Consider the following 56,833-nt stretch of genomic DNA (forward strand, 5'->3'; position numbering starts at 1 on the left):
GCCGTCTCGTTGTCCATGCAGTACAGAACGTGCGGCTCCGGCAGCGTGCGACGCAGCATCTCCTCAACGAACCTCTCCTGGTACCGCAAAACCACCCGGTTGTTCCGCTGTCCCGGCGTGGTGAAAAAGAACGGCTGCCGGTTCTGCCCCGGATGATCCGGATAACTCGCTCCCAGTCCGGATGCCTCGTGCGTATAGTTCACGTTGTTCGCCGGATTGTAGGGGTGCCCGTCCCAGTTCTGCCGCGAATAATCGAAACGATCCCACACCTCGATCTGCACGATGATTCCCCGCTCTCGTGTCCCCCGCAGAAACGCCGCAAACCGACGCCAATACTCACCATTCCATCGCTCCAGATCGTACTTCCCGTCCTCCCGATGATGAAACGGGTACACCTCGAACCCCCCGTCCCGCCGGTCGCTCATCGTGTTGCGCACATAGTTCGCCCCCGCCCGCGCCATCGCCTCCAGATGCTCCTCCAGGTCCGGTATCTGAAAAAGATTGTCGTCCTTGCTGCCCCCCAGCAGCAGAACCGTACGCCCCCCGTATTCCCAATATCCGGGATGCTCCCTGGACGGACGAATCCGCTCCGCCGCCGTTCCCGCCGTCATCCCCGGTCCCAGGACCATCGCCAGGCCCAACCCCATGCCCATTCCCCACATCCATACCCGCCGTCCCGCCGGCATTCCCGGCACCCGTCGGCCTCGATTCGCAATCACATTCTTCATCGGTCTTGCCTCCATAGGATCAAACCCACCGCCGCCGCCGCAAAAACATCCGCCGCCAGGATCAACCCCCGCAACCGCACATCCAGCGGCAACGCCACAAATGACACCACCCCGGCCGTCACGATGAGCATCGGAATCAGGTACACGCTCAGCTTCACTCCCTCCGATCCTCCCCGGAACCGCCCGCCCGCGAAAGACAGAACATCCCTGCCACCCGCCCGGCGGTGCATCCCCAAGTTGTCGGTACCGAGCCAGCGAACCGTTGTTGGCTTCGCACCCTGGCCTGGGGGCCCGGAGCCCGTCCCTCCGCGTCCGCGCACCGCGGTCCTACGGCGTGCGGGGATCGGGCGGCAGCGCGGCCAGGGTCTTGTCCTCCTGCGCCACGGCGCCCGGAGGTTCGGGTTGCCCGTCGCCTCCAAGGTAGTTGGCGATCCGCCAGGTGTGATAGCCCACGCGGTCGAACCATCGGATGGCATCGAGGATTTCGAGGGCGGCCGAGGCGCCCCACTGGCCGCCCGCGGTTTCGCTCAGGACCACCGGGCGTTCCTGCCGGCGCAGTTGAGCCAGTGCCAATGCATCTCCTTCGACCCGGGCCAGCCAGTCCGTGGCGCCACCTCCGATCAGGCCGCGCTCGGCAGTGTCAAGGATGTCCTGACAAAGGGTAAGGGCGGGTCGGAATCGATCCTGCGCCTGACGGTGTCGTAATCCCGGTGGCACCTCCCACCGGGCGATCAGTCGGACCAAATGATCCACTGCATGGACCTGCGCCAGGCGGAACCGGGACAGCGGCGCGTCCTCCACAATGGGGGGAATGCGGGTGAAGAACTCCTGGATCCTTTCAAGGGCCCGCTCGACTTCCCTCCGAGTGGGGTCGTCCCGCCCCGCCGCAGGCCCTTGGAGTCCGTCGCGCAAGGTGCGAAACACGGTCGCCGCTGACTCGCAGAGCGCCCGCCTCGTCGCCTCCAACGCCACCGCCGGGGCGTGCAGCACCGTATCGTCGAGGTGCCGCGTCAGGATGGGGCCCCGCTCCGGCAGGAGACGTTCGATCCAAGCCGAGAACCGATGCACCCAGGGGAGGAAAATCAGCACTCCGACGGCAATGAACCCGGTGTGAAACGCGGCCAGGCTGGTGGCCCCCGGATCGAGACCAAGATGGTCCTGCGCCCACCGGATGCCCCGCAGAAAGAGCGGCAGAGAGACCACCGCCACCAGCCCGGTCGCGAGGTTGAACAGCACATGCGCGATCGCGGTGCGCTTCGCGGATACGCTTCCGCCGATGGCGGCGAGGGCTCCGGTGACTGTGGTGCCCACCGCGGCTCCGATCACTATCGAGGCCGCCTGGTCGAAGTTGACCGTCCCGCTGTGCAGCGCCGTAAGGGTGGTCGCGACTGCGGCGCTTGAGGATTGCATGATCACCGTGAGAATCACCCCGAGTCCCATGGCGAGCAGATGCCCGAAGAGTCCGCCTCCGGGCAACTCCGAGAGCCTGAACCTCCCCGAGGCAGCCTGCATCCCCGTCTGCAGGGTCTCGATGCCCACGAAAATCAGCCCGAACCCCGCCAGGGCCAGGCCGAGGGCCCGTCCTCGACCCCGCGCCAGCAGCTTGAGAAAGGCCCCGATCCCGACCAGGGGCAGGGCGTAGAACCCAACGCTGATCTTCAGTCCGAGTACTGATACGATCCACCCGGTGCCGGTGGTCCCCAGGCTGGCGCCAATCACCACTCCCACCGCCTGGGGGAAGGTCAGCAACCCCGCGCTCACAAACCCAATCACGGTGACCGTCGTCGCGCTCGAGGACTGGACCAGGGCGGTGGCCAGTGCGCCGGAACCGAACGCCTTGAGGGGAGTGCCTGTGAACCGCACCAGGGCCACCCTCAGCGACTCGCCGGCGAATGCCTTCAACCCGTCGGTCAGCAACACCATCCCCATCAGGAACAACCCGATCCCACCCACCAACTGGAACACCATGCTCGTCATCTCGGCGCGTCCCCGGCAGACGAACACGAACACGCCGCGAATGGCCAAGGAAATCCTGGCCAGCCCACGGGACCCGAATCCTGAGCGATCTTTCTGGCTCAAGAATGGCCGCGACCTTCCGGGGCCCTGGGCCTGAGGGTTCGAACGGCCGCCGCGGGGAAGTCTCGGTTTGGCCGGGGGCGAGCGGGTTCGCACAGACTATCGTGGGGAGGACCGGTCTGCATGCTTCGGGCGGAGCCCAGCCGAAAGGCTATCCAACAATGGGTCAGGCGGACGAACATTGACCGTTTCACCAAGCATCCTGATGGGCGGCGATCAGCTGGAAGGCTTCAAATATAGTAGGTCAGGCTAAGTACTATTGACCGTTACCGAATCTATAAAAACACCGGCATCTTCAATGTTGACGACCCGCGACTAGCTCATCCCCAGCGGCCCGAAGTTGGATTTCCCGGATCCAGGACAGCATCGTGCCGTCATCAACTAAACGCCTGCCTTACTATAGGAATTCGGTCATCCATTTATCGCCTGACATTTTATCTTGGATCGGGCGATGGAACGGTCAGCCTGGGTTGGGTCTGGGGACGATCCGGCAGAACTGGGCAGGGGAGCGACTGCCGCTGGGACCGTTGCTGGGGTGCCGATCCCGCACTTCACCCCGCGCCAACGCCAGTTCGCCAACGAATCCCGGCATTTCACCCCGGAGACTTGGTCTTCCCACGCCGGTTCGGGCACAAAACGCCCGCCTTTCCTGCTGCGCCACACTGTGCACGGCAGTCTTGCGTGAATCCATCAGACCGGCTTACTCCATTCATGAACTCACGACTCCAAGCCTCCCCGTCCCAGGCCCCGCGCCTCGGGCGCCCGGCCGTCGTCGCCGCACTGTTCCTCACCCTGTCGGTCTCACTTCCCGCGGCCCGCGCCGATGCGGTGATCGATTGGAACGAAGCCGCTCTGCGAGCCATACGCGACACGCGCGAGAACCCGCCCCGCGCCTCCCGCGCGCTGGCCATCACCCACCTGGCCATCCACGACGCCGTCAACGGTGTCCTGCGAACCCATCGTCCCTACCATGTCGCTCCTGCCGCTCCGGCCGGCGCCTCGATCGAGGCCGCCGTCGCCGCCTCGGCCTACACGGCCCTGCACGCACTGTTCACCGTTCCCGACGTGCGCCAGACAAACTTCCTGGCCCTCCACACCGCCCAGCTCGCCGCCATTCCGGACGGTCCGGCCAAGTCGGACGGACTCGCCTGGGGCCAGTCGGTGGCCGAGGCGATCCTGGCGTTGCGGGCGAATGACGGCTGGAACGTAGCAGCCTCCTACACCCCCTCCGGCGTCCCGGGTCGCTGGCAGCCCACGCCGCCCGCCTTCGCGCCTGCGCTCCTTCCCGGCTGGGGCCTGGTAACCCCTTTCTCCATGACCCACGGCGCCCAGTTCCGTCCCCAACCCCCGCCCGGCATCGAAACCGTCGCCTACGCCTTCGAGTTCAACCTCGTCAAGGCCTACGGCAGCGCCACCGGCACGGTACGGAGCGCCGACCAGACCGAGGTCGCCTGGTTCTGGAACGACGGCGCCGGCACGGTCACCCCGCCCGGCCACTGGAACCGCATTGCCCAGGCGGTCAGCGCGGCACGGTCCGTCACGCTCGCCGACAACGCGCGCCTCTTCGCGCTCCTGAATCTCGCCAATGCCGACGCCGCGATCTCCTGCTGGGACGCCAAGTTTGCCTACGACCTATGGCGTCCCCTCACCGCGATCCGCGAAGCGGCCACCGACACCAACGCCAACACCGACCCGGATCCGGAATGGCTGTCCCTCATCCCCACCCCGCCGTTCCCGGAATACACCTCCGGGCACAGCACGTTCAGCCGGGGTTCCGCCACGGTCCTGGCAGGGTTCTTCGGCACCGATACCATCCCCTTTTCCATCGGTTCGGAAGGGACCCCCGGCGTCGAGCGCAGCTTCTCCGGGTTCGACGCGGCGGCGAACGAGGCGGGCATCAGCCGCATCTTCGGTGGGATCCATTGGAACTTCGCCAATCAACAGGCCCAGGCAGCCGGCTTCCGGCTCGGCCACCAGATTCTCAGCCACTTCCTCCAGCCCATGTCGGCGCTGCAGTTCACCCACATCGCCAAGGCCGGCGGCGTCACCCGGATCGAGGCCCAGGTGGAACCGGGACGTTCCTACGCCATCCGCGCCTCATCCGACTTCAACACCTGGGAAACCCTCGCGATCGCCAGTTCCGAGGATGGCGTCCTCGCCTTCAACGACCCGAACGCGGCACCCGGCCAGCTGCGGTTCTACGTCCTCGCCGAGCCCTGATCTTCCCGGGCCTCGAACTCCCTTTCATCAACCCTTGAAGTTGCTACTCCCATGAACCCAACCCACTCCTCCCTGCGTTCCCTGATCACCGTCATCTCCCCGTCGGTGCTGGCCCTGGCCGTGGCCACTCCGACAGAAGCCCTTGCCCAGGGCTGCGTCGCCATCCGATCGGTCGGCAGTCCAGCCCTTCCCGGACTGGCGGGTCTGGACGAAGGGATCCCCTGGGTCGCGTCGATCAGCTACCGCTACTTCGAATCCGACCGCTACTTCATGGGCACCCAGGAGCTGTCCGTGAGAGACCACAGAAAGTCTGAAACAGACCGAAGAAGGGGCTAAGCGCTTGAACGGAGGCGGCTTGGGCTGGGACGGAAACCCTTTTCAGACTTTTCCACAACAGGCGCTGTCGGGAGGGGGCATGAAAAGGGTCGTGCCACCCTTTTCGGAGGAGCCTTGGGCGGCGGCAGCGGGAGGGAGGTGCCAGGCCCTGGGCCCGACCGGTGGGAAGGCGGCTATTCGCCCCGGCGGGACCGCCACAGGGCCAGGCAATAGGGCAGGGACGCGGCGGCAAGGCGGATGCGCCGGCGCCCAGCGTAGATCACGAAGGTCTGGGGGATGTCGCCCTCGGCAATGTACCGGTACACCGATGCGCGGCTGACGCCGACCTTGGCGGCCCATTCTGCCGGGCTGAGCCATTCGCCTTGCGCGGGCGACGCTGAAGAGGATTCGGGGGAACTCATGGCACGATCGGGCGCACGGAACGGAACGCGGGTTCATCGCGCTCCAAAATCGGATCCAAAAACGGCAGGCCCAGGGCTCGGTAGATCAGGGCTTCATCTTCCCCGACCACGCGCCCGTCCAGGTAGAGCCCGTGATGGGGATTCCACTTGCCGCCGAGGTCCAGGGCCCGCATGCACAACCAGACGTTGTGCTCCTTGCTGCCCGTCTTGCAGAGCAACAGGGAGCCCCAGATGGCGGGGGTCGCAAACCACAGGTCCACCTGGACCCCGCGGGCAATCCACGAGAGGTAGCTGCTTCCATCCTTCGTCAGAGGCCAGCCTTCGGCCTGGCACCAGGAACCCACCTCGGCCGCCAGGAGATTCCGCTGGGTCACGACGGTCCCGAGCAGGTCGGGCTCCTGCTCGACCTTTGGGATCGCCACCAGGTCGATGTCCCCGACCTCAGCGCGGCGGCGCCGAATCGACCCCACAACCGCCATGCGTTCACTGAATGGCTGCAGCCGCGCCGCCAATCGCTCCACACACCGTTCCGCGAACGCCAGCGTCATAGCGGCAGATGCTCCTGCACGGCGCTGACCAGGCGGTAGAAGCTGTGCCGGGGCCGCACCCCGACCACCTTCACCTCGATCTCCAGCCCGGCCGCCCGCAAGTCCGAGATCCGTGAGTGGACGGCATACGCACCGGAGGCCGCCGCCAGCTCGGGCATCGGCACCCATTGCCCGTGGCGGCGCACCAGTTCGGCGAGGACGAGTTGGTTTTGAGTCGGGTTCACAGGGTGGTCTGGAGGTTCACCTTGGCGCGGTCGGCCACGGCGCGAGCCACGCTTCTGGCCTTCGCGGTGATCAAGAGCTGGTACAACTGAGGTCCGGGCAATGACCGCCAATTGCCGGTACCGAACTTGTCGCGACTCAACTCCTCCACGTACTGGGGAGGCAGTTCGACACGCTCCAGGGAGTACAGGACCCGCTTGCGATCCGCATCGGGCAAGCCACCGACCTGCTGCCGGCGCGCGGCTTCAGCATCTGCCTCCACGCCCACCAGGACGGCGCCAAGATTCAACCCGGCAAGCCGCCTGAACAACGCCACCACCCGATCGAGCTGCTTGTTGGTCAGCGCCCATGACGACACATCCTTTCCGACGGCCAGGATGTGGCAGGCCCGCCGCAGATCGTCGGCCGATAGTCCGCCGCCCCCTTGCCGCAACCGCCGGGCCTGTGCCACACGCACCACGTCATCCCGCACGGGATCCGCGGGCGCGCGACCTGGACGGACCACCACCTCGCCCCGGCGCACGCCAGACCAGTGGGCGCGAAACGCCTTGCTCCATTCCCTCAGGTACCACTTTCGCTGCTTCTCAGTCATCGGGTCATTCAGATCGGTCGAGGCCCGCCAAGTGCCACGCCATCCATCCTCCCACGCGCACTCCCAGGTACATGAGCCGGCGTCGAGGCTTGCTGACCCCTGACTCACGCAGCAGCCGGGCGAACAGCCTGTCCGATTCATCCCGTGTCCAATGCGTCACCAACGATTCCCAATGCGAACAGCCCGCCCATCGACGCCCCACCATGACCTCGCCTCGATGACGGTAGAACCAGTCATGCACGAGCGCGGCGGGCCGGTGCAGCCCATCCGGCGTGATCCCCGTGATCGTCCACAGCACTCGGGGGACACTGGCGCCGTCCGAAATCGTGCCGCGCGGCACGATGATCCGGAGATCCCGATCGCCCAGGCTCCACTGATACGAGTAGGGCTGCACGAGGCTGTACCGCGCGCCACGACCCGGCACCGGGATCATCAGGGGTTGGGGGAGGAGGTGAGGTTGCATGATCAGGATGGCAGGTACTCCCACAGCGCCGGCAGGGCGTTTCGGCCCGGGACACCTCGATGCACCAGCCGGACCCACCCCAGGCGCCACGCCTTGCGCACTGCAACACGAGCCGCTTCGAGGGATCCGTAGTGACAGGCCACATCCAGCACGGTGAACTGCCTCCTCCCTCCCAACGCTGCCCTGGCGATCTTCGCCCGCGCATCCTCCAGCCTCTGTGGGCTCCGACTCCTGGCCGCCCGCCGCCGCGCATCGACCAACATCTCCCTCGTCACCTCGGCTTTCGGTGGAGCCTCCGCACGAGCCTCCGCACGGACCTCCCTCGGCTGGAACATCACACTGTGAGTGCCCGACCGCCACTTGCCGGCATCAAACCCGCGCCTCTCCCTCCACCTGGCGAACGCGTTGGCGATGGCCCTTGCATCGCCCGGCCGAATGGCGGACACACAATGCTCAGGGCAGGGCTCGAAGGCCGGCTCCCGGACTCTCATGCCACCACCACCTCCTTGGTCTCGAACGCGACCTTGGGGGCACTCTCCGACTCCACCGCCCGGATCAGCTTCGGGGCAGCCCTCCCCAGCAACACCACCGCCTCATCCCGGAAATCCGGCACGGGCTGATACGCCAGCACCGGCCGGAACAACCGCTCGAACGCCGACCCGGCCAGAGTTCGCACCTTCTCGATCGTACGCCCCTCGCCGCTGATCTTGCTCTTGAGCGCGGGCGCGGGCCACGTCACCCGCGCGATGCACCCATCGCACCCCACCGCCGTCCAGGACGTGCCCCCGCCCTCGGTGGCGGTGTGCTCATCCGGACGCCCGGCCCCCTCGCCGATCAACAATGCCTTCACCTCCTTCAACCGGTCCTGCATCTCCGCGATCTTCCGGTCGAGCTGCACCGCCTCCGTCACCAGCACTGTCAGTTTCTGCTGCGTCATGATGTCCTCCTCACGATTCCCGGCGCCGGGTTGCAGAGCGTGTCGCGGCGCCGCGGTCGGCACGCCTGATCTCCTCGTCCGTCCAGCCTCCATCGCGCTCCGGATCGCCGTTCAACCCGGGGTCGCCCATGGCCATCCAGGCCAGGCATGCCAGGCATGCGACAGGCACCAGCAACACCGCCCCCGCCCCCACCAGCAGCGTCACCCACCAAGGGATTGCGGCGAACACGACGGTCCCCACCGCCACCGCGATGGCGATTCCCATCACCAAACCGATCAACGTGCGCATGGTCGGGTTCAGGGGCTGAAGTTCGCGGCCGCCCCGGTCCGGGGCATGAAGTCCCCGCACCAGTCCTGGTGTCCCGTGCTCGGCCACTTGCTCACCACGCCCGAGCCGTTGGTCATGGACGCCAGCACCGGGCGCGAATGCCGGCACTCGCCGAAGCGCCGCTTCGGGTTCGGCTGCTGGGGCCACTCGTGCCACCAGCGGCAATGCTCACAGGTGTTCGGCGTCATATACGGCCCTCCCCAGACCCCGCCCACTCCACCTCCCCATCCCGCACCACCAGGGCCATCCGGCCCTCCCTCAAGCGCTGCCTCGACCCAGCCAGCGCCGGGTCGCACAGCACCGCCACCAGCGTGGACACCAACTCCTTCTCCACCGGGTCCAGCCCCGTCAGCGAGACGTGGACCGTACCCTCCCCCCGCCGATCCGAGGCCGCAGCCCGCACCGCCACCTCCCGGGTCATCACGTCCCGGCGCCACTCGAACCGCCGCCGGGCCGCCTCATTGGCGGCGCACGCCATGCCCAGCTCGCACCGCCGGATCTCGGCGGACAGCTCCGCCAGGCTCAGCCGCTCCGCCTTCGCCCGCACCAGCACCTCCTCGGGAGTCGGTGCCAGGGGATCCCTGTCCATCCTGGGCGTGCTCATGGCCGCACCTCCCCATCCTCGAGGGTCATCTTCATCGCGAAGCCGTGCGCCCACACGAAGTCATCCCAGGCGATCGGCCGGCGCCGCTTGTGCGCCCGCTCGCTCGCGTCCTGCAGCAGCATCTTCACCGCCCCGAACCCATTTGCCTTCGCCTCCTCCAGGAGCACCCGTTCCGCATCCCCCGTCGCCGGCGGCAGTCCGAACGCCTCCGACATCAGGTCCAGATCCTCTCGCGGCGGCGACGACGGCAGTTGCAGGATCATCGTCCGCGCCCGCCGGCGGAACTGCTCCAGGTACAGCGAGAACTCCCCCCGCCGGAGCTGGTCCCGCATCACATTCGTCCCCACCAGCACCATCCCGCACCGGGTCTGGTCGTGAATGTACCGCAGCGTATCCAGGCACCGCATCACGCTCCCCCTCTGATACGTCGTGAACACCCGGTGAATCTCATCGACGATCAACAGCTTCGAGCCGTCCAGCGCCTTGCACACGTTCGCCAGCAACTTGTCGAACCCAGCATGGCTCGGCACCATCAGCGCCTCGGCGATCGTCCGCAGCATGAGCTGCACCCCGCTCGCCGGAGGCATCTCCGCATACGTCGTCTGCCCGTGGTTGTTCCGGCGCTGCCGCTCGCGCACGCACTCCGACTTCCCGATCTGCGACGCTCCGAAGATCATCGCGATCTTCTGCCGTACGAATGCCCGCCGACAGATCGCATCCACCCATCGCCAGATCGACGTCTCGATGAACCCCGTCTGCGTCACCGCCTGCCTGGCCTCCCACGTCGCCTTGTACCGGGCGATCGCCTGGCATTGATCCGTGACCGGCATCCGCTCCCCGGACCGCGCCTCACCTTCCGCGTACCGGTACTTGTCGCGGAAGATCCTCGACCAGGTCGTCGAGCTGTACCCGACCGCCGCGACCAGTTGATCCCAGGTCCATCGTTGTTCCCGGGCGTGATGGTGCAGCCAGCGCACCAGGAGCCGCTGATCCTCCGGCAGATGCTCGGTGGACTCGGTTACCGTGTGACCGCCGATGTTGATTCCCTCGAACACCTTCGCGCCATCCGGCGCCGGCCTGGGCCGCGGTTCCTCCGGCGGCTCCGCCACGGGCGTTCGGGCGGGGGACAGTACGATTCGATCCGACATACGCTTTCCTTCGGTTGGGGGGTTCACATGAGTTCGGCGAGATCCTCCAGGCTCGCCGCGAATCCACCTCCGGCGCACCGCTCCCGCGGCACCGCCGGCTCGCCGGGATCCAGATCGGCGAGATCCTCCTCCGTCCGGGCCGGCGCCACCGTCCGGCCGGGAGCCGGCCGCGCGGCCGCCGGGCGTGAGCCAGCCTGCGGCCGGACCACCGCACCGCCCGCCTGGCCACGCTCCACGCGCCCGTGGCTGTCCTGCACCGACGCCGTGCGCAGCGTCGCCCCGATCGCCCGGAAGTTCCGCACCGCCGCGGCCGACGCCGCCTTGCGCACCGTGAAATCCGCCCGGCCGCTCAGATCCACCTGCGGCACCCACTCCGCCGCCGGCGCCACCAGGATCCGCTCCCCGCGCTTGAGCCCATCCCGGTTCCGCGGGCCCAGCTCCGCATTGAACACATGGCATCCCTCCTCCGGCCGCCCCGGATGGAAGGCCACCAGCACCCGGCACCCATGGTCCAGGTGCGCTCCATCCACCCCGTTCACCACCCACCGGAACGGGCGCGGGTAATGCTTCAGCGTCACCTCCACATGCCCGCCCCGCACCGTGGCCACCCGCTTCACCGGGCACAGCCGCCACGCCTCCCCGGGCGGCAGATCCGGCCCCCGCGCCCCGCGCAGCAGATCCACCGGCGCCACCAGCTCCCGCCCCAGGGCCGCCCGCCGCTTCGGCCGCGCGTTGAACCACTCCGACACCCGTTCCAACCCGTCGCCCGCCTCCGGCAACGTCCAGAACCGCTCGATCTCCCCCCGGGTCACCGCCCGCGTCGCCTCCTCGAACTCCCCCCGCACCCGCCCGATCCCCAGCGCCTGGTGCGCCCCCATCGCCTGCACCAGGTTGAAAGCCCCCTCGATCCCGCCCTTCCCCTTGCTCTGGTGCGTATGCACCACCCGCACCAGCGGCGACAACCCGCCCCACCGCTCCTCCCGCGGCCAGCCCGGCACCGCCGGCACGAACCCCTCGAAGAAGGACCCCGCCCAGATCTTCCCCATCTCCAGCCGCAGGATCGCCGGCATCCCGTGCGCCGCGAAGCTGTCCCGCACATGATCCGCCACATCCTCCGTCCGGTACGCATCCCGCGACCGCGCCACCTGCGTGAACCCCAGCAGCGCCGCCGAGTACACATCCTGCGTATAGAGCACCTGCCTCGTCAGGATCGGCTCGCCCGTGTCCGGATCCACCGAGGCCGCCGGCTCGTTGCAGCTCATGTCATCCATCTCCCACAGCGTGTGCGGCCCCATCGGCAGCCGGGCGCCCGATTCATCCACCCACTCCAGCGCCCGCCGCTCCGTCTGCTGCGTCGCCAGCGCCGCCTTGCGTCCCCGGAACAGCCCCGCCTCCTGCCGCGTCGGGTACGCCCCCCGCCGCCAACCCGCCGGCCACCGCGGCGCCCTTCGGCACGCCGCCGCCATGTCCAGCTCCGCCAGGATGAAGGCCCGCGTCTCCTCCCGGCACGCCGGGTGCCCCGCGAACTGCTCCACCGCCAGGAGGAACCGCGTCTGCCCCGTCCCCGTCCCCGTGCTCTTGGCCAGCACATGCCCGCGCAGCGCCAGCGCCTCCTCCTCCGTCAGCTCATGCACCGGCGCCCGCCCGCACCGGTCGTACTCGGGCGCCATCTCCACCGCCGAGAGCCCCTCCCGCCCCGCGCACTGGCGCACCAGGCGCGAGAGCGTGGCCACGCTCGTCCCCACCCGCCCCGCCACCGCCCGCATCGGCACCCCCGCCTCCAGCAGCGGCCTCGCCGCCAGGAGCAGGCGCATCCGCTCCGCCCCCCGCTCCAGCGCCGCCGAGGAAGCGTGCGGCCCCCATCCCGATGGTGTGCCACCCGGCAGAGTGCCGCATGCCGGGGGCGACTGGGAAGCTACCGCACCAGGCGCTTGCGCGGCGTGCGCCTCGTGAGGGTGGGGATTGGGGGAGAATCGATCCATCGCTCAGGGCCTTCCACCGGCTACCGCACCTCCACGCCGGGCTGCCTCGCCATCGACCGCTTCTTCCTCTCGTAAGCGATCTTCCGCTCCAGCCCGTACAGGAAATCATCCGGCGCACCCGCCAGCGCCGGCGCGATCCGCGAGAGCGCCTCCGTGCGGATCTCCGGCGTCCAGTGATTCCAGTACTCGAAGCGCGGCGTCAGCGTCCGCGTGAAAACCTCCTCGAACAGCTCGAGCTGCCGGTCCAGATCCGCCGGCCGACCCCCCGTGTGCGCGATCCCGTGCTTCGCCTCCCGCTCCTCGCACTTCAACAGCGACTCCAGCCCCGCGTACACGCCCCCCAGCCCCGCCCGCTCATCCCCCAGGATCGTCGGCTCCACCCGCTCCCGCAGATCCGGCCGCCGCTCGAACAAGGCGTGGATCTCCGCCGCGTAGTAGAACAGGCGGCGGCAGACACCGAGCTGATCCGCCAGGGCCTGCACACTCGGCGCCGCGCCATTGGGACGGCAGGTGCCCTGGCGTAGCTCCTCCTCGTGCCGCTGCCGCACGGCCTCGTGCAGGGCGCGCACCGCCGGATACCCCACATAGGCGATCTGGCTCTTGGTGAGGTTGCGGCGCATCTGGAGGTTGCGCAGCACCACCATCGCCACCTCCTCCTCCGCCACCACCCGGCACGGCACCGCCGCCAGGCCCGCCTCCACCGCCGCCCGCCGGCGCGTCTCCCCATCCACCACCAACCCGCCCTCCGTGATCCACAACGGCTCCAGCACCCCGTGCTCCCGGATGTCATCCACAAACGCGCACCACTCCTGCCCCTCCGGATCCCACCGCGGAAATGGCGCGATCAAGGGATGCGGCTTGAGCGTCTCGGGGTATCGGTCGGAGATTGTCTGGGTCATGAGTGTGTGGATGCAGGTAGTGGATTGGTGTGTGGCGGCAGACCGGGCTGCTCCGGTTGTGTGGCCGTCCGAATTGCCGCCCCCCGCAGATCCTGAGTTCTGGATGGACGCAGCGAGAATCGAGATGACCACTCGAGAAACGCTTTCCGCACGGCTGCGCCAGGCGCTAGACAGCGGGGAACTTCCTTCCATGAACCCGATCGAGACGTGGTGCTTTCGGAAGCGCCTCGAGTGGGCAGCGCAACTGGCCCTCGCGAAGGTCCTGGAAGATGTGGAGCCGGAAGCTTCGCTGACGGAAGTGCTCGTCTGGTGCCTCGTGGACTCGTGGCACACAGATGGATGTGTAGCCTTCTGGAATAACGCCGAGCGAGGTGGGAAACCGCACCCAGAAAATCCCGATGGGCTGCATCCGATCTAAAGAAGCAGGCGCCCATCCCATCACCCCCCCTCATCGCCCGATCTCCCGGGTTGAGGACGCCGCGGAATCCGCCACCATCCCGCCATGTTCGCCGATGCCGAGTTGAACGCCCTTTACGTGCGCGTCCTGGACCGGATGGTCGCCACTGGATGGATCCACCGGTACACCTTCACCGAGGGCAAGGGGTTTCACATCACCTGGACTCTCCCCGTGGGCGTGCAGCGGGCCCGCGGGCTTAAGCAGATCATCCAGGCCTTCGGTCTGGATGCAGACGATCGTGGCCTTCTGGCGCTCAGCATACTGTCGCGCCGCCTCCGTCTTCCGGAGGGCTGGGTCCTCGAAGCGGATTGCCGGGACCTCACAGATCCCGCGCTGCTGGATCTGGTGAATCACTTGTTCGAAGAGCTGGGTATTCATGACGATGAGGACGGGTTGTTGGTACTCGGTATGATTGTCACTGGCTGGGCGCCGGATCGGGACACTCAGATTATTCTCGGGCCTCCCCGGAGGGGGTCGTAGCAGGCGCCGAATCCACCTCCCGGATTGACGTCACCCGATGGCGGGGGATGCTCCACGTCAACGTCCCCCTGACCATGAGCCCCATCGAACCGATCGACGCGGAACTCGATGAGTGACAGGAGAGTCTTCATCGCCAACGCCTCCCGTCGTCCTTAAAAGGCACCTTCAATTGCGCATCCAACACGCGCATCGCAACCCAATGGCCAATGACCAGGCCAAGCATTGCTGAGAATAGGGAGACCACCGACCCGACCCACTTATGAGCGAGACCATCATGCATGCCATCGTCAGCGCCGCTTCGGGTCTGATCGGTGCGGTCATCGGATTCTGGGGGTCTCTCGTGGCTGCCAGGCGCGCCGCCAAAGCGGAGGAGATCCGGCACCGCCGCGCTCTTGGAATCGAGATCGGCAAGGCAAAGTTCGAGCAGAGCGAGGCCCTTGCACAGAACATAGCGAGCGCTACCGGGCAAGTGGTTCCCTTCCCGTCCTACGAGTCGCATTTGATCCACGGATTGCGCCTCATGGAGATCATATCTGATACGAGTTTGAGCGCCGAAGAGGTTGGCCGACGCATTGCGCAGTCCGTTGATTTCACCAAGGACGTTGCTACCGCAGTGGCAAAGGAGAAGAACCCCTACGGCTAGTCGGGCGGAGATGGGCCGGCTCATCGCCCACCTCCGGAGTTGCTGCCCCTATCCCGGATCGAATACTCCGCGGCATGGACGCCACCACCTGGAGCATCGCCCTCAACGGAGTCCTTACTATCTGCGCCCTCGCCACCTTGATCCTGTACTGGCGCGAGCGAGGACGCGCGATGGCCGCGGAGCGCCGCGCGGCGGAACGAGACGCCCAACTCGTCGAGATCGAGCACCGGGGCGATGCCCCCGCCTACGTCCTCTCCGACGGACGCTTCACCACCCTCGTCAGCCGCCGCGAGCGCCCCAAGACGATCATCAATGCCTCCTACCCGCGTGTACTCAGCGCTTACCGGAACGAGGTCGATCCGAAGGTGGAGGACTCGCGGCCGGTCAGCCTCGTCGTGGAGAATTGTCGCCCGGAGGCAATCTTTCTGCGCCTCGAACTCGATGGAGAACCAGTGTCCATCCACAAAGGCAGCGATGCCGGCACCCGCGCGGACTTTCAGTGGATCGAATATCCCTACGATCCGGCGAAGCACGGATCGGAGCAGACCCTTGTCCTCACCTTCGAGACTCGGAGCGGGCGCCAGGGGAAACACCGCTATCTCACCCGCCACGGCATCCGCACCCTGGTGAGGATCGATCCCGGCCAGCCCTAGCGCCGCGGCCATCACATCCCGAACCTGGTCAAAGCTCGGCACCACCCATCCGCCCATCCGCCAGCGCGCGCACGGCCAGTGACACAGGGCCCAGCCCGCCAGCACCTCCACCAGCCATTCCCCATCGCACCCCGCCGCGGGCAACCGCGCACGCTTCATCGCCCACCTCCGCGCTTGACGACCCGCCATTCAAACAGACGCTCAGCCCAGGCACCCCACATCCCCGAGCAGTGGATGGCGAGCCACTTCCCGATCGGATAACCCACCAGCACCCCACCCAAAGCGAGCAGCACATGGAAGGCTACCGATCCGAAGCGATCTCCCTCCTCATCGGACTCGGTGCCGGCTTCATCCTCGGCTACTGGACCCACGCCCTCACCATCGTGCGCGAGGCTGCCGACAGGCGGCGCCTGTTCCGCACCCGTATCCAGGAATGGAAGACGCTCATCGAGGACGCGACCTACCTCAACCTCCACACCCGCCACATGGACTCCCTGCCCGATCTGCGGACGCAGTGCCGGGTCATCGAGGAGGATGTGCGATGGTGGCGCCGAAGCCGCTTCAGGGCTGCCTGCCAGACCTATGCCGCGATCCCCAGGACCGAGATCGAGCCCCCACCCAGATCCTCCCATTCCGACGAGGAGACCCAGAAACGCAGGCAGCATCACCAGGCCGCGAAGGCCCGCTTGCTGGCCCTGCTCGACCGACTTGCTCGACTCACGGCGTAATGGGCGGTCATTCATCGCCCACCTCCCGCCCCGGGGGGACAAACTGATATCAGTGCCGCATGCTCCCGGAGGAAGGCGATGGAGCCGGGCCGCATCCAGTTCACCTTGCAGGCATCCCAGTTCGCATCGCTCGTCCCCACTCCGTACACGGCATCCCGCAGCGCCCGCACTTCCGATTCCGTCATCAGGCGCGGCTCGTCCTCGCACTCGCCGCATCGCTCTGCGCGCGCCAGAACCCCGCATTCAGGGCACACCCCCCATCCAGGTTCCACCCGCGCCGACTCTCGCGATCCTTCCCTCGGCGTGCTCATGCGGCCTCCTTGAGGTGTGGCGATGCGGCCAGCCCTAGTTTCTCCTTGATGGCGGCCCTGACGACCTTCGATCGATCCAAGTCCTGCTGGTCCACATAGGCATCCAGCGCGCTCAGAATCTCATCCGGCAACCAGAGCGCGATCACTGTCCGGCGAGTCTTCGATGTAACGGCACCGCGCTTCACGCGAAGGTGTATAATTGAATCATGCACCAACGTCAAGCCCAAGCTCGACCTTAGGAGCGGGCAGGTGTAATACACGGCGGTGCCTGGACAGCGCGCATCTGGCCAAACAGTGATCGCCCTCGCCATCGACCGCGGATTGCTGGGCGAGGTGGACGCCGCTAGCGCCGCAGATGGGCGCGACAGGTCCACGTTTATCCGCTTGGCGTTGGTGGATTACCTCAAGGGAAAGGGCTTCCAAGTCGATGCGCATGCAGCCTATCCACCGGGCCGCACGAAATCGAAAAAGCCCAATAAATCGACCATAGTGCATGGAATGCACTATGGTCCCCAAAAGGGTTCAATCAGTTCTGGGAATGCGGGGGAGGGAAGTCCCATGGGGGTGGAGGAGAGCGAAGAGGAGATTGCCGCCCGGGAGGTGGCGGAGTGGCATGCGAAGGAGATGAAGGCGGCGATGCGGGAGGCGCGCAGATTAGAGCGCAGCGGAGGAGGCGGAGGGCCAGGAGGAGGAGGCGCAGGGCGTAAAGGCCCAGGGCCCGGGGAGACCGGCCGCGCCAAGGACGCGGCAGCCGGCAGTGCAGACACCGCCCCCGACGAAACGGGTGGGACATAACCCACTTCCCGGCACCCCGACCCACCCCCTCAATACCCCGAAGGGGGGCTTGCAGATCGGGAGACGGGAATAGGAATCTCTCCTTGTTCCCCACCCAATGAAGAAGAAGATCCGCTTCGACTTTTTCCTGCTTGTTGAGGCCAGTTCAGGCCCCGTTCGAACGGTTGGAATCGCGGAACGATTGGATCGACGGATCGAACAGACACGGGAGGCTCGGACGATCATCCACAAAGGGGTTGGATCCCGTCTGGCCAGGCTTAAGAAACTGGGGAACCTCCGGATCGGCGACTTCATTCGGTTCAACCTTGATCAGCCGGCCATGGTGGCCGGTAAACACATCGACGAGCGGGCGGTGACCACCCGGGAAGATGAGGGCATGGCAATCCCTGCGGCTTTCCTTTATGACGCAGGCAGCAACGTGCTGGTCTATCAGAGGGCGAAGGGCGCCATCTCCACAACGGATGCATTCCGCCACCTTTTCATTGGCTGCGAGTCGAACCTTCCGTTGTTCGACCCGATCCTGAAACCAGACGTGGAGAACACCCTCAAGAAGATGGAGCGGCCGAGGAAGCTGGAGATTCGTGCCCACGTCTTGGGCATGAATCCCCAGGACGCCCAAGCCGCGTCCACCAGGAAGTTCATCGAAGCGGCACGGGACGCGGGCACCCGATGGCTCACCATCGAACTATCAGTCGGGCGCAAGCGCCACTCCACCCTCGATTCTACGGGCGTGCTGGCGATGGCCAAAGACTGGATGTTTCAGCGCCGCGAAGGGCGCCTTGTAGATCGGCTCAAACTGCATGCGGATTTCCCGCCGGAGGACAAGATCAACACCTTGGATTTGCTCGACGCCAGCCTCGTCTCCGACCAGTATATCGAGCCGACTCGCGACGTGGAGGAGTACTACCACCGACGTGCCGAAGCGGCTCACAAGGCGTGGGATGAACACCGCCACCGTTTCTAAGGATGTGGAACACCGGCGTCCAGGCGTGACATGGAGCAGGATTGCCGAGGATACGGCCCCTTGGGTCATGGCTGCGGGCACCTTCTGCTGGAAGTTGGTATTCGCCCCCGATCTCATGCCCGCACGGCTGACGGATCTGATGGCCACATCCGCCACGGTAGCCGGGGTGGCCGTCGGATTCCTCGCGACGGGCCAGGCGCTTCTATGTTCGCTGTCCAGTAATGCGGTGGTGGAGTCCCTCAAGCGGTTCGGCCACTTCGATCGGATGCTCAAGTTCTTCACGGCGGCCATTCTCTGGAATCTCGTGCTCCTTGTCAGCACCACTCTGAGCTACTGGATCGACATGGCGGATGCCCCGGGGTGGTTCGCGGTCTGGACTGGGCTGTGGGTGGGCTCCCTGGTGGCAACGTGGAGGGTCTTGGATCTCTTCAGGCGGACGTTGCACGGCGTCGGGTGACGCCCCAACCGAAAGACCCCCCAGCGCGCCAACGCTGAGGGGCCAACTTTCCACTTCCACGGCTGCGCAGAGCAGGCCAACGGAAGCGCCGGATTCGCCGGAGACATCGCCCTCAGAATGGGCCTTGCGGCGGCGGCGGTCAACGGCGCGACGTTCCTCACAATCGTTGGACCGGGAGGGCGGGCAGGGGGCTACCCTGCGGGCCGAACGCCGCAGAGTGCCCGATCCGATGCCCGATCCCTCGATCCCCCAAGGCTGGCTGCTGATGCAGCTCCTCACGTTATTCCTGCTGCTGGGCAACGTGATCTTCACCTGGCGCCGCCTGTCCGGCCGGCCTGAGACCACCCGCATCGACCCGCAGCCCCTCGAGGTGGCGCTGAAGGCCACCTACGCCACCCGGCAGGAACTTCTCGAATCCACGCAGCGCATCGAGGTCCGCATGGACGCACTGGAGCGCAGCATCGGTGGGCTGCGCTCCGCGAGGGAAACCGACCACGCCGCCTTCGTTGAGGCGGTGGATGAAATCCGCACGGAGTGGAACCGCGGCCTTCGCGAGGTCCATGCCCGCATGGACGATCTGCCCTCCCAGATCATCACCATCCTCAAGAACACCGGAGCCCTGGACCGGGACCGCCCCCGATGATGACGCCCGAGATCCGCCAGCAAGTTCGCATCGGCCTGCTCCGGTACCTGGAGGCCGCCAAGCCCCGGGCGCTGTCAGGATCCCTGCTGCACTCCTTCCTCCGGGCCGAGGGGATGCCGGTCGAGCCGGAGGGACTCCGCGCCGAGCTGGCCTACCTGGCGGACAAGGGAATGGCCGCCCGGTCCTCCTCCCCGATGTCCCCGGAACTGGCCGGCTGGCGCATCACGGCGGCCGGGCGCGACTGGCTGGCGGAGGAGGGGATCACGCCGTGAACCCTGCGGATCGGGCCACCATCGTCCAGACCCTCGATGGCAGCCTCCGCGCCGACGCCCGGTGGCACGCCCTGCCCGAGGAGGCGCGGCCCTGGCTGGTCGAGGCGCTCGCCGGCGGACGCGGGTACCGCGAGATCCAGGAGGAGCTGCAGCGCCGGTGGAAGGTCAAGGTGGCCACCGCCACGCTCTCCGAACTGAGCGCCACCGTGCTCCGCCTGGCGCGGACGCTGGACGAGACCCGCCAGACCCGGGAGGCCCTGCTCAACCGCCTCACCGCTGCCGGCCGCGCGGCCGACGAGATGGAGCGGATCGCTGGCGGGGCCCTCCTCGGCCTCACCCGCGGTGCCGCCGCCGCCCTCGGCGAGCACACCCTCCAGATCCTCGCCGCCCCCACGGTCGATCCCGAGGCCCTCACTCCGCTGTTGCGCAGCTTCGTGGTGGCGCTGGGCGAGGCCCGCAAGCGCGACGCCCTCGACCTCCAGCGCGAGAAGTTCGAGCACCTCAAGGCCCAGGCCGAGCGCGCCGCCCAGACCGAGAACGTGCTCGACGATGCCGCCCTCTCCACCGAGGACCGCGCCCGGCGGATCGCCGAGATCTACGGGCGCACCTGATGCGCCACGCGCCATGCCACGCCGTCGCACCCCATCGGACCCGGCCCCAGCGGCCAGCCCCATGGGCATGCTGCTGCCGTACCAGCGCCGGTGGGTCAACGACGCCGCGCGCTTCAAGATCGGCCTGATGGCCAGGCAGACCGGCAAGAGCTGGATCAACGGGCTGGAGGCCGTGCGCGACTGCCTGGAGCGCAAAACGAACTGGGTGTGCCTCTCCGCGGGCGAGCGCCAGGCCCTGGAGTGGATGCTCAAGGCGCGCGAGCATGCCGAGGCCTTCCAGGTCGCCCTCGCCGGGTACGAGGAGGACCGGGGCGGCAAGGGAAGCGAAGCCCTGCTCAAAGCCGCCGAGATCCGCTGGCCCAATGGATCCCGTCTCCTCGCCATCCCCGCCAATCCCGACACCGCCCGCGGTTACAGCGCCAACCTCCTCCTCGACGAGTTCGCCTTCCATGAGGATCCCGACCGGATCTGGAGGGCCATCTACCCCTCGATCAGCAACCCGCTCAAAGGCGTGTACCGGCTCCGGGTGGTCAGCACTCCCAATGGCCAGGGCAACAAGTTCAGCGACCTCTGGCACAAGGCCGAAGGCTGGTCGCGCCACAAGGTCACCATCCACGACGCCGTGGCCCAGGGGCTCCCGCTCGACATCGAGGAACTGCGCCGCGGCCTCGACGACCCGGAAGGCTGGGCGCAGGAGTACGAATGCGAGTTCATCGATGGCGCGGCGATCCTCCTGCCCTATGAACTCATCGCCCGGTGCGAGAGCCCGGAGGCGGCCCTGACGCAGCCTTCGGAGTTCTGGGACGGGCCGTCCCGCGAGATCTACCTCGGCATCGACTTCGGCCGGAAGCGCGACATCACCGTCTGCTGGACCCTCGAACGACTGGGCGACGTGTTCCACACCCGCGAAGTGCTCGAACTGCGCGGGGTGGACACCCCGACGCAGGTGGAGGTCCTGTCACCCCGCATCCGACAGGCCCGCCGGGTCTGCCTCGACTACACGGGTCCAGGCGTCGGGTTGGGCGACTACCTGGCGAAGGAGTTCGGAGCCTACGATCCGAAGGCGCACCTCTTCGGCCGCGTCGAACTCCTCACCTTCACCAACCCCTCGAAGGTCGAGACGTTCAGCAAGCTCCGGATGGCCTTCGAAGGGCTGAAGCTGCGGGTGCCGGTCTCGCGCGAGGTGCGGGAAGACCTGCACTCCGTGCATCGCGTGGCCATGAAGGGCGGAGGCGTGACCTACCGGGCTCCGCACACGGCCGATGGCCACGCCGACCGGGCCACCGCCCTGGCCCTGGCCCTGCGCGCGGCCGGCACCGGCGGGGCCGGAGCCATCACGCCCGAAACCCTCGCCGCCATCGCCGTGCCGCATCCGCGCCTGGCCCGGGACATCCTGCCAGCCCACGCCCTATGAACATCCTTCGCCTCTTCCGACGCTCCGCCCCGCGCTCCGAGCCCCTGCGTGCCGCCGCCAAAGGTGCGGAACTGGGGACCGACCGCCTCACTCCCTCGGAACCGCAGCGGTGGGGCACCATGGTGCCCGCCAAGCCCACCCCGCTCTACATCCGCAGCATCCTCGACCAGGCGCTCGCGGGCGATCTGGGGCTCCAGGGCGAACTGTTCGCGGTGATGCAGGACACCTGGCCGCGCCTCCGCAAAAACCTCCACGAACTGCGCAGCGGCGCCGCCCGGGCCCGGTACAACGTCGCCCCGGCCACCCCGGCGCACGGCACCGATCCCACCCCAGGCGCCACCGACCGTGCCGAACTCGTCCGCACCACACTCTGCCAGTGGAGCCCGGAACCGGGCACCGACGAGACCGGGTTCGAAGACACCCTGTACGACCTCTGCGAGGCCCTTGGTTCGGGCATCAGCGTGATTGAGTTGCTCTGGGAGCGCGGCTCGATCGGGCCAGGGCGCACCGCCATCCGGCCGCGGGCAGGCGTTTGGGTGCCTCCCCGGCACCTGCTCTGGACGCCGGCGGGGCGCCTGGCCATGCGCCCTGTGGAAGATCGGGCCCCGGCAGTGCCCCTGGCGGACGACAAGTGGCTGGTCGGCATCCACAAGTCCGGCAGCGGCCAGGCCGCCGGCTACGGGCTTCTGCGGCCGCTCGCCTGGTGGTGGGGTGCGGCTCAGTGGGGGCGGGAATGGCTGCTCAACTACGCCCAGATCTTCGGCCAGCCCTTCCGGTGGGCGACTTATGTCCCGGGCATGCCCGGGCACGATCTCCAGACCCTCAATGAGATGCTGGACCGGATGGGAGCCTCATCCCGGGCCGCCTTCCCCGAGGGAGTCACGCTCAGCTTCCTCGAGGCCAAAGGCACCGCTGCCGACAATCCCCAGCGGGTGCTCATCGAGTTGGCCGACAAGGCCTGCGACGTGCTGCTCCTCGGCCAGACCCTCACCACCGATGTGGCCGACTCCGGATCCCGGGCCTTGGGGGATGTCCATGAGGGCGTGCGGCGGGAGCGGGTCCAGCAACTGGCACAGTGGGTGGCCGACGTGCTCAACTACCAGCTCGTCCCGGCCATCTGCCGCCACAACTACGGCGACACCGACGAGTGCCCCACCGTCGCACCGGACTTCACCGAGACGCCCGATCCGGACAAGCTCGCCGGCCGCATGGAAGTGATGACCCGGATCGGGCTACGCATCCCGGTCGCCTGGGCGCACGACATCCTCGGAGTCCCAATGCCCGAGGGGGATGAACCCGTGCTGCCCGGCCCGCCCGCGGCCGCCCCGCCGCCGATGCCCGGCGGGCAGGCGGCGGAGCCCCTGCCGGAGGACGGCATCGAGGCCCGCGCGGCGGCACCGGCACGCCGCACCCATCCCGAGGCGCTGGACGCCATCATCCCCGCCGCCATTGCCCGCGTCACCGACGCCAGGGCGCGATGGCTCGAACCCCTGGGCGAAACGATGGACGAACTGATCGCCGCCGCACGCGATGAACGCCTGGACGACCAGGCGCTCGACCGCTTCCTCCGCGAGGCCGCCAGCAACCTGCCCGATCTCTTCGCCCAACTCGATCACGACGCCCTCGCCGGGGCGCTCGAAGATGCCCTTGGCGCCGCCGCTCTGGCGGGTGTAAAGCGAAAGTAATCCGCCTCCACGGCGGCCCCGCCTGATGCCTGTCACCCTCGAACCCCTGGCTGAGGCCATCGCGCATCACAGCGCGAAGACGCCGGTCGGCAGCATTCTGCGCACCCGTCAGTGGGCGCAAATGCCGCTGGCCCTGCGGGTGCGCGGCCAGTTCAGCGCCGGCGTCGAGAGCGCCCGCATCCTCCAGCGCGTGCAGGACGGCATTCTGCGCATCCTCGACCACTCTCGCACCCCCGATGGCGTCTTCGAATCCCGAGCCCGCCTGCGCCGCGACCTGATGAGCCTGGCGCGTGAGGAAGGTCTCACCGGCCCGGGGCCCGACAGCGGGCGCATCACCGACATCGGGAGCGCCGCCCGCACCGATCTCATCGTCCGCACCCAGACCCAGCAGGCCTACGGGCACGCGGAATGGAAGAGCGGGCAGGATCCCGATGCGCTCGACGCCGCCCCGGCCTGGGAACTCTTCCGGCTCCAGGACCGCGAACGGCCTCGCGACTGGATGAGGCGCTGGCGCGAGGCCGGAGGGCGGTTCCATGGGTCCGAGCGGATGATCGCCCTCAAGACCGACACCATCTGGGCGCGCCTTAGCCGATTCGGAACCCCATGGCCACCCTTCGACTTCAATTCCGGCATGTGGGTGAGCGATGTGTCCCGGGCGGAGGCCGAGGAACTCGGCGTGCTGCCCGTTGGCCAGGAGGTGCAGCCCGTCGAGGCGGACTTCAACCGCGACATGGAGGCCAGCGTGCGCGGGATCGGGCCGGAGCTGCGGCAGAACCTCCAGAACCTCTTTGGCCCCCAGATCGAGGTGGACGGCGACCGGTTGCGGTGGAAGCCTGCGGCTCGGGACTATGAGCAGGCCGCCGCTACTGCAAGGACGCAGGCTCGATCCTTCTTCGCCCGAAGCGAAGCGGATCAACGAGCAGATCGACTGGGACACCTGCATCCTCCGGAATCGCAAGCCGCTCTACGATCTGCTCTCGAAGAGGCGCGAGTTGAAATCGCCGCCGTCGCCGCCGGACGAAAGCCCCTCTTCCACGAGCAGCTAGCCATGGCGGGAGGGCAGGCGCCGCTGGCCCGCCTGGCCCGGGATTGGCAGCGCCTGCTTCCCGCCGGGATCCGCATCAAGGCCGATGGCGACCACCTGTACGCATGGAACCCCGCCCTGGTCGGGCGGCTGGCCGCGCCGGGGCGTCCGCTCTGGGACCAGGTGCGGGAGCACGCCGCGAACGGTCGCTGGCTCGGGTACGGCATCCACATGTTCGAACCCGGAGCCAAGAGCCGGGTGACGATTCATGCCCCCGACGGCAGGCTGGTGGCCGGCTTTATCGCTCCGCGTGCGCACGATGAACTCTATGCCGCCGCGCGCGCCCGCGACTGGACCGAGGCCACCGGCATCCTCCACACCTACGAGATCCAGAGCCTGTGAATCGCCTCGACTGCTTCAACCTGGTCGCCGCCACGATTCTTCAGCGGCTGTTGGAGTCCTTCCCCCAGCCCGTCCTCCTCGATACCCGGGCCGTGCTGGAGGAACTCGCCGCCCAACACCCGGACTGCGCCCTCGGCGCCGGGCCCGGGACACCGGGAAACCTCGCCGCATGGACGCTCCGCTTCCTGGTGGATGAAGGCTTCGTGCGCGCAGGCGACACCCGGGGGCCGGCCATTCCCGGTTGCACACTCACCGCGAAGGGCCTCTCCACTCTCCAGCAACGATTCGCCGCGCTCGACCCCTCGCCCACCCTCGCCGGCCGCCTGATCGAGGCAGGGCGCCTCCTCGCGCCCGATGTCGCCGCCGCCATCGTCACCCGGTTCCTGGCCAGCCCATGATCACGATCCACGTCGAATCCGCCCAGATGAACCGCCGCCTGGGCGAACTCCAGCGACTCACCCAACGGCCGCGCTCCCTCATGCAGGCCGCCGCCCGGGCCGTGCGCTCCGATCTCCTCCAGCACTTCCGCGTCCGCGACCGCACTCCCAATGCCCTCGGGGGCGAACGCACTCACTTCTGGGCCGAAGTGGCCCGGTCCACCCAGATCGGCAGGGTCGAACCCAACTGGGCCTCCGTGGTCATCGGCGACCGACGCTTCGCCCTGCGCGTTTTCGGGGGCACCGTGGTGCCCAAGGCACGCAAGGCACTCACCATCCCGGTGCATCCGGAGGCGCACGGCAAGACGGCTGGCGAGGTGGAGATGGCTGGCGGCAGGAAGCTGTTTGTGTGGCGTCCCAAGGGCCGGCTCGGCGCCTTCCTCGCGCGCTCCCTCGGGGACCAACTGCAAGTCCTCTACGCCCTCAAGCAGTCCGCTCAGCATCCCCCCGATCCCGCAGCGATGCCGCCACGGGGGCAACTCGAGGCCTCCGCCATCCGGGCCGCGGAACGACAGCTCGAATCCGAGATCCGGAGGCAGAGTCTGGGACCAGCACCCCTCGCGTGACGACGGCCGAATTGGAGCGCCCCCCGGCAAGGGTGTGCCGTCGCGCGCCGTTCACGCCTGCGGGGCCGGTCAGCCCAACCCGATAGGAGACAGCGGGCCGGATCCCGTGGCGCCTCTGGAGGGCTTCTGGCGGCGCGGCGCCCGCCGACTTGGAATCCTCACAGTCGTTGGACGCTCGCCCCCTGGCTGCCGCTAGGCTGCGCACCGTAACCGGATGCCAGCCGAGAGCCGCCCCCAGTCCGCCCTGCCGATCCATGCCAAGAGCATGGCCACGGCACTGCCTGACCGCCCGCCCGAGAGCATCATGTGGATGCCCGGAGGCGTGCATCAGATCGTGGCGATGCGTGGTGGGCGGCCCCTGAAAGTCCGCGTGGCGGTCACACCCGACACCGCCATCATCGCCCAGCGCGCCCTCGACCAGTACCTCTCCGCAGGACGTCAGCGCCCCTACTTCGACTTCGACCACGAGGGCGGCAAGGCATGCGCGTGGCCAACCTCCTTCCAATGGAGGAACACTCCGGAACCCGGCGTGTATGCGAGCGTGTCCTGGTCCAAGGACGGTGCCGAAGCCATCACCGGCCGATCCTACCGGGCCTTCAGCCCGGCCTTCTTCGTCGATGACGCCCGTCCCGCCCGCGTCACCGGCGCCCCACTCAACATGGGCGGCCTCGTCAACGATCCGGCCTTCCGCGCCATTCAACCGCTCTGGGCCAAGTCTCCCCAACCCCACATGGACAAGACCAAGCAACTGCTCGCCGTGCTATCGGCGATCAAGACCCTCCAGGCCGAACGCGGCGCCATCGCTGCCAAGGCCGACCCCAACGACGCCGCGGCCCTCCAGGCCAGGGATGCCGAGATCCAGGCCCGGTTTGCCGAAGCCGCCCGGATCGAGGCCGAGATCCAGGCCGCCTCCACCGATCCCGGCGATGAGGACGAAGCATCCCTGCACGTCCACGACGCCACCCAGGCCCTCAAGGCCAAGGACGCCGAGATCGCCGCCCTCAAGGCGGCTCGCGACCAGGCCGAAGCCGAACTCAAGATCCGCCGCAGGAGCGAGGCGGAGGCCGCCGTTCAGGCCGCCGTCGCCCGGGGCGCCCTGCCGCCCCAGGCGAAGGAGCTCCACGCGAAGTGGCAGGAATCCATCGAGCGCGATCCCGGCAACGCCGCGCTCCTGGCCGGACTCCAGGCTGCGAACCCCGTGCTGGCCGGCCGCATGACCCCGCGCGATCCCGGCACCGGCCAGATCCAGGCCGTCACCGAGGACATCGCCCATGCGGTCAAAGCGTACCACGCCGCCTCCACGCCGACCCAACGGGGCATCCTCTTCAACCGGGACATCAATGACCGCTTCGACCGCGAGTACGAGCGCGTGATCACCGCCGCCAACGCGCTGGGCACGCTTGCGGGCGACCTGGTCGTCCAGCGCTCGCTCGTGCTGCTCAAGCTGACCTTCCCGGTCCTCACGCGCATCTCGACCGACTTCTCTTCGGAAAACGCGGACTTCAACCAGACCGTCAAGACCCGCATCCGCGTGGTGCCCGCGGTGACCGACTACAACACCACCACCGGCTACGCACCCAGCGATGCCACCACCACGGACGTCCCGGTCACCATCACCGCGCACAAGGCGGTGCAGATCGGATTCAATGCGAACGAGCTGGCCAGCACCCGGCGGGCATTGTTCGACGAGCAGGTGGAACCTATCCACTACGCGCTCGGCAAGAACCTCTGCGACGCGCTCTTCGGCCTCATCCTCGCCGCCAACTACACCAACGCCACCACCAAGGCGCTGGCGTCCTTCGCCCGCGCGGATGTCACCGCCATGGCCAAGGCCCTCTATGATCGCGGCGTGCCGGACATGGGGCGGACCCTCCTGCTCAACAGCGCCTACTTCGAAAAGCTCCAGCAGGACGCCACCATCGTGAACCTCGCCGCCTACCAGCGGCCCGAGGTCATCACCCGCTACACCCTGCCGCCCATCGCCGGGTTCGATGTCTTCCAGGCGGTCAACCTGATCACCACCGGCAATCTCACCGGCTTTGGCTTCACCCCGGACGCCATGGCCATGGCCACCCGCGTGCCCAACGACTACACCCAGGCCCTGCCGGGCGCCTCGCACGGCTCGGTCGGCGTGGTCACCAATCCCGACACCGGGATGACCGTCTCCGTCGTCCAGTACGTGGACCACAAGCTGGGCGCCAGCTTCCTGCGCATGGCCCTCATGTACGGCGTCGCCGTCGGCCAGGCCCCCAGCGGCCAGCGCCTCATCAGCGCCTGATCCTCGCGCCCCCATGACGGCCGACGATCTCCTCCTCCCCACGGCCGAGCTGGCCCAGCTCGTGGCCGCCCTGGCCAACACCGGGGTGCCCGACCCGGTCAGCCGCGCCCTGGCGGAGGCGGAGGCGTTGGTGGCCCAGTACACCGGCGGGTACGAACTGCCCGAGGCATGGCGTCAGCGCCTCGCCAGGCCCCTGGCCATCCAGCAGCTCTACGGCCTGCTCGGCCGTGTCCCGGAATCCCACCGGACCGCCGCCGAAACGGCCCGGCGCGAACTCGAAGCCATCCGGGACGGGAAGTTCCGCGAACTCGTGCCCGCCGATCCCAGGCCGTCACCCACCCATCCCGCCTACTGGGGCAGCGAGCCGAACATCCTCCGGATCGAGCCGCCCCCGGCTCCGTGACGATGCGGCCCACCTCCGAAATCCTCGCCGCCCTGGTCTCCCGCCTGGAGGCTGTCCAGTGGAACGCTTCGCCCGCCTTCCACGCCGTCCACCGGTACGATTCCAACCGGCTCTCCGAAGCGTTCCAGGAACTCATCCTTGCCCCCCACCCCCGCCTCGCCCTGGTGGTCTGGACCGGCGAACGCTGGGAAATCGACCCCGCCAGCACCCTCCGCCGGGCTCGCCGGGCCACCCTCGTCACCCTGGTCCTTTCCGACCGCGTGCTCGGCTCCCGCGAGGATGCGGCCACCTGGGGCGATGCGACCACCCCAGGCGTCATCCGCCTCAAGGACCTGGTCATCCCCGCCGTCACCGGGCGCATCCTGGCCAACCCGAACGGCATCGACTGCTTCCCCGGCGCCATTGAACCCCTGCCCATCCTGACCGAGGGCGCTGAAACCGGCTCCGCCGCCATGGGCCGGGTCGCCCTCACCATCGACCTCGAATGCCACGGCGGCGCCATCGACCCCACACCATCCCCCGGACCCGTCCGCTGACCCCATGATCACCGAGCCCCGCGCCCTTGGCGCCCACCTGCTGTTCTTCCGCAACGGGAAGCCCTTCACCGTGCCCAGCGCCGGCACCTGCTCCAAGACCGCCAAACCCGGCGCCGCCGATCTGGGCTGGGTCAACCTCGGCACCCTCGAGGACGTGCAGGTCGAGAAGAAGGCCACCACCATCGAGATCTTCGGCCCCACTCCGGGCCAGCTCCGGCGCACCAAGGTCATCGAAACCAAGAAGACCCTCGACATCACCTTCACCTGCCAGGACACCAGCGACCTGGCGGTCGAGGCCATGTTCGGCACCCAGGCGCTCGAACCCGCCGACCAGCAGTGGAACCCGCTGGCCGGTGCCGAGATCGAAGGCTGGCTCAAGGGCCAGATCTACGATCATCGCGACCAGCTCTGGGTCGTCATCGACATGTGGGTGAACCTCCGCGCCGAGGGTGCCGTCGCCATCAACAGCGCCGACGGGCAGCTCAACAAGGTGCGCCTCATCGCCTACGGGCTCCACAGCCCGCTCAACACCGGCACCAAACCCGCCTCCGCCTGACCCCGCTCCCCTTGTCGCCATGCCATTCTCCGGTCCACCAGCCTCGGCCTTCGGCATCGATCACATCGCCCAGGCCGATCCCCCACTGGAATGGGAGGTCAACGGCGCCCATGTGCGCTGTGTCTTCACCGCTCCCTGGGATGGCTGGGTGCTCGCGCGGCCCGAGGCCCACGCCGACATCAATGCCTACGGCACCCACAACAAAGCCGCACTCCTCTCCGGACTGGCCATCGTCGGCGGAGCCTCCGTCACCCTCAACATCCCCGATGGCGTCGCCCTCGAACTCGATGGCACTCCGGTGACCGACCACTGCCGCTATGTCCCACGGGCAGCCCCGGCCCCCATCCCGACAGTGGCGTGGGATTCTGCGCCGGCTTACCCGGCGCCACTGAGCGCATGAGGACCGCCTCATGCCAATCCTTCATCGCAATGTCACGGGTGATCTCACCGTCCACGGGCAGGCCCGGCATCGCGACGGGCGTCGCTACCTGCTCGAGGGGGATGAGGGCGCCGGCGGCGGCGCCATTCTCTACACCCACGAGCAAGGCACCCCGGCCGCCGTCTGGGACATCAACCACGGCCTCGGGACTTACCCCGCGGTCACCGTCGTTGATTCCGCCGGCACTGTCGGCATTCCGGACGTCGATTACCTCTCGAACAACGAGGTGCGCGTCACCCTCGGAGCACCCGTCTCCGGCAAGGCCTACCTGATCGGCTGACCCCCCATGCCCAAGTTCCTCCACAACTCGGATTTCGGCGGCTACGAACTCCTCAATCCCCGCCTGCAGCACCTCGCCGCCGACCCGGGCTCCGGCAACGTCTCCGGCCGCCTCTACTACCACTCGGGCAACAACCGCCCGATGTGGCACGATGGCACCCAGTACCACGCCATCCACCCGTCCAGCCAGGCCGCCACCGCCAACCTGGTCGCCCGCCGTGATGGCGACGGACGGCTGGCGGGCGACATCCTTGGCAATGCCGCCACTGCCACCAAGTGGATTACCGCCCGCACCATCACCCTGGGCACCGATCTCACGGGCAACACCAGCATCGATGGATCGGCCAACGTCACCCTCAACGCCACCATCGCCAACGGGGCCGTGACTTTGGCCAAGATGGCCAACATCGCCACCGCCCGGCTCCTCGGCCGCGTCAGCGCCGGCTCCGGCGTAGTCGAAGAACTGACCGCCGCCCAGGTCAAGACCCTCCTGGCCATCGGCATCGCCGACGTCTCCAGCCTCCAGACCGCCCTGGACGGCAAGGCTTCGGTCAGCCACACGCACGCGGCTGGGGACGTCGTCAGCGGGGTGTTTGATGCCGCCCGAATCCCCACTCTCTACGTCCTCAAGACTGGAGACACGATGACGGGCACCCTCCAGGGCACCGACATCACTCTGACCGGCACGCTGTCGGCGGGGTTCGCCGGTGCGGTGGGTGGCATCGCAGGATTCGGCGGCTCGGGATCGGGCACCACATCCCAACCTCGTCGCCTGTTCAGTGGCGCGAACAATACCAGTGGAGAGGCGGGAACCGACGCCTCATGGAGCCTCGTCCAAGGGCTCGTAGCCGGCACCGGCCCCTTCGAGGGAGGGGCCGGCGCGATCCTCGGACCCTTCGCCGCCAACATGCTCGCCTGTTGGGAGCGGCGCGGTGGCGTCGTCTCCATAGACGCGGATGGCACGACGATTGCCGATGAGGGGTGGGTGGTACCATCCGGCTGCTACAACCTGCCACCCGGCGAGTGGAAGATGGGGCGCCGGCTCCACACCCAGATTGCCAACGGCCTTGGCGAGCCGCGCAGCCCCTCGTACACGTTCACCGACCCTCTGGAGACCTACAGCTTCTCCTCGAGCATCATTACCGGGAAGACCACCTATCACGCGCTGTCTCCCTACATCGTATTCCGAACAGCGGCCTTCCCGACGAATGTCAAAGTGGAGATCCGGGCCGGAGCCACGCTTGGAGGATCGTCCTGGGAGACGATCTTCGACGCATCTCCGACCGTCTCCAAGGGGATATGGCGTGGTCCCCTGTACCGATTCAGTTCGGGCAGCCATGCCGTCTTCGGCGTGCGCTGGACATTCACGATCGCAGCCGGGGTGACTGTGAACCTCATGGAGATCGGGCTGGCCAGCAACATGGCAGTCCAGGGAGCCCACATCTACGCGTCGCCATGGAGGGAGAACAGCTTCACGGAGCCTCAGAGGTTTCCGGGCGGTATCGCCGGCAATCTCACCATTGAGGGGAATCTCACCGTCAATGGCACGACCACCACGGTCAACTCGACCACCGTCACCATCGACGACCCCATCTTCACGCTTGGTGGGGACACGCCGCCTGGGACCGATGACGGCAAGGATCGAGGCATCGAGTTCCGCTGGCACAACGGATCCACAGCCAAGGTCGGATTCTTCGGCTTCGATCGATCGACGGGCAAGTTCACCTTCATCCCGGACGGCACGAATACCGCTGAGGTCTTCGGCGGCACCAAGGGCACGCTGGATGCCAACATCGAGTGGGCTGACGTCCTCTCCAAGCCATCACCCACAGTCACCGTCAATCTGACCGGCGATGTGACCGGATCCGGAAACGGCACGCTGACCAGCCTGGGCAACGCCACCATCAACATCGCCACCACCGCGGGCGCGCCCACGATCGCGGACAACTCGCTCAGTCTGGCGAAGCTGGCACAAATCGCCGGCAAGCGCGTTCTCGGCAACGCATCCGCTTCCACGGCCAATGTGGCGGCGGTTAAACTGACCCATGCCGAGGACATCGGTGGCGCCACATCAGTGGTGGTAACTCACAACCTGAACACACGCGATGTCCTGGTCGGCCTGCGTCAGACGGGGTCTCCTTACGAGGTGGTCATCGCCGACGTCGAGATCACCTCGGTCAATACCGTGACCGTCAAGTTCGCCACCGCACCGTCCGCCGGCGCCTACCGCTGCATCGTCGTCGGCTTCTAACCTCCAGCCTGATAGCGACTCATGTCAGACACCCCGCGCAGATCCGAGACCATCATCTCCGAACGTACCGGCCAGGTGCGTGTATCCCGGGAGATAAGCCAGATCATCATCACCATGCCTGGGGAGGAAAGCCCCACCATGGAATTGATCGCCCGATTTCGACGCCGCGTCAGTTCGGGCGACGACACCGCGTGGGCCGATGATGGGTGGGTCCGGATGGGAGAGGCCCAGTTGCAGGCGCTGCCAGTGTACAAGACGGCGCACACTCAATTGAGCGCTGCACTCCACGCGGCGCGGGAGGCGATGGAAGATTCGAGCGCACCGTCCGTGCCTGAGCGCGTCAGCTAAGGCCATGCCGCTGGTGCTTTCCAGAGTGCGAGGCGATGCCGCCGGGCACAGCTTGGGCCGCGCGTCTGCATTGGGTGCGTCAGGGTCCGGGTCCACCCTCAATCCGGGCCACATCGCCGCGATCGCCACCACGGTGGATGGGCGATTGGGCACCGGGGAAGCAGCGTCCGCATGGACTCATGCCCAGGCGCTGGTCACAGGCATGGGCTACCAGGAGGGGCCCGCCTCAATTCTCGGGCCGTTCGTCTGCAACCTGCTGGCATTTTGGACCGCGAGGGGTGGAGTGGTCACCTACACGGCTGATGGCACATCGGGCGGCAGCGCCCTTGTCCATTCCCCGTTGGAAACATGGTGGCGCATGGGCCGGCGCAACGAGGTGTTGATCACCAATGCCAGCGGCTCTGCCAAGGCTCCCTCCTACGAGTTCACAGACCCTCTCACGACCGCCAGCGCGACCGCGTCCCTGATCTACGGCCAGACCGTCTATCACACCATCACGCCCTACGTGGTGTTCCGGAGTTCGGCGCCCCAGATCCCGTCCAACATCAAGGTCGAGATCAAGGCCGGGGCAACCGAAGGCACGTCATCGTGGACCACTCTGTTCGACGCAGCCCCAACGGTCTGGAAGGGGATCTGGAGGGGGCCTGTCTGGCGGTTTGGCAGCGGGGCACACGCGGTCTTCGGCCTGCGCTACACGTTCACTCTGCCGGACTCGGCCAATGCCTATGAGTTCCTCGAAGTGGGGCTGGCCTCCAACCTCGGCGTGCCCGGCGCGTTGCTCTACGCCTCGCCATGGCGCGCCAACAACTGGAACTTCACTCAGGCATTCCTTGCCGCCACGCCGTTCACTGTGAGCGCGACCGCGCTCATCGCCAACCTCAATGCAGATCTCCTGGACGGGCTCCACGCCAGCGATTTCGTCGCGGTCACGGGCAATCAGACCATCGGGGGCACCAAGACTTTCTCCTCCGACATCCTGGTCAACAGCTCGGGCACTCAGACGGTCTATCACACCGGCAATCTCCCGCAGAACCGTCTGGTGCCACCTGGAGGCACCACCGGTCAGGCGCTGACCAAGTCAAGCTCCAGCGACTACGCCGTCGCATGGAGCAGCGTCGCCGCCGAAACCGCCAATCGATGGGCCACCGCCCGCACCATCACCCTGGGCACCGATCTCACGGGCAACACCAGCATCGATGGATCGGCCAACGTCACCCTCAACGCCACCATCGCCAACGGGGCCGTGACTTTGGCCAAGATGGCCAACATCGCCACCGCCCGGCTCCTCGGCCGCGTCAGCGCCGGCTCCGGCGTGGTCGAAGAACTGACCGCCGCCCAGGTCAAGACCCTCCTGGCCATCGGCATCGCCGACGTCTCCGGCCTCCAGACCGCCCTCGACGGCAAGGCGGCCGTCAGCCACACACACTCCGCAGCCGACATCACCAGCGGCACCCTGGCCTCCGCCCGCCTCTCCGGCTCCTACACCGGCATCACCGCTGTCGGCTCTCTCTCGTCCCTCACCGTCGGCGGAACCACATCCCTCACAGGCGCCGTCAGCGCATCCAACCTCGGCACGGACCTCTCCTCCGGAGCCGGCTACAAGCTGCTCATGCGGGCCGACAGCGGCTACGGCATCCGAGCCATCACCCTCAGTGGAGTCAAAGGGTACCTCGACTTCCAGATCGCCGACATTCCCGGCCTCCAGACCGCCCTGGATGCCAAGGCTCCGACCAGCCGTAGCATCGCCACGCAGCACAGCCTCCAGGGTGGAGGCAACCTCACCGCAGACCGGACCCTCAGCCTGGTGGGCGACAGCGCCAGCCCGGGCAACTCGAAGTACTACGGCACGAACAGTGGCGGCACCCGGGGCTACCACGACCTGCCCACCGGCCAGAATGTCATCGCCGCAGCCCGCTTCCAAATCCACACCCCTGACGACGACTCCGTCTCACTCGTCCAAAGCGGCGACAGTGGTTCCAACCGCTTCGATCCAACGACCGGGTCGGGCCAGCTCTACTTCACCCGGGGCGGCGTGGTGCGGGATCCGGTCGTGTACGAGTACCACTTCAGCAACCCCGGATCCGCCGCGTGGTACGCCGTCATCACACCCTCCCGCGAATCCTACACCGGCGGCACCTACAACGCCCCCACCAATGCCCTCGCCCCGGCCGTCCTTCGCGACAGCTCCTCCAACACTGAGTGCCACTTCTCGCTTGGCAGCCCGTTCGATGGCGAATGGGACTACGTCCCCAAGTGGATCGACATCGTGATTCTCAAGGCATGACCCCAATGAAAGACACACTGGAACAACTCAAGTCCGAGTTCTCGGCTGACATCGAGACCCTCGAGAAGCAACTCGCCGAAGCCCGATCCCAGGTGGCCCGCGGCGAACAACAGATCCTCCTCCATCGCGGTGCCGTGCTCGGCCTCGAACGGGCGCTGCAACGCATCCCTACGGAGGAGGCCAAAGACCAACCCGAATGAAAAAACTGATCCAAACCATCGTGCTGGCTTGCGCCAGCGTCACACTGCTCACCGGCTGCGCCCTGTTCCGCGACGGCGAGACGAAGACAACCACCTGCACGACTGCCGCCGCCGCATTGGCGGCCTACCAGGCGGTCGTCGCAGCCGGTCAGTCTCCCAGCCCGGCTCAGATCCAGGCCGCGGCAGGGGCCGCCGCCTTCCTCACCGCCTGGTGCGGATGGTCCGACACCCGCGGGATCGATCCCAACGGAGTCCCCATCATCCTCCCGCCAGCCGCCCAGTGAAGAGGCAGCCCCAGGGCATCTCACTCCACGTCGGCCTCAACCGGGTCGATCCGGAACACTACGCCGGTTGGTCCGGCGAGCTGCGCGGCTGCCACGCTGATGCGGGGGCCATGGCCGCCATTGCCAAGGTGCGCGGGTACGACCCGCACCGGCTGCTCCTGGACGACCAGGCCACGGTGGAGGCCGTGCGGACCCTGTTCCGCACGGCCTCCTCCTTGCTCGAGAAGGGCGACACGCTGCTCTTCACCTTCGCCGGCCACGGCGGGCAGGTGCCGGATCTCGACGGCGACGAGTCCGATGCCATGGATGAAACGCTCTGCCTGTGGGACCGCCAGTGGGTGGACGACGAGATCCATGCCGAGATCGCCCGATTCCGGCCCGGCGTCCGCATCCTGATCATCGCCGACAGTTGTCACTCAGGCACAGTGGCACGTTCCGCGCGCGATGAGGGCGAGAAGGGATACCGGCTGCTCCCGCCGGGGCGATCACGCGCCTGCTATCGCCAGCACCGGGCCACCTACGATGCCATCCAGCGCGGCACTCCTGGGGTCGATGCATCCCGAGTGCGAGCCACGGCAATCCTCCTGGCTGCGTGCCAGGACAACCAGCTCGCCGCCGACGGCCCTGACGGCGGGCTTTTTACGGCCACCCTCCGCCAAGTGTGGAGGGGCGGGCGCTGGAAGGGGGCAACCTGGCGCTTTCGCGATGCCATCGCGCAGCGCATGCCTCCCTGGCAGACCCCTCACTACTACGTCGTCGGCCACGGCGACCCGAAGTTCGAAGCCCAGCCTCCATTCACGATATGATCACCCCGCGGAAGGTCCATCGGATCAACAACCCAGTCTTCCTCATTGGCCTGGCGAGCCTCATTGCCGCCGCGCAGTTCCCCCCTCCCGTGCCTGTGGACCCCATCCCGATCCGGCTCGGATGGGACTACCCCACCAACGAACTCAGCACCAATCTCTGGTTCCATCTCTACAGCCACACCAACCCTGCGGCCCCCTTGTCTCAATGGACCATCGAGACATCTGTCGTGGGCACATCCACCACGGTTCGGATCGCTCCAACACCCGGCCACCGCTTCTACGTCGTCACCGCCAGCAACCTCTGGGGTGAATCCCGCCCTTCGGAGCCCTACGCGACGCCATTCCCTCCTCGCGTGGGGCGCCACCTGACCGCCGCGAGGGAAGACTGACTAGCCATGAACCCGATTGAACCCAGCCCATCCGGCCCCACATCCCAGGAAATCCTGGATGGGGGTATCAACATCCATCTTGCCCCCGACCAGGCGGTCTTCGTGCGTCTGGTGCCCGTCCGTCTCTACACGGACATGCTCGGCGCCCTTGGTGACGAAGCGCGCCTCATCGCCATCTACACTGATCTGCCGGAGGATCGGATCGGCAACCTCACCCCTCCCCAGTGGGAGCGCATCGTCGAGGAAGGCGACCGGCTGAACCGGGATTTTTTCGCGCGCTGGGTGGCCCGCCGCATCGCCCGGCAGGAACGCGTCATGCCGGGCATCGGCGAGCAGATCCGGACGGCTGTCTCGCTCGCTGTCTCGCAGGCGTCTGCCTCGCCACCGGATGGACCCGTGGCCAATGCCTCGACGAATCCCTCGCCTGGCTCCTGATGGTCCTGAGCGAACACCGTCGCGCCACGGCCTGGGCCGCTCTCCTGAGGGGCGGCGTCCACCACGTGGCCACCGCCGCCACCGTGAGTGTCGAAGGCGGGCGCGCATGGCAGCGGCTCGCTGACCGGCTCCGGCGACAATCCGAGGAACTGTGAGCACCCCGGTCGAGATCCGAATCCGAGCCGATGCGGCCCAGGCCAACGCGGCGCTCGGCACCGTTCGGGGTTCCCTCACCTCCCTGGGCCGCACTGCCGCCGTGGCCGCGGCCGCCATCGGCGCCGCCACCGTGGCCATGGGAGCCGCTCTCACTGCCGGACTCCAGGCAGGAGTCCGCGCCTCCCTGGCATACGCAGACGCCATGGCCAAGGTGTCCCAGCGCACCGGCATTGCGACCGAGGACCTCAGCGGCCTCGGGCATGCAGCCAAGCTGGCCGGCGTCTCCATGGAGCAGCTCGGGGTCTCCCTGCGCGGCATGACCCGATGGATGGAGCAGACCGGCCAGCTCGGTCGGCCAGTCATCGAAGTCCTCGAGGAACAGGCGGAACTCTTCGCCCGCATGCCCGATGGCGCCGAGAAGGTGGCCCTGGCCATGGAGCGCTTCGGCCGGGCCGGCGAATCCCTCATCCCTCTACTCAACCAGGGATCCGCCGGAATCCGCATGGCGACCCGCGAGGCGCAGCAGCTTGGACTGATCGTCAGGAACGATACCGCCAAGGCCGCCGAACTCTTCAACGACAACCTCACCCGCCTGCGTGGCGCGGCAACGGGATTCGCCCTGCGCATCACCGAGCATCTCCTGCCATCCCTCACCACGCTCTCCCAATCCCTCCTCGCCTTCGCCACCACGCAGGAAACTTCCAGCCGGATCTGGAAGGCCCTCGAACTCGGCATCGGTCTCGTCGTCGCCCGCATCGAGTCGTTCATCGCCGGACTCCGATGGATTTCCACGTTCACCGCCACGTTCGTGGACTCCATGGTCGAGACCGGGCAGATCACCAACTCGACATCGAAAGCCTTCGATGAAGCGGGCAAGGCCGTCGATCGCTACAGGCAGGCGCTGGTCGATTTGATCAAACAGCAGGGGCAGCGTCCCCCGGTCCCCTCGCCACTTGGTGCCGGCGGCGACGATCCAAAGGACCTGACCGTCACCGCCAGGTTCCCACCCTCTTACATCCTGGCAGTCCGGGATGCGCACGAACTCTTCCGAGATTCCTACGACCACACCGCGACACTGGGCGAAGCGGCCATGGCGGGCTGGCAGGAATCCATGATCCAGCTCGGCACCATCGCCGAGAACGTCGGGCGCACCATCTCGAACACCATCGGCACCGCGATCTCATCGATCTCCTCCGGCATCACCGGCCTCGTCACGGGGACGCTCACCTGGGGGCAGGCCCTGCGCCAGATCGGCACCAGCATTCTCAACCAGGTCATCGATGGCGTGGTGAGGATGTTCTTCGCCTGGATGACCCAGCGCAAAGCCGCCGCAGCCGTCGAGGTGTCCGCCAGCGCCACCGAGACCGCCGCGAAGGCGCCGAGCGCGCTCCTGACATCCATCAAGACCCTCGGCATCGCCGCGGCCGTCGGCGCTGCCGCCTTCCTCGCCGCCATGGCCATCACCGGAGGCTTCCAGGCCGGCGGTTACACCGGTGACGGCCCACCGGGTCAGGTTGCGGGTGTGGTCCATCGGGGCGAATTCGTTGTGCCCGCCCCGGCCGTCGAGAGGATTGGCATCGATTCCCTCCACGCAATGGTCGCCGGCAACCACCAGCCCGCCTCCGGACCATCCGGCCCCGCGTCGTCCCCCAGGCTGTTCCTCTTTCTGGACCGGCACGAACTGGCCGCCGCCCTCCAGGACGACATCGAGGCACAGGTCATCCAGGTCCTCCGGAGGCACGCGTGATCCCAGTCCACCACGCCGGGCTGGATGCCTTCCTAGTCACCACGGGGCCATCATGGCAGTCGCCCGTGATCACCCGTGTCGCGGTGCCGACACGCCGCCACCGTTCCCTCATGGGCAGGGAATCCCGCAGGGCAAGAGGTCAAAGTCTCCGGTTCCAGATCCGCTGGCAGGCCACCCTCCAGGGGCGCGACGCCATCCACGCGCTCACCGAGGCCATCCGCACCGTCCACGATGAACCGCTCCTGGTCCCGTGCTGGCCCATGGCGATGCAAGGCCCAAGCTGGCACCTGGCGCCGTGGACTGCCGCCACGCTCGTCGCATGGAGCGACGACTGGCAGAACTACACCCTCTCCTCCCACCCCATCGCCGATCCGTCCGCATGGGACTGGGTGGCCCCGGTCCTGCGCTGCCGCCTGGGCCGTCACGAAATCCATCTCCTCACTCCCGATCTCGCGGAAATCGACTTCGAGGTGGAGGAGGACAGCACCGCGGCCGATGCCATCCTCCTCGCCGATGCCGACTGGACCGACGGGCCCACACTGCCCGATGACCACGTACCGAAAGTCTTCCCGTTCGCTGTGGACTGGTCCGAACGGGTCCGCGCTGGCGCCGCCGCCCCTGAAGCCCAACGCATCCCGCTCGGCGACGGCCGACTCTCGGCATCGATCGTGTATCCCCAGACAGGGGAACGGATCGTCGAGGGCTCCATTACCGTGACCAGCGTCCTGGGCGCATGGGAACTCCTGCGGTGGTGGGCCGACCAGTCTGCGGAGGCCCATTTCCTCGCCTCGATCGCCGAAAGGGCCCGACTGGCGGCCGACGCCGAGGAAGGTGGGGACACGCTCCAGCTCGCCGCCCCCTGGGCAGGCGCTGCCCCTCAGTGGATTGCCCTGATTGATCCCGATGGACACGAAATCGCCGCCGTCGATTCCGTCGATGGCGCCACTTTCCACCTGACCGCGCCGCTCTCCCGAGGCTGGGACCGCGCCAGCGCTTTCATCGGCGTGGCACTGCTCGCCCGGCACGCCGCCGATTCACTCGAGATCTCCTGGATCGAGCCCCGTGTTGCCCGGGCCGAAGTGCGCTGGCGCGAAGTGCCTCCCGAGTACGATCCGCCTTCTGGCGAAGCCCGCGGCGTGACCCTCGGACGCGTCGCCTCCCGGGCATGGCTCTACGAAGTGGAGGTCGATTGGCATGGGGCCGGCGAAATCCATCGATGGACGAGCTGGGAAGGCGACGTCACCGCAGGCGGGCACACCTGGGCTGCCATCCCGATCGAACACGGAGAGATCCGCCAAACCCTCAGCCTCGATCGCGATGAACTGACCCTGCGAACCCGATGGGACCCTTCGGGGCCATGGCGCCTGTGGCTGCCGGGCACCCTCGATGCCCGGGTCTCCCTGCGCATCCTCCACTCCGAGGTGGAGGGCGGCATCGGCTCGACACCGGACCAGGTGTGGGGCGGGGAAATCACCGGCGTGGCTTTCGACGGCCCCATGGTCAGCGCGAAGGCCGCCGGAGCCAACGCCCTGTTCGGCCGCAAGACCCCGCGCATCCTGATGCAGCCCGGCTGCAATCATGCCCTGTTCGATCCCCTCTGTGGGCTCGACCGCTCGGCATGGCAGTTCAGCGCCGAGGTCGTGGAGTCCGATGGACATCAAGTGACCCTCGATTCGTTCTCGCGCACGGGAGGACTCCCGGATCCGTGGGGTGGCGAAGGATACTTCGCCCTGGGCATCTTCGAACGTACCGCAGTCGGGCGTCCCGAGCGGGCATCGATCTGGGCCAGCAGCTCCAAACTGGACCCGGGCGGCGGCAACTACCGGATCACCCTCACGCTCGGTCGCATCCCCCCCACACCCATGCCTCCGGGCACCTCCGTCCTGGTGTGGCCTGGATGCGATGGCCTCAGGGATACCTGCGTCAGCAAGTTTTCCAACTTCCAGCGGTTCGGCGGCTTCCCATTCATCCCGGACCGCCTGCCCCAATTCACCCCCGAACGGCGATCCAACTCCAACATCGGCAAGAAATGAGATCGCCCACACAGACTGATCTCGCCGCACTGCGTTCCGCCGCCGAGGCATGGCTGGGCACTCCCTTCGCCGATAATTCCGCTGTCCGGGGAGCCGGTGTCTGCTGCCACCTTCTGCCAGTGGCCATCTATCGGGATGCCGGCTGGCTGCCGTACATCGCCGCCGTTCCACATGGACCGGCCGGATGGGCCGCCGCCCACGGGCGTGGGATCATGGAGCCGTGGCTGGACCATGGACCAGGGGCCCGTTGGTTCGCCCCCGTCCCCTGCGCGCAGCCAGGCGATCTGCTCGGCTTTCGGGTGGGCCGATGCGTTCATCATCTCGCCGTCATGATGCCCGATGGCGGCATCTGCCACGCCGTCGCCCAACTCGGTGTCGTCATCGCCCCGGACATCCCTGTCATCTGGCGGCGCCGCATGCTGCGCATCTGGCGCCCGCGCCTCGGAGAGTAACCATGGGATCGAAGAACATCCGCACCCCGGATCCGGACGACTCCCCCATCGGAGACGAGGAACTTGCCACGCACCGGGAAGCCCAACCCGTCCCATGGATGGCGGGAACCCGTCGAATCGCCCTCCGATGGCTCGACGACGCCCTCGACATCAAGGCTGTCCAGGCCCCAAACGATCGACCTGGGAAGAAATGACCTATGGGAGGCAGCAAAGGAGGCCAGTCGGCCCACAGCTACAACTACCACTCGACCCTCGCCGGCGCGATCGCCTGGGGGCCAATCTCGGCCATTCACGCCGTCATCATCGACGGCAAGAGCGTGTGGGAAGGTGTCATCCAGCCTCCCGCCGAGCCCACGCCGCCCCCCGGCGGCAAGGCGGCCGGCGCCCTGCCGCTCGTCAATTCCGAGTACGCCGAGATCACCGGAAGCATCGACCCCAAGTGGTTTCTCAAGGGCGGCTACCTGCGCATCTACTGGGGAAGCCCTGATCAAACCGCCGATCCCGCCCTCGAGGAGCATCCTCCCTACCGTCATGTCGCCTACCTCGTGGCTCGGCACCTCCTGCTCGGACGCGAGCGCAGCACCGCCCCGAACATCGAGGTGATCGTCAGCCGCCTCCCATCCGCCCCCACGGACCTGGTGGAAGCCGCCCACAACACGATCGAAGACGGCCAGATCAACCCTGTCGCAGCCCTCGCCGACTTGATCACCGGACAGCACGGCCTCGCGATGGAAGGGTCACGCTGCGATGGCACGGCTTGGCGCACTGCCGCAGCCTGGTGTGCGCACACGGCTTGGCGGAAATCGATCACCTGGTGTTCCCCCCTCTTTTCGGATCGCGCCGAGGCCCGCCGCGCCATCACCGAACTGCTCGACATGTTCCAAGGCGCCTTGGTGTGGACTCATGAGGGGCGACTCGGCATCCGCGTCCTTGATTGGGGCGCCACCGACGCCCCAGTCGGGGCCATCATCGATGCTCGCACCCTCACCCGCTCACCCCGATGGCAGAGTGGCGGATGGGAGGACATTCCATCCGGTGCCATCATTCGATACTACGACCACGAGCGGAAGGCTAAGGAGGCCGACGAGAAGGTGGACAACCTCGTCGCGCTCCGGATCTACGGGGAAGACCGGCGAATCATGGTGGACCGTCCACATGTCACCGGCAGTGCCCAAGCCCGCCGCATCGGGATCGAGCTCCTGCGCCGCATGGCGGCACCCCAGGTCACCCTCGACATTGAATGCCGAGGCGAAGGCATCACCGCACGGGTGGGGGAAAAGGTCGCCATCGACACGGACCCCGAGCCTGGTGGCACCGGGCTCGCCCAGATTGCCGTCGTCGAGGAACGTCGTGATGACCCAGGCGGCCTCCTCCGGTTGACATGTCGGGCGGATACGCTGGTGCCGGCCTCACCCTACGTCCTCGACCCTACCAGCGGCGGCCCTTTACCCCCCACCGTGGACCCAATCCTCCATGCACTGGCCATACCGCTCCCGCCACAGGGTTCATGGCCGTTGGGCTCCTTTGGCCTCCTCGCCTCCCGACCCCAGGCTGATGTCGTTGGAATGCGGGTATTTGTATCCGCCGATGGCGTCCACTTCGCCAACCTGGGTGCTCAGGCTGGATTCGCCGTCCGCGCCGCCCTGGAGACCGCCGTCGAGATCGGCGACACCACCGCCCGCCTGTCCCTCACCGATGGCCCCGATGGATTGGATGCCTACCTGATAGAACTCGTGGGGCCGGCGGGCAACGAGGCCGACGCACGCTCAGGGTCCCTGGTGGCCGTCTTCGCCGCACTCGATGAAGACGGGACCGTGGAGATCGACATCGAGGGTTGGCCCGTAATGGAGTTCGCCTTCATCATCTCCCGCGAAGCCATCGCGCCAGCGATCCACGACTACGCGATCATCCGAGGCCGGCATGGTCTTGCCGCCCGTGCATGGGGTGCAGGCGCATCGGTATGGATCATCCCGGGTCTGAGCATCGAACCATGGGAGCACCCCGACATCCGCGGACTGCTGGAAGTGGGCGAACCGTTTGACGTCAGATTGACCGCCTACTCCCCATGGGCAGAGGACACAGACCCTACCCCGCCGGAGCGCAAGGTGCGGATCCCGCCCGCCTACGACACCGCACCGCGCGTGCAATGGATCAACCCCTCGGGATCTGTGGGAAGCTCTGATGGAGTGGGCGACTTCGTCTTGGAACTCGCCATCCACGACAGCAACGGCGACATCACGGGCGTCAGAGTAACGACCCAAGGGCCATCAGGAGACCTCACCGAATGGGAGGACATCCGCATAGCCCCAACCGCGATGCAATCCCTGGCGATCGACCTGTTCGGTCTGGCCCCTGGACCGCACAAGGTGATCGTCCATGTGGTGGACGCGAGGGGGTTTTCCGTCACCGACACATCCCGCACCATCCTCGGGCCGGCGGGCGGAAGCACGCTGCCACTCCCCACATTGGACCCTGCCGAACGCCCGTACGGGTACACCGTGCTTGTGCGCATCGAGACGGCATCGCCAGCCGACCGCATCCAGTGGGGAGTGACCGCTGTCGGGGTCACGACCCCGCCGATGGACACGGCCACCACCCCATCCGGCACCACGATCCAGGACGTTCCGCTCAATGCCCCACGGCGACTCTGGGCCAGATCCGGCGATGGCACCGATTGGTCTGGTTGGGTCTGGCAGGATTACCTCCACTGGCCTGGATACTGAAAAGGGTTGCGGTCGGTCGCAGTGGGCCAGCGGCTTCAACCCTTTTCAAACTTTCTTCCAACCCTTTTCAAACTTTCGGCGCGCTTACATCCGCGATGCCGGGCATGGCCCCGGGCGAACAGGTGATCAACGAGATTCACACCCTCGACCTGGCCATCGGTTACGCCGTCACGGAACGCCTCGGCATCACCCTTGACCTGCCCCTGGTCTTCGGCCGCCGCACCACCCGTGAGGAACACATGGGCATGATGGACTTCTCCCAGCCGCAGTACACGACCCGCGCCCACGGGATCGGGGACCTGCGGCTCACCGGCGACTACTGGCTCTGGAATCCCTCCGAGCATCCCCATGGCAATGTCTCCGTCGGGCTCGGACTCAAACTCCCCACCGGCGCCGACGACAAACGGGACAACTTCACCACCCCGGGCGGGATCGTCGATCGGCCCGTCGATCCTTCCATCCAGCCGGGCGACGGCGGCGTCGGGTTCATCGTCCAGGTCCAGGGTTTCCGGCAGCTCATCGGCCACCTCAGCCTCTACGGCAACGCGATGTACATGCTGAACCCGCGCGAGGACAACGGAGTGCGCAGCTTCTCCATGAAACCCCTCGACGCCAACGGCGAGGCCGTCCATCGCGACCACGTGAACTCGGTGACCGACCAGTATCTCGCGCGTCTCGGGCTCAACTATGTCCTCTGGCCGCAAGCCGGCCTCTCCCTCAGCCTGGGTGGCCGGATCGAGGGAATCCCGGTCCGGGACCTGGCCGGCGGGGACGGCGGATTCCGACGCCCCGGCTACACCATCTCGATCGAGCCCGGCGTCAGTTGGGTCCAGGGCCGTCACCAACTCGCGGTCACCGCCCCGGTGGCGGTCGAACGGAACCGCCAGCGCAGCCTCGCCGAGCGTGCCTACCGGGATGACCCGAACGAGATGCTCCGCATCTATCCGGCGTCCTTCGCCGACTGGAATCTGTTCGCAAGCTATTCCTACCGGTTCTGACCCCCGCCGTTGAGCCAGCGCCGGAGACCTTCCTCCACGCCGCCGCCGTTGAGCCGTGCGCTGATGTGGCCCCCGGCTTCGCGCACCTGGCGTTGCACGGGGGCAATGGCATTGGCCGGTGCGACCAGCCAGCGGGCCCGGACCGGGTCGAGCATCGGCAGATCGTTGTAGTGATCCCCGGCGGCCACCGTCTCCCCGGGCCCGATCCCCAGGCGCCGGCCCAGTTCCGTCAGGGCGGTGCCTTTGTTGTACCCCCCGTGGGCGAAACGGATGTACACGTCGTTCCGCACCACGGTGAGGTCCGGGACGGTCGCCGCGTAGGCATCGAGTTCGGCCTGCACCGCGTCCGCCGCCCTCGTCGTCTCGGCCAGCACGCAGAGCGGGGAAAAGGCGTCCTCGTAAAACGTCGCCGGATGCGCCGCTCCCAGGCGCGCCAGCAATGGCGGCAATCCCGGCGCCACCCTCCGGAAGAGCACCCGGTGATCCTCCGTGCAGGCGTCGTTCCAGGGCTGCACCGGGACATACCGCGCGTCCTGCCGCACATAGATCTCCCGCTCGACCAGGATCAGGGCGTCCGGATGCACCCGCGGCTCGGCCCGGGCCAGGGTCTCGAGCAGGCTTCCCAGGTCCCGGCCCGTGTTGATCACCCAGGTCACCCCCTGCCGTTGCTGTTCGGCCAGCAGGTGCAGCAGGGACGGCGGGATCGGCGGGTTCTCGAACTCGGCGAAGAGGGTTCCATCAAAATCTGTCGAGATGAGTCGGATCGGCATGGGACGGCTCCCGGACGCGACCATCCTGACCCCGCCCGGACAGGCACTCTCCGGGCCTGGCCCCGACTTCGTCAATGCAGGCCATCCCCTCCCCCCGATCGGGGGGGTGGCAGATTGGGGCGAGGGTTCGGCAGGCTAATGATTCGCATACCCAAAACGATCCATGGCCGCCCCATCTCCATTCCCGGTCCGCCCACGCGGAAGCACCCCTGCCTCCTGGCTCCCGATCGTGGTGCTGGCCCTGGCCCCGGCGGTTCCGTCCCTCGCCCAAAGCGCCCGGGTCGTCCTCGAACCGGCTCCCGGTTACACCCTGGCCTGGGATGGCAACAACGGCGGCTACAGCTCCCTCGAACCGGGCGCCCTGGCCCCCGAGAACGACGCCCTCGCCGGCACCGGCACCGCCGCCTTCGCCAGCAGCTCGTTCCAGCCGGGCGGCATCCACGACTTCCCCAACGTCAATGACGGCTACTACGGAAACAGCTCGAGCTGGATCGCCGATTTCACCGCCGACCCGCCCGACCTCCAGCCCTTCATCGGCCTCGCCTTCCACCGGACTGTCGCCATCGCCAGCATCGCCTGGGGACGCGACAACGGCGACGGCTCGGAACCGTCCTGCGGGGGAACCTGCACCGACCGGGCGATCGGCCTCTACACCCTTCAGTTCACCCGCGTCACCCTCCCCGACGAGTTCACCCCCGACACCGGCAATGCCGCCACCGGCTGGGAAACGCTCGGCACGGTCGAGTACCTGCCCGGCCCCGACACCCCCGCCTTTTCGGCCTACCTGCGGCATCGCTTCGACGTCGCCCAAGACGGCGCCCCAATCCCTGCCACCGGGCTTCGCATCCTCGTCCCCAACACCGGCACCGCCATTGACGAAATCGAGGTCAATCCCCCGGCCGACCCCGTCCCGCCCCTGTCCTCCTTCATCACCTGGACCAACGCGCCCGGCTTCACGATCTCCTGGGACCTGAATGACGGTGCCCTGTACGACCCGTCGTCGCCGGCCCCCGCGCCGCTCAACGACGCCAGCCCCTCCCGGGGAACCGTCGCCTTCGGCAGTTCGGAACTCGGCCTGGGCACCCACCTCATCGCCCACGTCAACGACGGGCTCTATGGCAATGCCCGTTCCTGGATCCCCGACGCCGCCGATGCGGCCCCCTTCATCGGCCTCGACTTCGGACGCCTTGTCCCGATCCGCCACGTCGCCTGGAGCCGCGACAACGGCGATGACGGAGACTGCTGCGGCGGCGAACTCACGGACCGCGCCCTCGGGATCTACACGCTCCAGGTCACCCGCGTCGCCAACCCCGCCGCCGCCACCGCCGAGACCGGCGATCCCGCCACCGGCTGGGCCGAGGTCGGCTCCATCCATTACCGCGCCCCCGGGCCAGTCTTCACGCCCCACCGACGGCATCGCTTCGATCTGTCCACCGCCAGCGGCCTGCCCATCCCCGCGACCGGGCTCCGCATCAAAGTCTCCAACCCCGGCACCGCCATCGACGAGATCGAGGTCAACACCTACCCGGCCCTCGAACGGGACCTCTCCGGCAACCTCGAGATCCTCGCGGAATCCGGGTACTCGATCACCTGGGATGGCAACGACGGCGAATTCCACAGCCCCGAGGCCGGGGCCCGTTCCCCCGCCCACGACGGCCTCGCCTCGAATGGCGGACGCGCCTTCGGCAGCAGCGAACTCGGCTTCGGCATTCACTTCATCGCCAAAATCAACGACGGCCTCTACGGCAACAGCAGCAGTTGGATCTCCGCCAACGGCCTGGGTGGCTTCGACGACCCGGACCCCTTCGTCGGCATCGCCTTCCCGGAAATCCTCGACATCTCGACCGTGGCCTGGGGACGCGACAACGGCGACGTGACCGAAGGCGGCTGTGGCGGCACCTGCCTCGACCGTTCCATCGGCCTCTACACGCTCCAGATCACCCGCGTCCCCGATCCCGGCCTCGACACCCCGGAAACCGGCGCCGCCGATTCCGGCTGGGAGACGGTCGGCACCGTGGAATACCTCGAGGCCGCCGCCCCCGCCTTCAATCCCTCCCTCCGGCACGCCTTCAACCTCTCGCGCGACGGCCAGCCCATTCCCGCCACCGGCTTCCGCATCAAGGTCTCCGATGGCTCCATCGCCATCGACGAGCTCGAAATCAATCCGCGGTCCGGCATCGTCGTCCCGCCCTTGTCCGACCTCCTCGTCCTCGAACCCGCCCCAGGCTTCGGCATCGCCTGGGACCGCAATGAGGGCGAATTCTCCACACCCGATTCCCCTGCCCCAGCCCGCGACAACGCCGCCCTCGCCTCCCGTGGCGCCACCGCCTTCGGATCGGGCGAACTCGACCTCGGGGTCCACTTCATCCGCAACGTCAACGACGGCCTCTACGGCAACACCCAGAGCTGGATCCCGGCCCCGTCCTCCAGCCCCTTCATCGGCATCCGCCTCCCCGCCCCCGCCTGGATCCGCAGCGTCGCCTGGGGACGCGACAACGGCGATGCCACCGACTGCTGCGGCGGCACCCTGACCGACCGCGCCCTCGGGCTCTACACCCTCCAGATCACCCGCGTCTCAACCCCCGGGTCCGACACCCCGGAAACCGGCGACCCCTCCACCGGCTGGGTCACCGTCGCCACCCTCGACTACAAGGCCGCCGCCCCCAACGTCTTCACCCCCCACCTGCGTCATCGCTACGAAGTCACCGAACGCGACGCCCCCATCCTCGCCACCGGTCTCCGCCTCAAGGTCCCCAACGACCAGACCGCCATCGACGAACTCGAGATCAATCCACGGCCCTCCCCCGACCAGAACGTCCTGCTCCTCGCCCCTCATGAGGGCTTCACCCTCGACTGGGATGGCAACAACGGCGACTACGGCACCCCCGATTCCCCGGCCCCAGCCCCCGACAACGCCGCCCTCGCCGCGCGCGGGGCCACCGCCTTCGGAAGTTCCGAAGCCGACCTCGGCACGCACCTGATCGCCAAGGTCAATGACGGGTTCTACGGCAACCACAGCAGTTGGATCGCCGACTTCATCAACGGCGACCCCGAACCCTGGATCGGCGTCCGGTTCGCCTCCTCCGTGGCCGTTTCTTCCGTCGCCTGGGGACGCGACAACGGCGATGTCGCCGGCGACTGCTGCGGCGGCACCCTCACCGATCGCGCCGCCGGGACCTACCACCTCGACTACACCCAGGTGCCCGATCCCACCGCAGACCTCGTCCTCACCGAGGATCCCGCCTCGGGCTGGGCCGGCATTGGCCGCATCGAGTATCGCGGTGCCGGGACGCCCGCCTTCCGGCATCATCTCCGCCACGAGTTCGAGGTGGCCCTGGACGGCGCCCCCATCCAGGCCACCGCCATCCGCCTCCGCGTCCCGCACAACGGCATCGCCGTGGACGAACTCGAGGTGAATCCGGTGCCCGCCCTGCCTCCGCCCGACGAGCGCCCCACCCTCACGGTCGCCCGCGGCGCCGAAGGCATCACCCTCGCCTGGCCCGGCGGCGGCACCCTGCAATCCGCCGAAACGATTCCCGTCGGTCCCTGGACCAACCTGGAGGGTGCCAGTCCGATCACCCTTCCCTTCTCCGGCGCCGCCCGGTACTTCCGCGTGCGGCGTTGAAGTCACGCATGGCCATGCGCTGAGACTGCCCCACGATCCATGGAACCAACCCGCCGCATCCCACCCGATCGCGCCCATCACCCTTCCATCCTGAGCCCACCATGATGCCCTTCCCCCCACCGCCAGCTCTCCGTCCGGCCGCCCGTCGTCGCGCCATCGCGGCGTTCACGCTGATCGAGCTGCTGGTGGTCATCGCCATCATCGCGATCCTCGCCAGCATGCTCCTGCCAGCCCTCGGCAAGGCCAAGGCCAAGGCCCACGGCATCCAGTGCATGAGCAATCAGAAACAGCTCACCCTCGCCTGGCTCCTGTACGCCGACGACCACGCGGACAACCTCGTCTGGAACGATCTCACGGCCGACGGCTCGGGCTGGGTCCGCGGTATCCTCGACTACAACCCAGCCAATCCCCACAACACCAACCTCGCCAATCTCCGCGACCCCAATTACGCCAGGCTCGCCCCGTACACCCAGGCGGTGGGGATCTACAAATGCCCCGCCGACCAGAGCTACGTCACCGCCGGCGGCCGCCGCGTCCCGCGGGTCCGCAGCCTGTCCCTCAGCCAGGCCATGAACTCCCGCAACGACTGGCTCAGCTTCCTCACCGGCAAGGAGTACGTCGTCTTCCGGAAGCTCTCCGACATCAACCGCATGGGCCATTCCAAAGCCTACGTGTTCATCGATGAACACCCCGACAGCATCAACTTCGGCGATTTCGCCGTGGCCATGAACGACGGCCTGCCTCCCACCCGCACCTACATCATCGATTACCCGGCCAGCCACCATAACCGCGCCGCCGGACTCAGTTTCGCCGATGGCCATGTCGAGATCCGCAAATGGCTCGATCCCCGCACCGTCAAGCCCGTCACCATGAAGGTCCTTCAACTGGTCGTCCCGTCGCCCCACAATCGGGACATGACCTACCTCTCCGAACACACCTCCGTCCGCGCCGAATGATCTCCCTCCAATTCGTCCCCAACCCCCGCCACATCCGGCCCATCCCGGCGGCCTCCCGGACCGGCCGTGCCGTGGGATTCGCCGTGGGATTCGCCCTGGCCCTTCCGGTGCTGACGGTCCCCACCGCCTTCGCAGCCCGTCCCGAACTCGACCTCGCCTCGCTCCCGCCCCCCGCCTCGCATGCGGTCGATTTCCGGCGCGACATCGAACCGATCTTCTCCGCCCACTGCCTCGATTGCCATGGACCCGACCGGCAACGGGGCGGGTTCCGGCTCGACCGCCGGGCCGACGCGCTGAGGGGCGGCGACTTCCATGCCCCGGACATCATTCCCGGCGACAGCGCCGCCAGTCCCCTCATCCATCTCGTCGGGGGACTCATCCCCGACGAGTTCATGCCGGTGCGCGGTGATCCGCTGACCCCGGAACAGATCGGGCTTCTCCGTGCCTGGATCGACCAGGGCGCACCCTGGCCCGACGACGGCTCGGCTTCCCAACCGGACCCGACGGAAACCCACTGGGCCTTCCAACCCGTGGTCCGCCCCGCCGTTCCCGACGCGCCCACGGCATCCGACCCCGGGTGGGGCCACCACGCCATCGACCGGTTCATCGCCGACCGCCTCGCCCGTGAAGGCCTCCACCCCGCCGCCCCCGCCGACCGCCACACCCTCATCCGCCGGCTCTCATTCGATCTGATCGGACTGCCACCGTCGCCCGAGGAGGTCGAGGCGTTTGTCCAGGACCCCGATCCCGACGCCTACGACCGCCTGGTCGAACGGCTTCTCGCCTCCCCCCGCTTCGGCGAACGCTGGGCCCGGCACTGGCTCGATGTCGTCCGCTTCGCGGAAACGCACGGGTTCGAGATGAACAATCCCCGTCCCAACGCCTGGCACTACCGCGACTACGTCATCCGTGCCTTCAACAGCGACCTCCCCTACGACCAGTTCATCCTCGAACAGATCGCCGGCGACGCCCTCGGGGTCGAGGAAGCCACCGGGTTCCTCGTCGCGGGACCCTGGGACCAGGTCAAGAGCCCCGACGAAGTTCTCACCCGGAACCAGCGCGCCGACGAACTCCACGACATTCTCAACACCACCGGCACCGCCTTCCTCGGTCTCACTGTCGGCTGCGCCCGCTGCCATGACCACAAGTTCGATCCCATCACCCAGCTCGATTACTTCTCCCTCAAGGCGTTGCTCGCCGGCACCGAACACGGCGAGCGTCCCCTTGCGGCCCCCGGTGACCGCACCGCCACCGCGCAACGCCTTGAAGCCCTGACCGCCGAACGCCTCGACCTCGACCGCCGCCTCGAAGCCCTCGAACCCGTCGCCCTCGTGGCCGCCGCGGACGAAGACGTCCCGGCGATCCCCCCGCGTCGCGACCCCGTCCACACCGGACGCAACATCGACCGCTTCGAACCCGTCCACGCCCGGTTCCTGCGCTTCACCATCCTGGCCACCTCCGGCGGGGAACCGTGCATCGACGAGTTCGAGGTCTTCACCGCCGGCCCCGGCCCCGTCAACGTGGCCCGCGCCACCCATGGCACCCGGGTCGAAGCCTCCGGCACGTACCCGAACTCCGCAATCCACCGCCTCGAACACATCCACGACGGAAAGTACGGCAATGACCGGAGCTGGATTTCGAACGAGGCCGGCCGCGGCTGGTTGCGCTTCCAGTTCCCACGCATCGAACGCATCGACCGCGTCGTCTGGAGCCGCGACCGTTCCCCAAAACCCGTCTATGCGGATCGTCTCGTCACCCGCTACCGCCTCGAAGTGTCTCTCGATGGCGAATCCTGGACCCTGCTGGCCACCGACGCCGATCGCCTGGAACGGGGTGCCCGACCCGACTCCTCCCTCCTCGCCGCCGACCCCGCCGAATCCGAACGGGACCGGCTCCGCCAACGCCGCGCCGTCATCACGACCGAAATGGCCGAACTCGATCGCCGGCCCATGGTCTATGCCGGCGTTTTCAAGGAACCCGAACCCACCCGCCGGTTCCACCGCGGCGACCCCATGCAGCCGCGCGAAACCGTCGATCCCGGCGTCCTCCAGTTCACCGCCTTCCGGCCCGACCTCGCGGACATCCCCGCCGAACGGCCCGAACGCGAGCGTCGCCTCGCCCTCGCCCGCTGGATCGCCTCCCCCGACCACCCCCTCACCGCCCGCGTCATCGTCAATCGCCTCTGGCATTACCACTTCGGCGAGGGCCTCGTCCCCACCCCCAGCGATTTCGGGCTCAACGGCGCCCCGCCCAGCCACCCGGAACTCCTCGACTGGCTGGCCTCGGAACTCCTCGAGCCCACGGCCGGCGCCGCGTCCCCCTGGTCCCTCAAACACCTTCATCGCCTGATGGTCACCAGCGCCGCCTACCGCCAATCCTCCCGCGCCACCGACGCCTCGCCCCTTGCGGCCGACCGCGACGCCGGCAACCGCTGGCTCTGGAAGTTCCCCTCGCGCCGTCTCGATGCTGAACCCCTCCGGGACGCCTTCCTCAGCGTCGCCGGCCGGCTCGACCTGCGGATGGGCGGACCCGGCTGGTCCCCCTTCGAACCCAACGACAACTACGTCCGCGTGTACGTGCCCAAACAGACCTTCGGTCCCGACGACTTCCGCCGCATGGTGTACGCCACCGTGGTGCGCCAGCGGCCCGATGGGGTGTTCGGCGCCTTCGACTGCCCCGACGGCGGCCAGATCGCCCCCAAACGCAGCCGCAGCATCACCCCGCTCCAGGCCCTCAACCTCCTCAACAGCGGGTTCGCCCTCCAGACCGCCGGATTCTTCGCCGACCGGCTCCAGCGCGAACTCGGAGACGATGCCGAAGCCCAGGTCCACCGCGCCTTCGCCCTCGCCTTCCAGCGCCCGCCCGACCCCGAGGAACTCTCAGCCTCCCTCCGCCTCATTGAGTCCCACGGACTCCCCCTCTTCTGCCGGGCCCTCCTCAACGCCAACGAGTTCGTCTTCGTGTTCTGAGCCACCCACCCGGGCCACCCCGGGCCACCCGCCCCCCCACCCCATCCCCATCCCAGGGTCCCGCCCACTGCGGAGTCAACAAGTCAACAAACCAGACTCTTCATTGAGCCAGACTCTTAGTCATTGCCCATCAGTTTAATCAGCCGGTCATTTTATTGTTGCCTCAATCCCACAATGAAACCCAGCAGTGCGTTACTTGACTTTGTCAAATAATGGACCCGGCATCTTTCTTGATGACCGGAGTCGGGCTGGACTGGCGACGGGAACCTGACCGGCATTCCGGTCGTCCTACCAAGGGGATAGGCACCTCTCCTCTTGCCCTCCAACCCAGCTCCAACCGGCGCTTCCAATTCCTTGCCCCGTGCCCCACAACCGGTCCGTGACCGACAATCAACAGACACTCCTTGATGCCCTTCGAGAATTGCGTGACACCGCATCCCGCGCCCGGACGGAATCGCCCAAACCCAGCCTCCTTCCCCTCCTCCAGCGTCTCGATCAACTCACCGCGGCGCTCCCTCCCGAGACCCATCCGCAGTTGCGCCACTACCTCGAACGGAAGAGCTACGAGAAGGCCATCGACTTCCTCGAAAACGGCTCCTGATCCCGCGTCAGGCACCCGAGGAAACGCTTTACATCAATTCGTCACGCCACCCATTTTACCCCGGCGATGTCCGACCTTCCGTTGGCGCAGGACCGCCGTCAGGCTCGTCCCGCTTCCCGCACGCAGCCCCAGGTCGCCGAACCCAGATCGCTCGAGTCCGCGCTGGCCCGTTCCCAGGATTATCTCCTTGGGATCCAGGGCCCGGAAGGCTTCTGGGTCGGCGAACTCATGGTCGATTCCACCCTGGTGTCCGACATGGTGGCCTACCATCACTGGGATCGCAGCGTGGATCCGGAGTGGGAACGCAAGGCCATCCGCCACCTGCTCGGCAAGCAACTGCCCGACGGGGGATGGAACATCTACGAAGGCGGCCCGGCCGAAGTCAACGCCACCATCAAGGCCTACCTGGCTCTCAAACTGGCAGGCGTGCCGATCACCGATCCGCGCATGCTCCGGGCCCGCGAGGTTGCGCTGCGCCTCGGGGGCGTCCCCCGGATGAACACGTTCTCGAAGCTCTACCTCGCCCTGCTCGGCCTGGTCGAATGGCGCCATGTCCCCTCGATCCCCTGCGAAATCCTGCTCATCGGAAAATGGTTCCACGTGAACTTCTGGGACATGAGCAACTGGTCGCGCGGCATGCTCGTGCCCCTGGCAATCATCAACCACTTCCGACCCACCCGCCCGGTGACGGTCAACCTCGACGAACTGTACCCCAACGGGAAGTGGGAACTCGACCAGGCCCTCCGCCCCCGCTACTTCGACTTCAGCCTGCGGAACATGTTCCTCTGGCTGGACCGCCTGCATAAGCTCGCGGAATGGGTTCAGCGCCAGGGCCTGCACCCCTTCCGACGGCAGGCCCTCCGCCGCTGCGAGGCCTGGATGCTGGAACGGTTCGAGGGTAGCGACGGCCTCGCCGCCATCTTCCCAGCCATGCTCAACGCCCTCATCGCCCTCAAGGCCCTGGGCTATCCCGCCGACCATCCCCAGGTCGTTCGAGCCTGGCGCGAACTCAAGCGCCTCCAACATGAGGAACCCGATTCCGTCCGCATCGAACCCTGCTTCTCCCCCGTCTGGGACACCGCCATCGCCTGCATCTGCCTCCGTGAATCCGGCGTCCCCGAAAACCACCCGGCCCTCGAAAAGGCCGCCCACTGGCTCATGGATCGCGAAATCCGCTTTCGCGGCGACTGGTACCACAAGAACCCTGCCCCTGTGGAACCCTCAGGCTGGGTCTTCGAATACAATAACAAGTGGAACCCGGACGTGGACGACACCGCCATGGTCCTCCTCGCCCTCCGCCTCATTCCCACCTCGGACCGCGCCCGCCGCGATGCCTGCTTCCGGCGTGGCTACGAGTGGATGCTGACGTTCCAATGCCGCGACGGCGGCTGGGCTGCCTTCGACAAGGACTGCACCAAGAGCATCCTCGAAAAGGTCCCCTTCGCCGATCACAACGCCATGCTCGATCCGGAATGCGTGGACATCACGGCACGCATCCTCGAGGTCATGGGACTGGAGGGCGTCGGACTCGATCATCCCCAGGTCCAGCGCGCCCTCGACTTCATCCGCCAGTCCCAGGAGCCCGACGGCTCCTTCTTTGGCCGCTGGGGCGTCAATTACATCTACGGCACCTGGCAGGTCCTGCGGGGCCTTCACGCCCTCCGTTATCCCATGGACGAGCCATGGCTCCAGCGCGCCGGCGCCTGGCTCGAGAGTGTCCAGCATGCCGATGGCGGTTGGGGCGAGCGCTGCAATACCTACGACGATCCAGTCTTCAAGGGCCAGGGGCCCAGCACCGCCTCCCAGACCGCCTGGGCGGTCATGGGTCTTTGTACCCTCGGCGACCCCGGCCGCCCCAGCCTCCAGCGTGGCATCGAATACCTCGTCCAGTCCCAGAACCCCGACGGTTCCTGGACTGAAAACGAAATCACGGGGACCGGCTTTCCCCGCGTGTTCTACCTGAAGTACGACATCTACCGGAATACCTGGCCGCTCCTCGCCCTGGCCACCTATCGCAGGCTCCGCGCGGCCACCGTCTCCGGCAACGGACATCATGGCCCCGGCATGGACGCCGCCGCCGCCGAGGCCCGATCGCGCGACGCTCTCATCCCCCGCGCCTTCGCGGATTGAACCCGCCCGGCCCATCCACCCTGGTCTGCTTTGCCGTCCGCGAAGAGGCGGCCCCGTTCCGCGCCGTCGCACCCGCCGACACCCGCGTGCTGGTCACTGGCATGGGCGCCGCCAATGCCGCCCTCCGCCTCCGGCGCCACCTCGTGACCCACCTCCCGC

Annotated in this window: 62 protein-coding genes (1 of these 62 cut by a window edge); 44 read left to right on the forward strand and 18 right to left on the reverse strand. The window is 67.5% G+C overall.

Annotated features, from left to right (window positions below; all coding sequences use genetic code 11):
- The 3 genes from KF833_18445 to KF833_18455 form a co-directional block, all read right to left on the reverse strand.
- The coding region (locus KF833_18445) for a hypothetical protein (GenBank protein MBX3747293.1) at window positions 1-728 on the reverse strand (728 nt) is incomplete at its 3' end.
- Entirely contained in the window at window positions 725-886 is a 162-nt protein-coding gene (locus KF833_18450) for a hypothetical protein (GenBank protein MBX3747294.1), read from the reverse strand. The genes KF833_18450 and KF833_18445, both read right to left, overlap by 4 nt.
- Window positions 887-1,055: 169 nt before the next feature.
- Window positions 1,056-2,705 (reverse strand): Na/Pi cotransporter family protein, encoded by a 1,650-nt coding sequence (locus KF833_18455; GenBank protein ID MBX3747295.1) that lies wholly within the window; start codon window positions 2,703-2,705, stop codon window positions 1,056-1,058.
- Between the two features lie 810 nt (window positions 2,706-3,515).
- Here KF833_18455 and KF833_18460 point away from each other — a divergent pair.
- Both KF833_18460 and KF833_18465 read left to right on the forward strand, forming a co-directional pair.
- Complete coding sequence (locus KF833_18460; GenBank protein ID MBX3747296.1) at window positions 3,516-5,024, forward strand: phosphatase PAP2 family protein; 1,509 nt, start codon at window positions 3,516-3,518, stop codon at window positions 5,022-5,024.
- Between the two features lie 51 nt (window positions 5,025-5,075).
- Window positions 5,076-5,360 carry a hypothetical protein gene (locus KF833_18465; protein ID MBX3747297.1) on the forward strand — a complete coding sequence of 95 codons (285 nt, stop codon included), beginning with the start codon at window positions 5,076-5,078 and terminating at the stop codon, window positions 5,358-5,360.
- 173 nt (window positions 5,361-5,533) lie between these two features.
- Here the strand turns inward: KF833_18465 and KF833_18470 are convergent, their stop codons facing one another.
- From KF833_18470 to KF833_18490, 5 genes are read right to left on the reverse strand one after another with little or no spacing between them, the layout of a single operon-like run.
- The gene (locus KF833_18470; protein ID MBX3747298.1) at window positions 5,534-5,761 is read right to left on the reverse strand and encodes a helix-turn-helix domain-containing protein; all 228 of its coding nucleotides are present in this window, start codon (window positions 5,759-5,761) and stop codon (window positions 5,534-5,536) included.
- Complete coding sequence (locus KF833_18475) at window positions 5,758-6,309, reverse strand: hypothetical protein (protein MBX3747299.1); 552 nt, start codon at window positions 6,307-6,309, stop codon at window positions 5,758-5,760. Before KF833_18475 ends, KF833_18470 begins: the two co-directional genes overlap by 4 nt.
- Window positions 6,306-6,533, reverse strand: a complete 228-nt coding sequence (locus KF833_18480) for a hypothetical protein (protein ID MBX3747300.1) — start codon at window positions 6,531-6,533, stop codon at window positions 6,306-6,308. The genes KF833_18475 and KF833_18480 overlap by 4 nt, the downstream gene beginning before the upstream one ends.
- Entirely contained in the window at window positions 6,530-7,123 is a 594-nt protein-coding gene (locus tag KF833_18485; GenBank protein ID MBX3747301.1) for a hypothetical protein, read from the reverse strand. The genes KF833_18480 and KF833_18485 overlap by 4 nt, the downstream gene beginning before the upstream one ends.
- Window positions 7,124-7,127: 4 nt before the next feature.
- The gene (locus KF833_18490; protein ID MBX3747302.1) at window positions 7,128-7,556 is read right to left on the reverse strand and encodes a DUF1353 domain-containing protein; all 429 of its coding nucleotides are present in this window, start codon (window positions 7,554-7,556) and stop codon (window positions 7,128-7,130) included.
- 183 nt (window positions 7,557-7,739) lie between these two features.
- Here KF833_18490 and KF833_18495 point away from each other — a divergent pair, with 183 nt between their 5' ends.
- Window positions 7,740-7,931, forward strand: a complete 192-nt coding sequence (locus KF833_18495; GenBank protein MBX3747303.1) for a hypothetical protein — start codon at window positions 7,740-7,742, stop codon at window positions 7,929-7,931.
- A 142-nt stretch (window positions 7,932-8,073) separates the two neighbouring features.
- Here KF833_18495 and KF833_18500 read toward each other — a convergent pair whose 3' ends face one another.
- From KF833_18500 to KF833_18530, 7 genes are all read right to left on the reverse strand, one after another.
- Window positions 8,074-8,523: a hypothetical protein gene (locus tag KF833_18500; GenBank protein MBX3747304.1), complete on the reverse strand. Its 450-nt coding sequence runs from the start codon at window positions 8,521-8,523 to the stop codon at window positions 8,074-8,076.
- 10 nt (window positions 8,524-8,533) lie between these two features.
- On the reverse strand, window positions 8,534-8,812 hold the full coding sequence (locus tag KF833_18505; protein MBX3747305.1) for a hypothetical protein: 279 nt from the start codon (window positions 8,810-8,812) through the stop codon (window positions 8,534-8,536).
- An 8-nt stretch (window positions 8,813-8,820) separates the two neighbouring features.
- Window positions 8,821-9,039, reverse strand: a complete 219-nt coding sequence (locus tag KF833_18510; protein ID MBX3747306.1) for a hypothetical protein — start codon at window positions 9,037-9,039, stop codon at window positions 8,821-8,823.
- The gene (locus tag KF833_18515; protein ID MBX3747307.1) at window positions 9,036-9,455 is read right to left on the reverse strand and encodes a hypothetical protein; all 420 of its coding nucleotides are present in this window, start codon (window positions 9,453-9,455) and stop codon (window positions 9,036-9,038) included. The genes KF833_18510 and KF833_18515 overlap by 4 nt, the downstream gene beginning before the upstream one ends.
- Window positions 9,452-10,603 (reverse strand): ATP-binding protein, encoded by a 1,152-nt coding sequence (locus tag KF833_18520; GenBank protein MBX3747308.1) that lies wholly within the window; start codon window positions 10,601-10,603, stop codon window positions 9,452-9,454. Before KF833_18520 ends, KF833_18515 begins: the two co-directional genes overlap by 4 nt.
- A gap of 23 nt (window positions 10,604-10,626) precedes the next feature.
- Window positions 10,627-12,417 (reverse strand): hypothetical protein, encoded by a 1,791-nt coding sequence (locus KF833_18525; protein ID MBX3747309.1) that lies wholly within the window; start codon window positions 12,415-12,417, stop codon window positions 10,627-10,629.
- Window positions 12,418-12,605: 188 nt separating this feature from the next.
- Window positions 12,606-13,484, reverse strand: coding sequence for a ParB N-terminal domain-containing protein (locus KF833_18530; GenBank protein ID MBX3747310.1), 879 nt, complete (start codon window positions 13,482-13,484; stop codon window positions 12,606-12,608).
- A 190-nt stretch (window positions 13,485-13,674) separates the two neighbouring features.
- On the opposite strand from KF833_18530, the gene KF833_18535 reads away from it, so the two are divergent.
- The 5 genes from KF833_18535 (at window position 13,675) to KF833_18555 (ending at window position 16,445) form a co-directional block, all read left to right on the forward strand.
- Complete coding sequence (locus KF833_18535) at window positions 13,675-13,902, forward strand: hypothetical protein (protein ID MBX3747311.1); 228 nt, start codon at window positions 13,675-13,677, stop codon at window positions 13,900-13,902.
- Between the two features lie 84 nt (window positions 13,903-13,986).
- Window positions 13,987-14,421 carry a hypothetical protein gene (locus KF833_18540; protein MBX3747312.1) on the forward strand — a complete coding sequence of 145 codons (435 nt, stop codon included), beginning with the start codon at window positions 13,987-13,989 and terminating at the stop codon, window positions 14,419-14,421.
- A 259-nt stretch (window positions 14,422-14,680) separates the two neighbouring features.
- The gene (locus KF833_18545) at window positions 14,681-15,064 is read left to right on the forward strand and encodes a hypothetical protein (protein ID MBX3747313.1); all 384 of its coding nucleotides are present in this window, start codon (window positions 14,681-14,683) and stop codon (window positions 15,062-15,064) included.
- 74 nt (window positions 15,065-15,138) lie between these two features.
- A complete protein-coding gene (locus KF833_18550; protein ID MBX3747314.1) occupies window positions 15,139-15,717 on the forward strand; it encodes a hypothetical protein in 579 nt (192 codons plus the stop codon).
- 293 nt (window positions 15,718-16,010) lie between these two features.
- A complete protein-coding gene (locus KF833_18555; GenBank protein ID MBX3747315.1) occupies window positions 16,011-16,445 on the forward strand; it encodes a hypothetical protein in 435 nt (144 codons plus the stop codon).
- Between the two features lie 11 nt (window positions 16,446-16,456).
- Here the strand turns inward: KF833_18555 and KF833_18560 are convergent, their stop codons facing one another.
- Together KF833_18560 and KF833_18565 are read right to left on the reverse strand one after the other, a co-directional pair.
- The gene (locus tag KF833_18560) at window positions 16,457-16,630 is read right to left on the reverse strand and encodes a hypothetical protein (GenBank protein MBX3747316.1); all 174 of its coding nucleotides are present in this window, start codon (window positions 16,628-16,630) and stop codon (window positions 16,457-16,459) included.
- Window positions 16,631-16,752: 122 nt separating this feature from the next.
- Window positions 16,753-16,941, reverse strand: coding sequence for a hypothetical protein (locus tag KF833_18565; GenBank protein ID MBX3747317.1), 189 nt, complete (start codon window positions 16,939-16,941; stop codon window positions 16,753-16,755).
- Window positions 16,942-17,648: 707 nt separating this feature from the next.
- Here KF833_18565 and KF833_18570 point away from each other — a divergent pair.
- The 30 genes from KF833_18570 to KF833_18715 all read left to right on the forward strand — a co-directional run bounded on the left by KF833_18570 (window position 17,649) and on the right by KF833_18715 (window position 45,623).
- Window positions 17,649-18,515, forward strand: coding sequence for a hypothetical protein (locus KF833_18570; protein ID MBX3747318.1), 867 nt, complete (start codon window positions 17,649-17,651; stop codon window positions 18,513-18,515).
- Between the two features lie 67 nt (window positions 18,516-18,582).
- Complete coding sequence (locus KF833_18575; GenBank protein MBX3747319.1) at window positions 18,583-18,972, forward strand: hypothetical protein; 390 nt, start codon at window positions 18,583-18,585, stop codon at window positions 18,970-18,972.
- Between the two features lie 229 nt (window positions 18,973-19,201).
- Window positions 19,202-19,615: a hypothetical protein gene (locus tag KF833_18580; protein MBX3747320.1), complete on the forward strand. Its 414-nt coding sequence runs from the start codon at window positions 19,202-19,204 to the stop codon at window positions 19,613-19,615.
- Window positions 19,612-19,887: a hypothetical protein gene (locus KF833_18585; GenBank protein MBX3747321.1), complete on the forward strand. Its 276-nt coding sequence runs from the start codon at window positions 19,612-19,614 to the stop codon at window positions 19,885-19,887. The genes KF833_18580 and KF833_18585 overlap by 4 nt, the downstream gene beginning before the upstream one ends.
- Window positions 19,884-20,498: a hypothetical protein gene (locus tag KF833_18590; GenBank protein ID MBX3747322.1), complete on the forward strand. Its 615-nt coding sequence runs from the start codon at window positions 19,884-19,886 to the stop codon at window positions 20,496-20,498. The genes KF833_18585 and KF833_18590 overlap by 4 nt, the downstream gene beginning before the upstream one ends.
- Before the next feature lie 13 nt (window positions 20,499-20,511).
- Window positions 20,512-21,912: a terminase family protein gene (locus KF833_18595; protein ID MBX3747323.1), complete on the forward strand. Its 1,401-nt coding sequence runs from the start codon at window positions 20,512-20,514 to the stop codon at window positions 21,910-21,912.
- Window positions 21,909-23,597 (forward strand): DUF935 family protein, encoded by a 1,689-nt coding sequence (locus KF833_18600; protein MBX3747324.1) that lies wholly within the window; start codon window positions 21,909-21,911, stop codon window positions 23,595-23,597. The genes KF833_18595 and KF833_18600 overlap by 4 nt, the downstream gene beginning before the upstream one ends.
- A gap of 25 nt (window positions 23,598-23,622) precedes the next feature.
- Window positions 23,623-25,023: a hypothetical protein gene (locus tag KF833_18605; GenBank protein MBX3747325.1), complete on the forward strand. Its 1,401-nt coding sequence runs from the start codon at window positions 23,623-23,625 to the stop codon at window positions 25,021-25,023.
- Window positions 25,020-25,421, forward strand: a complete 402-nt coding sequence (locus tag KF833_18610; GenBank protein MBX3747326.1) for a hypothetical protein — start codon at window positions 25,020-25,022, stop codon at window positions 25,419-25,421. The genes KF833_18605 and KF833_18610 overlap by 4 nt, the downstream gene beginning before the upstream one ends.
- Entirely contained in the window at window positions 25,418-26,026 is a 609-nt protein-coding gene (locus KF833_18615; GenBank protein ID MBX3747327.1) for a hypothetical protein, read from the forward strand. Before KF833_18610 ends, KF833_18615 begins: the two co-directional genes overlap by 4 nt.
- Window positions 26,027-26,240: 214 nt before the next feature.
- The gene (locus KF833_18620) at window positions 26,241-28,304 is read left to right on the forward strand and encodes a hypothetical protein (protein MBX3747328.1); all 2,064 of its coding nucleotides are present in this window, start codon (window positions 26,241-26,243) and stop codon (window positions 28,302-28,304) included.
- Between the two features lie 13 nt (window positions 28,305-28,317).
- Complete coding sequence (locus KF833_18625; protein MBX3747329.1) at window positions 28,318-28,707, forward strand: hypothetical protein; 390 nt, start codon at window positions 28,318-28,320, stop codon at window positions 28,705-28,707.
- Between the two features lie 2 nt (window positions 28,708-28,709).
- Window positions 28,710-29,243 (forward strand): hypothetical protein, encoded by a 534-nt coding sequence (locus KF833_18630; protein MBX3747330.1) that lies wholly within the window; start codon window positions 28,710-28,712, stop codon window positions 29,241-29,243.
- A 4-nt stretch (window positions 29,244-29,247) separates the two neighbouring features.
- Window positions 29,248-29,799 carry a hypothetical protein gene (locus KF833_18635; GenBank protein MBX3747331.1) on the forward strand — a complete coding sequence of 184 codons (552 nt, stop codon included), beginning with the start codon at window positions 29,248-29,250 and terminating at the stop codon, window positions 29,797-29,799.
- 19 nt (window positions 29,800-29,818) lie between these two features.
- Window positions 29,819-30,199 (forward strand): hypothetical protein, encoded by a 381-nt coding sequence (locus tag KF833_18640; protein MBX3747332.1) that lies wholly within the window; start codon window positions 29,819-29,821, stop codon window positions 30,197-30,199.
- Window positions 30,200-30,209: 10 nt separating this feature from the next.
- Window positions 30,210-30,518 (forward strand): hypothetical protein, encoded by a 309-nt coding sequence (locus KF833_18645; protein ID MBX3747333.1) that lies wholly within the window; start codon window positions 30,210-30,212, stop codon window positions 30,516-30,518.
- Window positions 30,519-30,524: 6 nt separating this feature from the next.
- Entirely contained in the window at window positions 30,525-32,768 is a 2,244-nt protein-coding gene (locus KF833_18650) for a hypothetical protein (protein MBX3747334.1), read from the forward strand.
- A gap of 21 nt (window positions 32,769-32,789) precedes the next feature.
- Window positions 32,790-33,116 (forward strand): hypothetical protein, encoded by a 327-nt coding sequence (locus KF833_18655; protein ID MBX3747335.1) that lies wholly within the window; start codon window positions 32,790-32,792, stop codon window positions 33,114-33,116.
- A gap of 4 nt (window positions 33,117-33,120) precedes the next feature.
- On the forward strand, window positions 33,121-35,400 hold the full coding sequence (locus tag KF833_18660) for a hypothetical protein (GenBank protein MBX3747336.1): 2,280 nt from the start codon (window positions 33,121-33,123) through the stop codon (window positions 35,398-35,400).
- 5 nt (window positions 35,401-35,405) lie between these two features.
- The gene (locus KF833_18665; protein MBX3747337.1) at window positions 35,406-35,600 is read left to right on the forward strand and encodes a hypothetical protein; all 195 of its coding nucleotides are present in this window, start codon (window positions 35,406-35,408) and stop codon (window positions 35,598-35,600) included.
- Window positions 35,597-35,884, forward strand: a complete 288-nt coding sequence (locus KF833_18670) for a hypothetical protein (protein ID MBX3747338.1) — start codon at window positions 35,597-35,599, stop codon at window positions 35,882-35,884. The genes KF833_18665 and KF833_18670 overlap by 4 nt, the downstream gene beginning before the upstream one ends.
- Window positions 35,881-36,690, forward strand: a complete 810-nt coding sequence (locus tag KF833_18675; GenBank protein MBX3747339.1) for a caspase family protein — start codon at window positions 35,881-35,883, stop codon at window positions 36,688-36,690. Before KF833_18670 ends, KF833_18675 begins: the two co-directional genes overlap by 4 nt.
- Window positions 36,687-37,079: a hypothetical protein gene (locus KF833_18680; protein MBX3747340.1), complete on the forward strand. Its 393-nt coding sequence runs from the start codon at window positions 36,687-36,689 to the stop codon at window positions 37,077-37,079. Before KF833_18675 ends, KF833_18680 begins: the two co-directional genes overlap by 4 nt.
- Before the next feature lie 6 nt (window positions 37,080-37,085).
- Window positions 37,086-37,514, forward strand: a complete 429-nt coding sequence (locus tag KF833_18685; GenBank protein MBX3747341.1) for a hypothetical protein — start codon at window positions 37,086-37,088, stop codon at window positions 37,512-37,514.
- A gap of 151 nt (window positions 37,515-37,665) precedes the next feature.
- Window positions 37,666-39,417, forward strand: a complete 1,752-nt coding sequence (locus tag KF833_18690; protein MBX3747342.1) for a hypothetical protein — start codon at window positions 37,666-37,668, stop codon at window positions 39,415-39,417.
- A gap of 65 nt (window positions 39,418-39,482) precedes the next feature.
- Window positions 39,483-41,450: a phage BR0599 family protein gene (locus KF833_18695; GenBank protein ID MBX3747343.1), complete on the forward strand. Its 1,968-nt coding sequence runs from the start codon at window positions 39,483-39,485 to the stop codon at window positions 41,448-41,450.
- Window positions 41,447-41,902, forward strand: a complete 456-nt coding sequence (locus KF833_18700; protein ID MBX3747344.1) for a hypothetical protein — start codon at window positions 41,447-41,449, stop codon at window positions 41,900-41,902. The genes KF833_18695 and KF833_18700 overlap by 4 nt, the downstream gene beginning before the upstream one ends.
- A 2-nt stretch (window positions 41,903-41,904) precedes the next feature.
- Window positions 41,905-42,096 carry a hypothetical protein gene (locus tag KF833_18705; GenBank protein ID MBX3747345.1) on the forward strand — a complete coding sequence of 64 codons (192 nt, stop codon included), beginning with the start codon at window positions 41,905-41,907 and terminating at the stop codon, window positions 42,094-42,096.
- A gap of 3 nt (window positions 42,097-42,099) precedes the next feature.
- A complete protein-coding gene (locus KF833_18710) occupies window positions 42,100-44,625 on the forward strand; it encodes a hypothetical protein (GenBank protein MBX3747346.1) in 2,526 nt (841 codons plus the stop codon).
- Between the two features lie 95 nt (window positions 44,626-44,720).
- Complete coding sequence (locus KF833_18715; protein MBX3747347.1) at window positions 44,721-45,623, forward strand: hypothetical protein; 903 nt, start codon at window positions 44,721-44,723, stop codon at window positions 45,621-45,623.
- Here the strand turns inward: KF833_18715 and KF833_18720 are convergent.
- Window positions 45,611-46,393 carry an HAD family phosphatase gene (locus KF833_18720; GenBank protein ID MBX3747348.1) on the reverse strand — a complete coding sequence of 261 codons (783 nt, stop codon included), beginning with the start codon at window positions 46,391-46,393 and terminating at the stop codon, window positions 45,611-45,613. The genes KF833_18715 and KF833_18720 overlap by 13 nt on opposite strands.
- A gap of 163 nt (window positions 46,394-46,556) precedes the next feature.
- Between KF833_18720 and KF833_18725 the strand changes: the two genes are divergently transcribed.
- The 6 genes from KF833_18725 to KF833_18750 form a co-directional block, all read left to right on the forward strand.
- A complete protein-coding gene (locus KF833_18725; protein MBX3747349.1) occupies window positions 46,557-50,018 on the forward strand; it encodes a hypothetical protein in 3,462 nt (1,153 codons plus the stop codon).
- Window positions 50,019-50,119: 101 nt separating this feature from the next.
- On the forward strand, window positions 50,120-50,974 hold the full coding sequence (locus KF833_18730) for a type II secretion system protein (protein ID MBX3747350.1): 855 nt from the start codon (window positions 50,120-50,122) through the stop codon (window positions 50,972-50,974).
- An 83-nt stretch (window positions 50,975-51,057) separates the two neighbouring features.
- Entirely contained in the window at window positions 51,058-53,943 is a 2,886-nt protein-coding gene (locus KF833_18735) for a PSD1 domain-containing protein (GenBank protein ID MBX3747351.1), read from the forward strand.
- 379 nt (window positions 53,944-54,322) lie between these two features.
- Window positions 54,323-54,544: a hypothetical protein gene (locus tag KF833_18740; GenBank protein ID MBX3747352.1), complete on the forward strand. Its 222-nt coding sequence runs from the start codon at window positions 54,323-54,325 to the stop codon at window positions 54,542-54,544.
- A 66-nt stretch (window positions 54,545-54,610) separates the two neighbouring features.
- Entirely contained in the window at window positions 54,611-56,674 is a 2,064-nt protein-coding gene (gene shc / locus KF833_18745) for a squalene--hopene cyclase (protein ID MBX3747353.1), read from the forward strand.
- Window positions 56,671-56,833, forward strand: the 5' end (the start) of a protein-coding gene (locus tag KF833_18750) for a hypothetical protein (protein ID MBX3747354.1). It continues 473 nt past the right edge of the window; only the first 163 of its 636 coding nucleotides appear in the window; it begins with the start codon at window positions 56,671-56,673; its stop codon lies off the right edge, out of view. The genes shc and KF833_18750 overlap by 4 nt, the downstream gene beginning before the upstream one ends.

The organism is Verrucomicrobiia bacterium (assembly GCA_019634625.1).
GTDB lineage: Bacteria > Verrucomicrobiota > Verrucomicrobiia > Limisphaerales > CAIMTB01 > CAIMTB01.

Bases quoted from the DNA above. Each gene is read 5' to 3' on its own strand.
- KF833_18455 (MBX3747295.1), bottom strand. From the start codon at position 2,705: ATGACGAGCATGGTGTTCCAGTTGGTGGGTGGGATCGGGTTGTTCCTG.
- KF833_18460 (MBX3747296.1), top strand. From the start codon at position 3,516: ATGAACTCACGACTCCAAGCCTCCCCGTCCCAGGCCCCGCGCCTCGGG.
- KF833_18465 (MBX3747297.1), top strand. From the start codon at position 5,076: ATGAACCCAACCCACTCCTCCCTGCGTTCCCTGATCACCGTCATCTCC.
- KF833_18470 (MBX3747298.1), bottom strand. From the start codon at position 5,761: ATGAGTTCCCCCGAATCCTCTTCAGCGTCGCCCGCGCAAGGCGAATGG.
- KF833_18475 (MBX3747299.1), bottom strand. From the start codon at position 6,309: ATGACGCTGGCGTTCGCGGAACGGTGTGTGGAGCGATTGGCGGCGCGG.
- KF833_18485 (MBX3747301.1), bottom strand. From the start codon at position 7,123: ATGACTGAGAAGCAGCGAAAGTGGTACCTGAGGGAATGGAGCAAGGCG.
- KF833_18490 (MBX3747302.1), bottom strand. From the start codon at position 7,556: ATGATCCCGGTGCCGGGTCGTGGCGCGCGGTACAGCCTCGTGCAGCCC.
- KF833_18500 (MBX3747304.1), bottom strand. From the start codon at position 8,523: ATGACGCAGCAGAAACTGACAGTGCTGGTGACGGAGGCGGTGCAGCTC.
- KF833_18505 (MBX3747305.1), bottom strand. From the start codon at position 8,812: ATGCGCACGTTGATCGGTTTGGTGATGGGAATCGCCATCGCGGTGGCG.
- KF833_18510 (MBX3747306.1), bottom strand. From the start codon at position 9,039: ATGACGCCGAACACCTGTGAGCATTGCCGCTGGTGGCACGAGTGGCCC.
- KF833_18515 (MBX3747307.1), bottom strand. From the start codon at position 9,455: ATGAGCACGCCCAGGATGGACAGGGATCCCCTGGCACCGACTCCCGAG.
- KF833_18520 (MBX3747308.1), bottom strand. From the start codon at position 10,603: ATGTCGGATCGAATCGTACTGTCCCCCGCCCGAACGCCCGTGGCGGAG.
- KF833_18525 (MBX3747309.1), bottom strand. From the start codon at position 12,417: ATGCGCCTGCTCCTGGCGGCGAGGCCGCTGCTGGAGGCGGGGGTGCCG.
- KF833_18530 (MBX3747310.1), bottom strand. From the start codon at position 13,484: ATGACCCAGACAATCTCCGACCGATACCCCGAGACGCTCAAGCCGCAT.
- KF833_18535 (MBX3747311.1), top strand. From the start codon at position 13,675: ATGAACCCGATCGAGACGTGGTGCTTTCGGAAGCGCCTCGAGTGGGCA.
- KF833_18540 (MBX3747312.1), top strand. From the start codon at position 13,987: ATGTTCGCCGATGCCGAGTTGAACGCCCTTTACGTGCGCGTCCTGGAC.
- KF833_18545 (MBX3747313.1), top strand. From the start codon at position 14,681: ATGAGCGAGACCATCATGCATGCCATCGTCAGCGCCGCTTCGGGTCTG.
- KF833_18550 (MBX3747314.1), top strand. From the start codon at position 15,139: ATGGACGCCACCACCTGGAGCATCGCCCTCAACGGAGTCCTTACTATC.
- KF833_18555 (MBX3747315.1), top strand. From the start codon at position 16,011: ATGGAAGGCTACCGATCCGAAGCGATCTCCCTCCTCATCGGACTCGGT.
- KF833_18560 (MBX3747316.1), bottom strand. From the start codon at position 16,630: ATGACGGAATCGGAAGTGCGGGCGCTGCGGGATGCCGTGTACGGAGTG.
- KF833_18570 (MBX3747318.1), top strand. From the start codon at position 17,649: ATGAAGAAGAAGATCCGCTTCGACTTTTTCCTGCTTGTTGAGGCCAGT.
- KF833_18575 (MBX3747319.1), top strand. From the start codon at position 18,583: ATGGCTGCGGGCACCTTCTGCTGGAAGTTGGTATTCGCCCCCGATCTC.
- KF833_18580 (MBX3747320.1), top strand. From the start codon at position 19,202: ATGCCCGATCCCTCGATCCCCCAAGGCTGGCTGCTGATGCAGCTCCTC.
- KF833_18585 (MBX3747321.1), top strand. From the start codon at position 19,612: ATGATGACGCCCGAGATCCGCCAGCAAGTTCGCATCGGCCTGCTCCGG.
- KF833_18595 (MBX3747323.1), top strand. From the start codon at position 20,512: ATGCCACGCCGTCGCACCCCATCGGACCCGGCCCCAGCGGCCAGCCCC.
- KF833_18600 (MBX3747324.1), top strand. From the start codon at position 21,909: ATGAACATCCTTCGCCTCTTCCGACGCTCCGCCCCGCGCTCCGAGCCC.
- KF833_18605 (MBX3747325.1), top strand. From the start codon at position 23,623: ATGCCTGTCACCCTCGAACCCCTGGCTGAGGCCATCGCGCATCACAGC.
- KF833_18615 (MBX3747327.1), top strand. From the start codon at position 25,418: ATGATCACGATCCACGTCGAATCCGCCCAGATGAACCGCCGCCTGGGC.
- KF833_18620 (MBX3747328.1), top strand. From the start codon at position 26,241: ATGCCAGCCGAGAGCCGCCCCCAGTCCGCCCTGCCGATCCATGCCAAG.
- KF833_18625 (MBX3747329.1), top strand. From the start codon at position 28,318: ATGACGGCCGACGATCTCCTCCTCCCCACGGCCGAGCTGGCCCAGCTC.
- KF833_18630 (MBX3747330.1), top strand. From the start codon at position 28,710: ATGCGGCCCACCTCCGAAATCCTCGCCGCCCTGGTCTCCCGCCTGGAG.
- KF833_18635 (MBX3747331.1), top strand. From the start codon at position 29,248: ATGATCACCGAGCCCCGCGCCCTTGGCGCCCACCTGCTGTTCTTCCGC.
- KF833_18640 (MBX3747332.1), top strand. From the start codon at position 29,819: ATGCCATTCTCCGGTCCACCAGCCTCGGCCTTCGGCATCGATCACATC.
- KF833_18645 (MBX3747333.1), top strand. From the start codon at position 30,210: ATGCCAATCCTTCATCGCAATGTCACGGGTGATCTCACCGTCCACGGG.
- KF833_18650 (MBX3747334.1), top strand. From the start codon at position 30,525: ATGCCCAAGTTCCTCCACAACTCGGATTTCGGCGGCTACGAACTCCTC.
- KF833_18655 (MBX3747335.1), top strand. From the start codon at position 32,790: ATGTCAGACACCCCGCGCAGATCCGAGACCATCATCTCCGAACGTACC.
- KF833_18660 (MBX3747336.1), top strand. From the start codon at position 33,121: ATGCCGCTGGTGCTTTCCAGAGTGCGAGGCGATGCCGCCGGGCACAGC.
- KF833_18665 (MBX3747337.1), top strand. From the start codon at position 35,406: ATGAAAGACACACTGGAACAACTCAAGTCCGAGTTCTCGGCTGACATC.
- KF833_18670 (MBX3747338.1), top strand. From the start codon at position 35,597: ATGAAAAAACTGATCCAAACCATCGTGCTGGCTTGCGCCAGCGTCACA.
- KF833_18680 (MBX3747340.1), top strand. From the start codon at position 36,687: ATGATCACCCCGCGGAAGGTCCATCGGATCAACAACCCAGTCTTCCTC.
- KF833_18685 (MBX3747341.1), top strand. From the start codon at position 37,086: ATGAACCCGATTGAACCCAGCCCATCCGGCCCCACATCCCAGGAAATC.
- KF833_18700 (MBX3747344.1), top strand. From the start codon at position 41,447: ATGAGATCGCCCACACAGACTGATCTCGCCGCACTGCGTTCCGCCGCC.
- KF833_18705 (MBX3747345.1), top strand. From the start codon at position 41,905: ATGGGATCGAAGAACATCCGCACCCCGGATCCGGACGACTCCCCCATC.
- KF833_18710 (MBX3747346.1), top strand. From the start codon at position 42,100: ATGGGAGGCAGCAAAGGAGGCCAGTCGGCCCACAGCTACAACTACCAC.
- KF833_18715 (MBX3747347.1), top strand. From the start codon at position 44,721: ATGCCGGGCATGGCCCCGGGCGAACAGGTGATCAACGAGATTCACACC.
- KF833_18720 (MBX3747348.1), bottom strand. From the start codon at position 46,393: ATGCCGATCCGACTCATCTCGACAGATTTTGATGGAACCCTCTTCGCC.
- KF833_18725 (MBX3747349.1), top strand. From the start codon at position 46,557: ATGGCCGCCCCATCTCCATTCCCGGTCCGCCCACGCGGAAGCACCCCT.
- KF833_18730 (MBX3747350.1), top strand. From the start codon at position 50,120: ATGATGCCCTTCCCCCCACCGCCAGCTCTCCGTCCGGCCGCCCGTCGT.
- shc (MBX3747353.1), top strand. From the start codon at position 54,611: ATGTCCGACCTTCCGTTGGCGCAGGACCGCCGTCAGGCTCGTCCCGCT.